This is a genomic window from Streptococcus sp. SPS1 (genome assembly GCF_030439915.1).
Taxonomy (GTDB): Bacteria; Bacillota; Bacilli; order Lactobacillales; family Streptococcaceae; genus Streptococcus.
Genome location: NZ_JAQFJG010000012.1, coordinates 1 through 56,162, shown reverse-complemented (window position 1 = coordinate 56,162; position 56,162 = coordinate 1). Strand labels below are relative to the sequence as shown.

Sequence of the window (56,162 nt, the reverse complement as noted above, 5' to 3'; positions counted from 1 at the left end):
TTTATGTTTTGTCATAGTAGACCTCATTTCTAACTCAAACGTCTCACACTTAATTCCACCATAAAAATCCGTTTTAGACTAATTTCCACTTTGATTAGGCAAGTGGAAATTACTTTGAGAAGTTACGTGAATAAATATTGCGTGCATGGTGAAAAATTAAGATTGACATTTTGTATACAAAGATATATAATTTATACGTAGTTTTGTTTTTGAAATTAGATATATGTTAGTATCATTATTGTACTTTAAGGACGGTTGATTTTGGAGAAAATATATAGAAGAAGCCTAGTTGCGTTTATTTATAATTTAATAATAATGATTTTTGGAGCGCTTGTTGCATTTTTAATTTCCGGAGTAATTGGAGGATATAAAGTTGCAATTATTATATCTTCTATCATCATTATTTTGGTTGTAATAAGTATATTTAGGCAATTGAGAACTAAAATAATTATAAATGGAAATAGTTTATCGATAAACGATGGGAAAAAGGAATTTAACTATAATCTAAATGAAGTTCATATTTCTTCAGAACAAAGAAACAATGACTCGTTTTTCTTATATCTTTATACAGAAGATGGTAATAAGGAAATGTTTGATTTATCTTTGCTAGGAAAAAGAAAATATAATGAACTTATTGAAGATTTAGGAGTGGTTGGAGTAAAAAGCAAAACAATTAAATTAAATGATGTTAATAAAAATAATTAAAAAGGAGAATGAAAATGGAGAAATATTTAGAAGCATTTTTTTCAATGGGAGTATATGCCTATGTTGTGATTGCAATTTTTATATTAGCGGCTGTTTTTTCGTTTGTGTCAATTAAAATGAACAAAAAAGCCTTGACTAAATGGTTAGCTGTACATCCTAATGCGGTGAAAATTGAGCTTTCTTCGGGAAATAATGTAATCACTCAAAAACAATTATATGCTAGAGTGATCAGTGGTGAAGCTGCTATTTTTAGTGAAAAAGCAAAATATATAGTTTGTGCAGATCCAGGAGATATTGTTTTAGAAGTAACTTACACATATACTAGACCTGGAGTGTTACATAAAAACGTTACTACAACATGGGGACCTGCAAAAGTGGAGCTTAATGTTGAAAGAGGAAAAGACTATTTACTAAGTTTTGATAAGAACGAAGAGCAATTTAAGTTATCTAGTAAATAATTATTTGATTGACTTGAGTTGAAGGAATAGCTATCGTTCAAAAATTTTGTATTAAAGATAGTTATCATTTAATATTGGTTGTTCGACAAATCCTGTTGGTGAGAAATCACCGACAGGATTTTTTACATGCAAAAAAGAGAAATCCAGGTTATGAGTAAGTGTTGTTCGACAAATTCTGTTGGTGAATCTAATTTTATTTGAAAATGCAAAGAAATATCTCAAAGAACATTTAGGCGAGAGCAAGACCCTAAATATATCCAAATGGAAGGCAGAAATTGGCACTTTGAGGAAAGAAAAAGATAGTCTATATTCTCAAATCAAAGATATACGAAAAGAAGTGGAACAGGCTGAAAGTGTCAGAAGCTGTATAGATAAATTACTGCAAGAAAAAAGGGAACTAACACAGGTGAAGAAGCATGAGTTAGGGCTGTAAAACTTAATAAAAATATGATACAATATTCTAGATATTAAGTGAAACAAATTAGAATTTGACGCAGAGATTATTAACTATAAAAATAAGAAAGGTGATTGTCATGAAAGAACTGCAAAGTGAATTGTTTTCAAATTTAACAATCCCAGAAGATGAAGATTTTGGACTTTATGAAACTGTGCCAAAGGGCTTTGATAATGAAGTGTCTTTGTTTATTAGCAAAGACACAATCACGAATGATACTGCTCTGAAAAAAGCAGGGGAATTTTTTGACAAGGCTGTTTACTGGAATACATATTGCCGAAAACTTTTCATCGAAAATAGCGCAGACAGTGATGTAGAAGGATATTTTGAGTTTTTTGAAGAAGAAGTGCCAGAGGTATTTGAAGCATACAAGACGAAAACTCTTATTCTTGCAGACAAGGTAAATCTTTTGCAATTCGAAGGCATGGCAAGCCATGGCTTTGGAGATGAACAAACATTTGTGGTGGATTTTACATTAGGCTACGACCAGATATTATGTGTCGAGTTTCACTCTGATTTTGAATATAGCAACATTGCGTGGGAAAGCTAATGCGTATAAGATGAAGTTCAACAATTCCAGTTTGTCCAATTGAATAGAATAATTTTAGAAACAGTAAATCACAAAGGTTTGCTGTTTTTTCTTATTTATTTTCCCACAAACATTTTATACTAAAAAACTCTAAAATGTTATAATCTTCAATGTATTGCAATAATGTATAATGAGTAAATTAACTGTTATTGGGTAGTGGTTACTATAATATTTAAATACAGTTAAGAAAAAGCTAGTAGTAGTGTACCTATAATGAAGTAGAATAACAAAAAAGCATGCTATAACTATAACGAATGCATAATTTATAGTAAGAATACAATAGCAAATATCGCTTGACAATTAGTTATAATAGATATACGATTTAATCATGAGGTTAGTTCAGGAAACATAAGAGGCCTTCGGTATCTGAAACATTCTGTAGAAATGATGACGTATTTAATAACGATATAATAATTAAGAGAGCAAACAAAGTGAGAGTACCAACTTATATTAAAGAAGGAAATTACAATATAATAAATATAGATGATACATTTACAAGTATTAGTATTTGCAACAACTTAGAAAGTGGAGATACCAACGAACTGTATGAAATTTATTTTTATGGTTCACTTTTTGAAGAACATATGATTTGTGGTATGTATGATGAAAAAAATGAGATTAGCAATCCTTGCATGATAGTAGCAAAATATATACATACAGGAAAAGAAATTCTACTCTATGATGAAGCTAGATATGGATACAACCCTATGTTCTGTGATGAGATAAATTTAGAAGATATCAAAAAACGTCCACTTTCTAAATTAGAAATTCCAAACTCTAAAATTGAAATAGATTTTACCTATAGCATTGATTTTGATGAAGAGAAAGAAGATTTTGAATTTGATGAAGATGACTTCACAGAAACTATTAACGGAGAAAAAATTTCTTTTGAAGAAGTGAAGAGAAATGGATTTGATTATATAAAAATTACTGCTATAGACGAACTGGACACCAAAAGAGTTATCTGTGAGTTAGAACTTGCATAAGTTTATTAATTACGAGAGGTAAAATATGAAACCAACGAAAGAAGAATTCTGAAAATATAGAGGAGACAAATGAAATGGGTGAAACACAAAAGAAATTAACATACGCAAAGATTACGATAGAAAATATTAAAAGTTTAGATGAAAACTCTTATTTTGATATTGTTGATCCAATGTGGGAAGCAATTAGTATTTATGATGGATATGATGAGTATATTCAATCAGCGCAGACTTTCACTTTAGAGCAAAGATATTTATTAGCCATTACTTGGTATTTTGCAGAAGTAAGTAATGGAGGTCATTACCAGTTTTTATATAATCCTACAGGGATAGTTTGGGAAGACGCAATAAAAGGTTTCAAACATTTTGGAATGAACGAATATGCAGATAATTTTCAAAAAGTTGTAGACTATTGTGGTGGGACAATATCTTTTGGTAAAGAAGAAAGATACCATATGCTAGAAATATTGGAAGAAAAATACGGAGAGGAATTTTTTAAGATTTTAGATGAAGCAGATGATTTCGTTTATGATTATGAAGGTGAAGAAAACGAACTAAACTACATCAAATCTCACCCTGAAAAGTTTGTATTTGAAGGAGAATATGAGAGCTTTTACAATCGGCGTTAAAAAAGAAAAAAATATTCTAAAAAATTGAGAGAATGATGCTTGAGTGAAGAATCTTTAGCATGTGAAAAAGAGAAATCATTAGAGAAATGCTTAATAGAGGAAATAGACAAACGATATGGATGAAATATTTGAATGGTTAAAAGCATATTATCAGTATGTCTGGATAGCAGGTGGGTTACTATTTTTAATCGGTGCAATAAGAGATTGGAAATGGGTGTATCAAGCTATAGTCGGAGATAAGGCAAGGCACGCATTTATTTTTGAAGTGTGGGGTGAGAAAGGTTTATAGGAATATGTGGACTGTTACTTGTAATTTGTGGTGTTGTGTTTTTAATGTTAGATAAACGATAAAAAGTGGAGGTAACTTAAGATGAAATGGAATTCAGAAAATCGCGAAGAATTTTTTGCGTATATAGAAAAGCTTATAGATGAAGATAAATATACAGAATGTATCACAGCGTTGGAAAACATCCCTATGGAAGAACGGGATTACAAAGTATGGTATCAGCTTGCTCGTACCTATCAAAACTTCGCGATTGTCGGCAATGATGATAAAGGAACACCTAGTTTTATTGGCGATAAATTTTTATTAAAATCTATAGATATTTTGAATTCAGTTAGAGAAGAGGGGAAAGATAAGGCTGAATGGAATATGCGCATGGCATATGCCTATCAATATTTGACTCATGAGGAAGAAAAAGCGATTCCTTATGCCTTGCGTTGGGCGGAGTTAGATTCTGAGGAACAGAATGCGTTGGAAGTAGTAAAAGAGTGTAAAGAAGAAATTGAAAAAAGAGAGTGCAGAGTCAATGTGGCTACGGAGAAAGTAATTGATCAAGAAACTGCCGAAATTGACGAAGACTGGTGTATCTATCTATGCAATGCATTTGCTTACGACTTGCCGGCTGTGGTTCGAACCAATTTAGCTCTTATAAATTTTGAGTTCGCTGCAAACTACCCTAAAAGACTAGAATTACAAATATTATATAAGAATGCTGATGACAACGGGTTTTACTCAAGAGAAGAAGAGGAATATTTATATGATATAGAAGACGCTGTAGTAGAGATTATTGAAAAACATGGAGATATTTTAGCAGGCGTTGTGGAATGTGATGAGCGGTCACATATTGTTGCTTATGCTAAGAATGAGTTGGGGTACTACGATGAAATTTCTGAGATGATGGCTGAAAAATTCCCTGATTATGCTTATACATTTGCAGCATTTGAAGATGAGGATTGGGACATGTATTTTGATGCACTGTATCCTGACAGATATGAATACCAAAGTATTATGAATAGGTGGCTCATTGAGGATATTAAAAGTAATGGTGATAGTATGGTGCCGAGAGTCCTCGAACATTGCCTGTGCTTTACAACAGAAGAAAATGGGGAAGCCTTTTTAACCAAAGTAATGGAAGACGGTTTTACAAAACTTTCATCAGAAAATCTGAGCAACAATGAAGCTATAGATAAGAAGCATCCATATGAACTTGTCATTGGCAGGGAAGATGCTTTTGAAAATATCGATGAAACTGTCTGGTATCTTATGGATCTAGCAGAAGAATTTGACGGAGAATATGATGGCTGGGCATGCCATATTGTGAAGTAGCGTGAAATAGCACTTTAAAGAGAAGAAGCGAGATGAAAACGTTCTTAAAAATATAGATTTCAAAAGGCTCTTTGTTAAATAAGGTTGATGAAACAATTTTAACAGAAAATAATGATATTTTTTGTCTCATTTTATTTTACAACTCAGGCGTAAATGATTCAGTGTAAAAAACAATTAAAAGTACCCAATTATTGTAATATGATGGCAGTGATATTTTATGTTTTAAAAGGAGAAAAATATGAGTTTTTATAAAAAAGTTATTAACGGATTATTTAATAGTTCAAAGGAAAAAAATGAAGAGTATTCTAAGATTAAAGAAGCTCCTCTTGCTTATTGGGAAGAATTTTCACATATGTTAGCTTTAGTACCTAATAATTACTCACTTACAGAAGATATTTTTGAAAATATTAAAGCTATAGATGGTATTAAAATTAAAGAAAAAAGTCTTCCAAGTGAAGATTATCCTGGAAAGATTGTTCTATCATATAAAGGAACTGATTTTGACGTAAGATTCTATCTTGGAGATTTTTATGCAGAAGAAAGGTATCAATGGGAATTACAATATTTTAAAGAAGAAGACAAAGAACATATTTTAAATTCAAAGAATGCCTTAATTGTTTATATGAAATTTGAAGGAGATGCTAAAATATGTTACCATTTACAGCTTAAGCTTGTATATGCTATGGTTCCTGAAATGGTTGCTCTTTGTGATGAAAGTGCTGAAAGAATGTTAAATAAAAAATGGGTTGAATTAGCAGCAAAATCAAATGTACTTCCTTCTCCATCAAGCATATATACTGTTCAAGCTGTTTGCGATGAGAATGAAGTTTGGTTACATACTCATGGATTATGTAGATGTAATCTTCACGAAATAGAGATTTTGGATTCAAATAAGAAAGATTATGAATCACATTATAGCTTACTTTCTAATTACGCTTCTATAATGATAGATGGAAATTATTCTAATGAAGATGAAGAAGAGATACATTTAGGAATGTTTTATGATGGAGAGCCAATAGTTGCTACATCTAAAAAATGGATTGATGCTTTGAAATATTATCCAAATGTTAATATTGGAGGGATTGAAGACAGAAAAAAATCGCATAATTCTAAAACAAATATAATTTTCCTATATGAAAGTGAAGAAGACTATAATAATAACATTGTAAGTTTACCTTCAAAATTTACAGAAAAGTTTGATAATAACCCATTAATGTTCTTAAGTACTGAAGAAACTGCTAGAATGAGTGATTTAGCTAGAGAAAGATTTTCTTATGTTGAAAGAATGCTTAAGAAAAAACAAGAAGGTAATGAAGATATTACTATTATTATTAAATTAGGACTTGAAACAATAGATGAAGAAGGTAATTTGGATAGTACAAATCTTGAACATATTTGGTTTGAAGCTATTTCTATGGAAGGAGATAGTTTCAAGGCAGTATTGACTCAAGAACCATATCATATTCCAGATTTACATGAAGGTGATGAGGGGACATATTCTATAAATTATGTAAGTGATTGGATGATTTATACTGAAAAGGATGTAATAACACCAGAGACTGTATATTTGTTAGATTTATAAGGAAATAAAATAGAGCGTATGATAAAAAGTCTGTAAATTCAAATCAAGCCTTCTATGGTAAAATGGCTCTTTGTTAAATAAGGTTGATGAAATAATGTTAGTGAAGGAATTAAGCAGCGTCAGGTTGCTTAATTCCTTTTTAGGGCTCTTTGTTAAATAAGATTGATGAAACAATCTTAACAGAAAATAACGATGTTATGTTGTCTCACTTTATTTTACAACTTAGGTAAGTATAAATAATCGCCTAAGTTGTTAGCAATCGCCTAAAAACATGGTATAATTAGGAGAAAAGAACAGGAGGTAGGCGAATGAGATTTTTTAGTTATGAAAATCTAGCAAGTAGTAAGTGGGATAGTGAAATTATAAATCTTCTTTCACAAATTCATGAGCACAAAGGAAAACAAGAAGTTTTTTTGACACGTAAACCTGCTGTTTTAGATAAATTAGTAAAAATTGCTAAAATTAAAAGTGTAGAGGATTCTAATAAATAGAGGGAATTGTTAGTACAGCAGTCAGAATAAAAGAGTTAATGAATCAAAAACAACTCCTAGAAATAGGGATGAAGAAGAAATTCTTGGATATAGAGATGTATTAAATACTATTCATGAAAGTTATGAATATATTCCAATCAACAGTAACTATATTTTGCAACTTCATAGAGAACTATTTAAGTATAGTGAAAAAGGAATTGGTGGTCGATATAAAAATACGCAGAATTCTATTGTGGAAAAAGATAAAGAGGGTAATGCTGTCGAAAGGTTTAAACCATTATCCCCATATGAAACACCAGGCGCAATTGAGCAAATTTGTAATGAATTGAATATAGCTTTTGACAAAAAAGATGTGGATTCGTTGCTTTTAATTCCAATTTTTATTCATGATTTTCTTTGTATTCATCCTTTCAATGATGGGAATGGAAGGATGAGTCGTTTATTAACAACTCTTTTGCTATACAGAAAAGGATATGTAATTGGGAAATATATCAGTTTAGAAAGTAGAATAGAAAAAAATAAAGACAGTTATTATATAGCTTTAGAAAAAAGTGGGATAGGTTGGCATGAAAACAAAGAAGATCCTGTGCCATTTATAAAATATATTCTCAGAACGATATTAGCTGCTTATATTGATTTTGAAGAAAGGGTTGATTATGTAGACGAAAAAGTGCCTACAATTGAACTTGTTAGAAATGCAATTGATAGGAAATTAGGTAAATTTACTAAAAGCGATATGATGGAATTAGTTCCAAGTGTAGGAAAGGCTACAATCGAAAATATGCTTAAGCAATTGACTGAGGAAGCGTATATTGAAAGACATGGTAAAGGAAGAGCGACCTTTTATGTAAAAAAAGTAGCTAAATAACTAGATATTAAGGTGAAATTAGGAGAAACAGTATGAAGTTTATACACGATAGAAGTAGCAACATCCTTTTCAGCCTTCATGATAGCAGGGTGAAAGAAATCAAATATCACAACGAAACTTTGACGTTAAAAGTTAATAAAATATATGAATTTGTGGAAGGTGAAGAAAGATCATACCCTGGTGAAATATGTTTTGAGAAATGTGATATCGACCTGTGCGATGTATTGATATTTAACAAAACCTTGGGTGAAGGACATTTCAATGGAAAGTCTATTGGTTTACAACAATTTATAGATGAATATACAGACTCAGAATTTGAAATCATTATTGAAGGCTATTATGGCAACACAACCACATATACAGGATGGCTTCGGGAAGATGGGAAACGACCAGTGTCGGCAATTATGTATGTTTGGAATAGCGGAGATATGGTGTATAAGGTAAAAAAATAAACGATTTAAAACAATAATTTTATAAAGGAGAAAAGATCATGAACAAATTTGAGAAGAGAAAATTGTTACAAGAATATCAAGTCAAACAAATGGAAGAATTTGAAGAGAACTTACCGATGGAGAAGAAATTATTTTATGAATTATTTGATTATCTAAATGATAAATCAGAAACGGTAGAGTGTAATTACGATTTTTCTTTAACAAATGAGTTTTTGAAAGATAAAAATGTGGATATTGAAAAGGTTATAGAATTTTTGCGAGAAAATGGTGCTGGTTGCGATTGTGAAGTGATTTTTAATGTTGAGGAAAAGTTTGAAGAATAAAATGTTTGTATTAGAAACAGACTGGTAAATTTGAAGGTGTAAGGAAAAATAGTCATAGATGAAACTAATACATAATATTTTATGTGAAAAACTAAATCCGAGAAGTGGAGTTATCAAAATAAGTAGTTCTAATGATGAAGATAGAATTTATTTCCATATAAGTTGGGAGGGAGATTTCCATTTTATAGTTACTGGTTGGGGGCATTACGGGTGGTATTATGTACAAAGAGATAAACAACGTATATCGCCATCTTATGTTTATCAAAGAATAGATGATAGAGCGTTATCTGTTATGCAACACATTATAGACGAAATTGAAATTGGGAAATATAACAACAAAAAAACTGAAAAAGAAAAAATTAAACAGGTTCTTGAAGAAAGAAATCTAACCTCTTTTATGAACAATACAAAATGGAAAGAACTGATAGATTCCATCATGGAGAACATGAGAGACATCTCGATACAATATAAGACGTTTTTTGATGAAGAAGAGCCTAGCATGTATTGGACGATTGATGCTGATGAACATTTTTTTCATATGAATATGAGAATTGTTGAATGGTTTAAAATTAGAAGTAAATTTGAGAAAGTTCTTGGTCAAGGACGTTTAATTGAGCCAAAGATATGTGTTACTGATAAAAAAATAGAAATAGAGTGTACGCTTAATAAATTTAGTATTCCTTATGAATATGATGATATTGAAAAATGTTTTATTATTTTTGGGTACAGATAATGAAAATTGAAAATTAGAAGTTAAAGGGGTAATTGTTCCATTAAATAGAATAGTTTGTTGTGATACTCCTCTTTATATTAAAATATCCGACTATAAATATGAGGTGCGGTTAGGCTATGAATTAGTTTTTAAATATGATTTTTTTGTGTAGCTTTTGGGAAGAATGTGTTGTTATCACTGATAAGTTTTAGCAGCAAGGATGATAAAAATATTCGTATATCACAAATGAAAAAGGCTTGGCCAACGCCTAACCGAAGCGATAAAACAGAAGAGGAAATGTGGAAGTCTTATCAAAAAATTGCAAACAGACAAACTTTTGAGAAACTATGCAATATGGAAGAGATTGCAAATGAATCTGATATAGTAAATAAAAAATCGGAAAATAGTTACCGCCTTATCGATCTGTACAAAATGATTGGATACGGAGTTACAGGGTTTTATCCTGCCTTGGAAGAAAATAAAGATGAGCTGGAGAGAAAAATCGAAGAATACATTATGTGCTTAAGAACAAATCCCAGTTTGTTGGATTAGTACTAAATATAAATTTTTAATTTTTAATAAGGAGGTATGCGCCTCCTTTTTGTTGTATAATGGAGTGAGGTGATTAGATGATTTTAAAAATTTATAGTGGGGAATATAGTTTACAATGGGATGGAATATACTACTTAGCACTAATTGATTATCCAAATATTCAAGAGTGGGAATTAGAAAAAATTGCTAAATTTATAGCTTACGAAAAACTTCATAAACGTCAAACAAGTATTGAGTGTGCTGATTCTTGTTTAAAAAAAGAAATTTTAGATTACATCTGTCAGCATCCCTTTCTGCCACCATTTACCCCTACAGATAAAAGAGTAGCCTCGACTTATGATCTACATAAGAGGTTAGTGACTTCAGACTACTGTAGTCATACTACGACTATAGATGCAGCGATTTCTATCTTTAAAACAGGTCAGCTCTTATCTGCTGTGAAAGCCTTTGGGCGAGATGCTGAGGAGTTGGTTTTGGATAGTCGAAATGCTGCATCTGATCCGATAGATTATTTTGACTATGTCATGTTAGGGTGGTCAAATACAAGTTCTGGTTATCGATTGGCGATGGAGCGTTTATTAGGTCGAGCTCCTTCAGAGAAAGAATTACAAGACAAGTTTATTCCTGGAGTAAGTTTTCATTTTATCTATACAGATTTGATTAAAGTTCCTGGTTATATTTTTGATGGTTACCATGCTGTAAAAATTAAGGACATGCTTAATTTATTAAGTGAGTTGTATATTTGCATTATTCCAACTCATAATAAGAGCCAATTTGAAAATATTATTCCAACCAAAATACAAGATAGGGTGTATTATCTTGACTATGCTGGAGAAGACTTAGAAGAGTGGACTAAGAAAGTCTATCAAGTTGTTTTAAAACAATCAGATAAAGGATAGTTGAGGAAAAACGATGAAAGTAATTGATCAAGCTCTACTAGAAAAAGTTATTATTGAACGTTCTCGTACCAGTCATAAAGGGGACTACGGTCGTCTGCTGTTGCTGGGTGGAACTTATCCTTATGGTGGTGCCATTATCATGGCTACTTTAGCAGCTGTAAAAAGCGGTGCAGGATTGGTGACCGTTGGAACGGACAGGGAAAATATTCCAGCTCTGCACAGCCATTTACCTGAGGCTATGGCCTTTGCTCTTCAAGATCAGCAATTGTTAAAAGAGCAGTTGGATAAGGCAGAAGTTGTCTTGCTGGGCCCTGGTTTACGAGACGATACTTTTGGAGAAAATCTAGTAAAACAAGTCTTTGTTAATTTAAGACAGAATCAGATTTTGATTGTAGATGGTGGTGCCCTGACCATTCTTGCTAGAACAAGTTTGTCATTTCCATCTAACCAGCTTATCCTAACTCCCCACCAAAAAGAGTGGGAAAAGCTGTCTGGTATTGCTATTGAAAAGCAAAAGGAAGCTGCAACGGCTAGTGTCCTAACTTCCTTCCCTCAAGGAACAATTTTGGTAGAGAAAGGTCCAGCTACTCGTATTTGGCAAGTTGGCCAGTCTGATTATTACCAGTTACAGGTTGGTGGTCCCTATCAGGCGACTGGGGGAATGGGAGATACTCTGGCTGGGATGATTGCAGGATTTGCAGGCCAGTTTAAACAAGCCAGTCTCTACGAGAGTGTGGCAGTAGCGACCCATCTTCATTCAGCCATAGCCCAAGAACTATCTCAAGAACAGTATGTGGTCTTGCCGACGGGAATTAGTAATTGTCTTCCTAAAGTAATGAAAATTATTTGTCAACAAGAGAGGGTAAGCAAAGATAAACTTGTTTAAAATAGATAGATAAACCTACTTCCTTCTCTTAATTTATGATTCTTGAAATGCGCCTGCTTTAATGCTAAACTAGACGTATCAAAGTTAAGGTCTTATTTTTGGAACTGGAAAGAGATGAACAAATCAAATACATAAAAGATAAACTCATTTTTATTCGTTTGGTAAAAAGAAAATGCATATTTTTAAAGAAAGATTGATGAAAAATGTAAATTTGATCTTTTCACTTGAATAAAAAGCGGTTTCATAGTAAAATAAGAACTGAGAATGATGGAGGTAAATCGGTGGAAAATCTGAAGAAAATGGCAGGTATCAAGGCTGCTGAGTTCGTGAGCGATGGAATGGTCGTTGGACTTGGAACAGGCTCGACTGCCTATTATTTTGTCGAAGAAATCGGTCGTCGTATCAAGGAAGAAGGATTGCAGATTACAGCTGTAACAACTTCTAGTGTGACTAGTAAACAGGCTGAAGGTCTTAACATCCCGCTCAAGTCTATTGACCAAGTAGACTTGGTTGATGTGACGGTTGACGGGGCGGATGAAGTGGATAGCCAGTTTAACGGAATCAAAGGCGGTGGTGGTGCCCTTCTGATGGAGAAGGTTGTAGCAACGCCCTCAAAAGAATATATTTGGGTGGTGGATGAAAGCAAGCTGGTAGACAAACTAGGTGCTTTTAAATTGCCAGTAGAAGTGGTTCAGTATGGTGCAGAGCAGGTCTTTCGTCGTTTTGAACGAGCTGGCTACAAACCAAGTTTCCGTGAAAAAGATGGCCAACGTTTTGTGACCGATATGCAGAACTTTATCATTGACCTTGCCTTGGATGTCATTGAAGATCCAATTGCTTTCGGACAAGAATTGGACCATGTCGTTGGTGTCGTAGAGCACGGCTTATTCAACCAAATGGTGGATAAGGTAATCGTTGCTGGACAAGATGGCGTTCAGATTTTAACCTCAAGAAAAGAAAAATAGAAGGGGGCATAAGATGTCTAAATTTAATCGTATTCACTTGGTAGTACTGGATTCTGTAGGAATCGGAGCTGCACCAGATGCCAATAACTTTGTCAATGCAGGGGTTCCAGATGGTGCCTCTGACACACTGGGACACATTTCAAAAACAGTTGGTTTGAATGTCCCAAACATGGCTAAAATAGGTCTTGGAAATATTCCTCGTGAAACACCTCTTAAGACTGTACCGGCGGAAAGCAATCCAACAGGATATGCAACAAAATTGGAAGAAGTGTCCCTTGGTAAGGACACCATGACTGGACACTGGGAAATCATGGGACTCAATATTACTGAGCCTTTCGATACTTTCTGGAACGGATTCCCAGAAGAAATCTTGACAAAAATCGAAGATTTCTCAGGACGCAAGGTCATTCGTGAAGCTAACAAACCTTACTCAGGAACAGCCGTTATCGATGATTTTGGACCACGTCAGATGGAAACTGGAGAGTTGATTATCTATACTTCAGCTGACCCAGTCTTGCAAATTGCTGCCCACGAAGACATCATTCCTTTGGACGAATTGTATCGTATCTGTGAATACGCTCGTTCAATTACCCTTGAGCGCCCTGCCCTTCTTGGTCGCATCATTGCCCGTCCATATGTTGGTGAGCCAGGTAACTTCACTCGTACAGCCAACCGTCGTGACTTAGCCGTTTCTCCATTTGCACCGACTGTTTTGGATAAATTGAATGAAGCTGGTATCGATACTTATGCTGTGGGTAAAATCAATGATATCTTTAACGGTGTTGGTATCAACCATGATATGGGTCACAATAAGTCAAATAGCCACGGAATTGACACACTGTTGAAGACTATGGGCCTTGCTGAGTTTGAAAAAGGATTTTCATTCACAAACTTGGTTGACTTTGATGCCCTTTATGGCCACCGTCGTAATGCTCACGGCTACCGTGATTGTTTGCATGAGTTTGATGAACGCTTATCTGAAATTATCGCAGCTATGAGAGAGAACGACCTTCTCTTGATTACTGCGGACCATGGAAATGACCCAACTTATGCAGGAACAGACCACACTCGTGAATATATTCCACTTTTGGCCTATAGCCCTGCCTTTAAAGGCAATGGTGTCATTCCAGTAGGACATTTTGCAGATATTTCAGCGACTGTTGCCGATAACTTTGGTGTGGAAACTGCTATGATTGGGGAAAGTTTCTTAGATAAATTGGTATAAGATGACACGCTATGCTTTGTTGGTGAGAGGCATCAATGTTGGTGGCAAGAATAAGGTTGTCATGGCGGAGCTTTGTCAAGAATTGACAGACTTGGAACTGGAAAAGGTTGAAAGCTACATCAACAGTGGCAACATTTTCTTTACTTCGACAGAACCAAAAGCTCGATTGGTTGAAAAATTAGAGACTTTTTTTGGGACTCGTTATCCATTTATTCAGAGCTTTTCTTTACTGAGTCAAGAAGACTATGAAGCAGAAGTGGAAAATCTCCCAGCTTGGTGGAAGGAAGACTTGACACGAAAAGATGTCCTCTTTTACACTGAGGGCTTGAATGTGGACCAGGTCATTGAGTCAATTGAAAGCTTAGAGCTGAAAGATGAGGTGCTTCATTTTGGAAAACTTGGTATTTTCTGGGGGAAATTCTCTGAAGAAACCTACTCTAAAACTGCCTATCATAAGTACTTGCTCAAGATGCCTTTCTATCGCCACATTACCATTCGCAATGCAAAAACCTTTGACAAAATCGGTCAAATGCTAAAAACTAATAAAGGAGACACACAATGACATTTTTAGATAAAATCAATGAAACAGCTGCCTTCCTGAAAGACAAGGGAATTCAAGCACCTGAGTTCGGTCTAATCCTTGGGTCAGGTCTTGGAGAATTGGCAGAAGAAATCGAAAATCCAGTTGTAGTAGACTATGCTGAGATTCCAAACTGGGGCCGTTCAACCGTAGTTGGTCACGCTGGGAAATTGGTATATGGTGAACTGGCAGGTCGCAGGGTCTTGGCTCTTCAAGGGCGTTTCCATTTCTACGAAGGAAATCCTCTGGAGGTCGTGACTTTCCCAGTACGTGTCATGAAAGTTCTTGGATGTGAAGGTGTTATTGTAACCAATGCTGCTGGTGGTATTGGATATGGGCCTGGTACCTTGATGGCTATCTCAGACCATATCAACATGACGGGGCAAAACCCATTGATGGGTGAAAACTTGGATGACTTTGGTCCACGTTTCCCTGATATGTCTAAGGCCTACACACCAGAATACCGTGCTACTGCCCATGAAGTGGCTAAAAAACTGGGTATCAAGCTTGATGAAGGTGTCTATATCGGTGTAACTGGTCCGACTTATGAAACACCAGCAGAAATTCGTGCCTATAAGATACTTGGAGCAGATGCAGTCGGTATGTCTACGGTTCCTGAAGTTATCGTTGCAGCCCACTCAGGCTTGAAAGTTCTTGGTATTTCATGTATCACTAACCATGCTGCAGGATTCCAAGAAGAACTCAACCACGAAGAAGTTGTAGAAGTGACTGAACGTGTTAAAGGTGATTTCAAAGGCTTGCTTAAAGGGATTCTTGCTGAATTGTAAGAAAAAAGATTTAAAAGGGGGAATACCTCTACCTTTTCATGATTGACTGCCTATCAGGGTCAAAGAAGAAATATAAGTATACTATGAGGTTCTTCCTGCTCTTATAATTGAAAGAAGCGGAAGAATAGATATGTTTGCGTCTGATAGTTAGCATTGTGAAAGACAAGATTCTAGGATACTAGCATTAGCTTCCTAGCCAAGCAGACTAGTATGATAAGAAGAGATAAGAATGAATTTATACTCAATGAAATTCAAAGAGCAAACTAGGAAGTTAGCCGCAGGTTGCTCAAAACACAGTTTTGAGGTTGTAGATAAGACTGACGAAGTCAGTGACCATATCTACGGTAAGGCGACGCTGACGTGGTTTGAAGAGATTTTCGAAGAGTATTACTTTCTGAATTTCTCAGTCTTATCATATATAGCACAATGAGATTTTGCTTGAGTCTGCTTACAAATAAACGAAAAGAAAGATAAGAAATAATGAAAATTGGTCAACGAATTATGCGCTTTGGCATAAAAAAATTAAGTATCGGAGTTGTATCTGTTGCAGTCGGCTTCGCATTTCTAGCTCCAGCTGGAATTTCAGCCAATGAAGTAAAACAAGATGTAACATCTGAAGTGGCAACAAGAGTGCTAGATTCTAAGGAGGAATTGAGAGAGCCGGAAAATGTTGCTCCAAAAGTAGAAACTCCTCTTAAAGAGGAGCCAAGACTAGCTCCTCAAACGCTTCCGGAAGCAAGTGAAGTTCTTGAAAACAAAAGGGAAGAGTCAAAAGTGGAGATAACAGAGCCAGTTCAAGACTCACCTATTCTTGCTCCTGTAGAAGAAACTAAAGAAGAAGTTGTGACAGAAAAACCAACAAATACTCGTTCTTTAACAGCAGAAGATTTGGTGAAGATTTCCAAAGGGGAATTGCATTTAGAAAATGATTTGATCGATGAATCTCTCTATGGTGAAAAAGTTCTTGATTTGGAAGGGGATGATGACCAAGATGGCATCAAAAACAAAGATGAACTTTATGTTTACAACAAAGATGGTAAGGATTATCTAGGATATAACAGTCATCCCTTACTAGCAGACAGTGATGGGGATGGTTTGGCAGATGGAGAAGATGACAATAAGAAAGAATGGTATGTCACAGACCGTGATTCTCTTCTCTTTATGGAGCTAGCCTATCGAGACGATGATTATATTGAGAAAATTTTAGATCATAAGAATCCTTTCCCTAGTCTCTATCTTGACCGTCAAGAATACAAACTCATGCACAATGAATTGGCTCCTTTCTGGAAAATGAAAAAAGCTTACCATACAGATAGTGGCTTGGATGCTTTCTTATTTGAGACCAAGAGCGACCTTCCTTATCTCAAAGATGGAACGGTGCACATGTTGGCTATTCGTGGAACGCGAGTTAATGACGCCAAGGACTTAAGTGCAGATTTGGTTTTATTAGGTGGAAATAAACCAGCTCAAGCGGATGATATCCGCAAGGTTGTTGGGGAATTAGCCAAGGATACAAGTATTACCAAGTTGTATATGACAGGTCATTCTCTTGGAGGCTACCTAGCTCAGATTGCAGCGGTGGAAGCTTACCAAAAATATCCTGATTTTTATAACCATGTATTGCGGAAAGTGACGACTTTCAGTGCTCCTAAAGTGATTACTTCCAGAACTGTTTGGAATGCTAAGAATGGTTTCTGGGATGTTGGTTTGGAAAGCCGTAAATTAGCTGTTAGCGGAAAAATTAAGCATTATGTGGTTGATAATGATAATGTTGTGACTCCATTGATTCATAATGATCGTGATATTGTTACATTTACAGGTAATTCACGATTTAAACACCGTTCTCGTGGCTATTTTGAAAGTCGAATGAATGATATTCCTAACTTTAATATTGGTAAACGAGCTACCTTGGATAAACATGGTTATCGTGATCCAAAATTGGATAAAGTGCGCTTCTTTAAGAAACAGGCTCTGCCTCAATCTGCTAGTCAACCAAGTGCTGAACCAATGGAAAATATTGCCTTAGGGAAACAGGTTACTCAAAGTTCGACAGCTTTCGGAGGAGATGCTAGAAGAGCTGTGGATGGCAAAGTCGATGGTAACTATGGTCACAATTCTGTCACTCATACAAACTTCCAATCCAAGCCTTGGTGGCAAGTAGATTTGGCTAAAGAAGAAACCATTCGCCAAATCAATATTTACAACCGCACAGACACTGCCCAGGATAGATTGGCAAACTTTGATGTCATTCTTTTAGACAGTTTTGGTAAAGAAATTGAGAGAAAACGTATAACATCTCTTAAAGATGTGTCAGCACAAATTGCGATTAACCATAAAAAAGCGCGCTATGTTCGGATTGAACTAGAAGGCTATAATGCTCTCAGTCTTGCAGAAGTCCAAGTATATCGTGCTGAGAATATCGCTTGGAAAAAACAGGTTAAGAAAAGTTCCACTGTTTTTGAGGGAGCTACAAGTTTTGCCTTGGATGGCAATACCAATAGCAGTTATAGCCAACACTCGAACACATATACTAAGTCTGAAAACCAACCTTGGTGGGAAGTTGATTTAGGGCGTACGGAGCAGGTAGGGCTTGTTCGCCTTCATAACCGTGGGGATGGAGAACTTTCTAAACGTTTGTCAGACTTTGATGTAATTTTATATGATGAAAAAGGGAAAGAAGTTGCTAGACAGTATGTTTCTAAACTTGACGGAACGAGCTTGGATGTTCAATTAAATGGGAAATTGGGACGCCGTGTTCGTGTGCAACTACGTAAGAACAATCAAGCCCTCAGTCTTGCAGAAGTAGAAGTTTTCCGCTTTATAGCTACGAATGGTGAGACGGCGACACAAGTTTCTAAGCCAGTTCAACCAATCAGTCAGACTCCTGCCAAAGACAAAACATTGACAATTCAACATAGTGGAGCTTACATTGCCCGCTACTCTATAACTTGGGAAGAAGTTACAGTAGATAAAGATGGAAACCAAGTTGTTCGTAGTCGTTCTTGGGAAGGAAACGGTCGCAACCAGACTGCAGGTTTTGTCCTCAACCTCCCAATCAAAGAAAATATGAGGAATCTGCGAATTAAGATTGAGAAAAAGACAGGTCTACTATGGAATAGATGGCAAACAATCTATGAAAACAGACCAATTTTAGCTCAACCCCACCGTAAAATTACCCATTGGGGAACGACATTAAATTCTAAGATTTCTGATGACGATGTCTTGTAAAAAATCCTACTATTTAATAATGAGATGATTTAGTTTATAAGAGAAGTACTACCTGAGCTTGAATAGAACTCAGGTAGCTCTCTGTGAAAGAACAAAATTAATACTCAATGAAAATCAAAGAGCAAACTAGGAAACTAGCCGTAGGCTGCTCAAAGCACTGCTTTGAGGTTGTAGATATAACTGACGAAGTCAGTAACATATATACGGCAAGGCGACGTTGACGTGGTTTGAAGAAATTTTCGAAGAGTATAAACAGAAAGGTAGAGCGCGTGTTCTAATTTGAACACGAGCGGAAAACTTTTCTAAAAACTCAGAAGAGAAGGGGAGTTCGGGTTTGAATTGAATCCGGTCTAATCTTCTCAATATCATCAAAATTAAGAAAGAAAGGAATTGACCCCACCCTAAAAGCAGTGGGAAAAAGATAGTTGGTCTAGCGAGCATCGCTCACTGCATCCAACTCCTATTTTCCCTTTGCTTTCTGACGGGTTTGGTATCTTTCTGATTATAAATTTTAGAATAAAGAAAGGATGGGTTAACTGTATTCATTGAACTGAATACGGGCGGAGAACTGTGTAAAAAAGATAAACTGTCTAGCATCTGCGATGCGTCGTCAGTTTCCTATTTTTACTTTGTTCTCTGTCGCTATCCTAAATATACAATAAAGAAAGGTAGAGCGTGTGTTCTGATTTGAACACGAGCGGAAAACTTGGAAAATAGATAATCTGACTGAGAAATCAGGATTTCTCGTCAGATTCCTAATTTTCAGTCGTTTTCTTGTCGCTCTTTGTATCATAAATTATGTCTATCCATATTGCTGCTCAGCAGGGTGAAATTGCTGATAAAATTCTTCTTCCTGGGGATCCTCTTCGTGCTAAGTTTATTGCGGAGAATTTCCTTGAAGATGCTGTTTGTTTTAACGAAGTGCGTAACATGTTTGGTTATACTGGTACTTACAAGGGTCACCGTGTATCTGTTATGGGAACTGGGATGGGAATGCCATCCATTTCGATTTATGCGCGTGAGTTGATTGTTGACTACGGTGTGAAAAAATTGATCCGTGTGGGAACTGCGGGTTCTTTGAATGAAGATGTTCACGTTCGTGAATTGGTTTTGGCGCAGGCAGCTGCAACCAACTCAAACATTGTCCGTAATGACTGGCCACAGTATGATTTTCCACAAATCGCTAGCTTTGACTTGCTAGATAAGGCTTATCATATCGCAAAAGAACTTGGCATGACAACCCACGTTGGGAACGTTTTATCATCTGATGTCTTTTACTCAAATTACTTTGAAAAGAACATCGAGCTTGGTAAATGGGGGGTCAAGGCTGTGGAAATGGAAGCAGCGGCACTCTACTATCTAGCAGCCCAACATCATGTTGATACGCTTGCTATCATGACTATTTCTGATAGTTTGGTCAATCCAGACGAAGACACAACTGCAGAAGAACGACAAAATACCTTCACCGATATGATGAAGGTTGGATTAGAAACCTTGATTGCAGAATAATTATAGCCAAAAAAGGAAGCCCTTCTTTATGAATTGGAGGACTTCCTTTTCTTATCCAGAAATTGGTCTATCTCTTTTTGTGATCTGAGGATGACCACTTTATCTGGATAGTTTTTTTGAATCCACTTGTAGCGTTCCTTAGAGGATTTGCTCCGTCCATCCCAGAGAATCCATCTGATAAACTCCCAATTAAATTGTTCTTGACAACCAGCTGCCATACTTTCTCTGACCTTGCCTTGGTATTTGAGGTACCGTTTAAAGGCTCGAAAGAGACAGGTTAATGGCGAAAAATTGAGAAAGATGATTTGGTCAGCTTCCTGCATTCTTTCCTCGTAATAGCACCAAGAATAATTACCATCGATGACCCAGGCTTCATGCTTGGTGAGAAATTTTTTCATCTCATCAAACATCCATTCACGGTCACTGTCTTGCCAACCAGGTTGAAATTGGAGTGTGTCCATGTGAAGTTTTGGGATGGAGTAGTAGTGAGACAACTTTTCAGCTAGCGTTGACTTACCTGCACCAGAATATCCGATAATTGCGATTTTCATTTTCTACCTTTTCCTATTTGGAGACAAAAAAACAGCCTCTATGGACTGTTTCTTATTTAGCAAGTTTAGCTGAAAGACGAGCTTTATCGCGGCTTGCTTTGTTTTTGTGAATCAAACCTTTAGTTTCTGCTTTATCGATAGCTGAGCTAGCAGCACGGAAAAGTTCTTCAGATGGGTTTGCTTCGAAAGCTTTGATAGCAGTACGCATAGCTGATTTTTGAGCTGAGTTCTTTTCGTTTTGTTTAACGTTCAATTCAGCGCGTTTGATAGCTGATTTAATGTTTGCCAATGTTCTTACCTCCATATTTACTAACTATACCATTATATCTGAAAACTTACGTTTTGACAAGGGAAAATTACTTTTTTAAGTAAATTTCATCGATTTCATGGTTCTTGCTTTTATGAAGAATCACTTCCGCACGATTTCTGGTTGGTTCAATATAATTTTGTAGATTTGTGAGATTGATACTGGTCCAGACCTGATGGGCAAAGGATTCCACTTCCCCAATCGACATTTGAGTAAAACGATAATAGTAGCTATCAGGGTCGTTTTGGGCTAGGCTCAGCATCTTCAAGAAACGGTCCAGATACCAACTCTCAATATCATCCACTGCAGCATCAACATAGATGGAAAAGTCAAAGAAGTCAGTGATATAGAGACGCTCGTTTTGTGGATTTTGAAAGACATTGATTCCCTCAACAATGACAAAATCAGCAGCTTTGACGCTTTGCTTTTCCTCAGGGATGATGTCGTAGACTTCATGAGAGTAGACAGGAATATCCACATCTTGTCCGTTTTTGATGCGGTCCAAGAAGTTGAGAAGAGCCTCCATATCATAGCTTTCAGGAAATCCTTTACGATTTAAAATCCCCTGCTCAATCAAGGTTTGATTGGGATAGAGAAAACCATCAGTTGTAACCAACTCAACACTAGCATCAGTTACAGTTCTAGAAAGCAGGGTTTGCAATAGACGACTGGTTGTGGATTTTCCAACGGCAACACTCCCAGAAACCCCAATAATAAAAGGTTGAGATTTACTTTCACGTTGGAGGAAAATTCCTTTGGAAAAGGCTAAATCTTCCTTAGTTCGCTTGTAAATCTGAATCAGATGAGCCAAGGGGAGATAGATATCTGTAACATCCTGTAAACTAATCTGGTCATTAAAACTCTTGATGGATTCTAATTCCTCTTCTGTCAAAGGAGGTGTTGTTTTTCGATGTAAAGATTGCCAAGTCTGGCGGCTGATTTTTTCAAAATGTAAAAATTCGTTGGTCATTTGTTTTCCCCTAGATATTTTGTTTATCATACCATACCATAAAAAGCTAAAAAAATAAAGCGGTTTCTTGAATTCAGTCAGTCAATAGTATATAATATAAGTAGATAGAGGATGAACAATTTATTGATGAAGTAGGAGCTGCTTTCTACTGACTTATCAGCTATAAAGGGGGCTTTGGGGTTTATAACTTATAGGAGGTGTACTATGAAAATCTTGAAACGTTACTTATTGGAACTCTGTTTTATTTTAAGTTTTTCCTTACCTTTTATAAAAGGAGCCAATGCAGATAATGGTAGACGCTTTGTGGAAATCTATTACGGTTTTACTTTTTTGATGGAACATGCCATTGTAACAGCTGTCTTTATCTGTTCGCTCTTGATTGCTTTCTTCCTAAAAAAACGGTGGACGAAATGGCTTGCTGCTGGTAGTTATTGCTTTTTAGTCCTATGGATTGCGACAGAGGGTTATTTCTTCCGCATGTCACTAGAAGATTTGATACGACTTTGGACAAGTTTGGAAATCCTGACACAAACGTATCAGTTGGGCTTTTATCTAAACATCTTATTGGGAATCCTGTTGATGATTAAGCATTTGAAGGTTAAGTAATAGTAATAAAAATGCGCTTGATTATAGACAATAAATTTGTTGTTTTATCATGGCAATGATAGCTGTAGTCCTAGATGAAATACTATTTGCTTATAAGTGTTGAAAGAGATTGAAGGGGAGCTATTGTAAAGCAACTTCCTTCAATCTTTTTGTCTCATTCTGGATATGTAAACGATTTACAATTTAAGTCAAATTATGGTAAAATAGTTTCATGAGTAAAATGTATTATGCAGAGAATCCTGACGCTGCTCACGACATTCATGAGTTGAGAGTGGACTTGTTGGGAGAAAAAATGACCTTTCTGACGGATGCAGGTGTTTTTAGCAAGAAGATGGTTGACTTCGGAAGTCAACTCTTGCTCAAGTGTCTTGAGGTCAACCAAGGAGAGACAGTCCTAGATGTCGGCTGTGGTTATGGTCCATTAGGTTTGTCCTTAGTCAAGGCTTACGGCGTTCAGGCGACCATGGTCGATATCAATAATCGTGCCTTGGATTTGGCTAAGAGAAATGCTGAAAAAAATAATGTAAAAGCGACGATTTTCCAGTCCAACATCTATGAACAAGTTGAAGGTACATTTGACCATGTTATTTCAAATCCTCCTATCCGTGCAGGCAAGCAAGTGGTTCACGAAATCATCGAGAAAAGTAAAGATTTCTTGGAAACTGGTGGAGATTTAACAATCGTCATCCAGAAAAAGCAAGGGGCTCCAAGTGCCAAGTCTAAGATGGAAGACGTGTTTGGCAATTGTGAAATCCTTAAAAAAGACAAGGGATACTATATCCTTAGAAGTGTGAAAGAATGAGAGCAGTTGATTTAATCCAAAAAAAACGAGGCGGGCAAGAATTGACTTCGAGTGAAATTGAATGGCTGGTAGAAGGCTATGTGTCAGGAACTGTCCCTGATTATCAGATGTCTGCCTTTGCTATGGCTGTTTATTTTAAAGGAATGACGACTCGTGAAATTTCTGATTTGACCATGAATATGGTTAAGACTGGGCAAGAGTTTGACTTGTCTGCCATTGATGGTGTGAAAGTTGACAAGCATTCTACTGGTGGTGTCGGCGATAAGGTAACCTTGATTTTAGCTCCTCTTGTTGCTAGCTTCGGTGTGCCTGTAGCAAAAATGAGTGGTCGTGGTCTCGGCCATACTGGTGGAACAATTGATAAATTGGAGTCCATTAAGGGCTATCAAGTCGAGCGCAGTCAAGAAGATTTCATTCGTCAGGTTCAGGATATTGGAGTATCTGTCATTGGGCAATCAGACCAGCTGGTCAAAGCGGATAAGCTTCTCTACGCCCTCCGTGATGTGACCGCAACTGTTGACACGATTCCTTTGATTGCGAGTTCGGTGATGAGCAAGAAAATTGCGGCAGGGGCGGATGCTATTTTGCTAGACGTGACTGTAGGTGAGGGTGCCTTCATGAAAACGGTTGATGAGGCGCGTGAATTGGCTCAAACCATGGTGGAACTTGGTAAGGCGGTTGGTCGGAAGACGGTAGCAGTGATTACGGATATGAGTCAGCCCTTGGGACGAGCGATTGGAAATCGCCTTGAAATCCTTGAAGCACTGGAGATTTTACAAGGTCAAGGCCGTCAGGATATTACCCACTTCATCTGTGAATTGGCTCAAATTATGCTTGGCCTGGCAAATGTAAACAAGACAGTTGAAGAAGTTCGCCAACATCTTGAAAATGGTCAAGCGCTAGCTAAGTTTGAGGAAATGGTCCAAGCCCAAGGTGGAGACTTGGAAGACCTCTATCGTCCTGTCAATGTTGCCCATGTGGTGGAAATCCCTGCTCAGGAAACGGGTATTATCTCAGCTCTTCCAGCAATGGAATTTGGGCTTTATGCCATGAGACTGGGAGCTGGTCGTGCAGTCAAATCTGATGCCTTGGACTATGAAACAGGAATTGTTTTTGAAAAGAAAATTGGAGATTCCGTTCAAAAGGGAGAAATTGTTGCAAAAGTATACACAAATGGAAAAATTTCTCCTCAGCTAGTTACAGATTTTCAAAAATATGTTAAAATAAATGATAGGGTGCAAAGTTTACGAGAAATTATAGAAATTATCTCATAAACCGCAGGAGAATCCGAATATGAAATTAAATAAATATATCGATCATACGCTTTTAAAACAAGATGCAACAGAAAATCAAATTGATTGTTTGTTGTCTGAGGCTAGGGAGTATGATTTTGCCAGTGTTTGCGTTAATCCGACCTGGGTTGAACATGCCAAAAAAGGGCTTGAAGGCACAGATGTCAAGGTCTGCACAGTAGTAGGTTTCCCTTTGGGGGCAACAACTTCAACTGTGAAAGCTTTTGAGACAAAAGAAGCTATCCAAAATGGTGCAGATGAGATTGATATGGTGATCAATGTTGGGGCTCTCAAATCAGGTAATTTAGCCTTGGTTGAATCGGACATCCGTGCTGTTGTAGAAGCAAGTGGTGACAAGTTAGTGAAAGTCATTATTGAAGCTTGCCTTCTGACAGATCAAGAAAAAGTTGTGGCTTGTCAATTAGCCCAAAAAGCAGGAGCTGATTTTGTTAAAACATCTACTGGCTTTTCAACTGGTGGCGCTACGATAGCAGATGTTCAATTGATGCGTGAAACAGTTGGGCCTGATATGGGTGTCAAGGCTGCTGGTGGAGCTCGTTCTTATGCAGATGCTCTTGCATTTGTGGAAGCAGGGGCGACCCGTATCGGAACGTCAGCTGGGGTAGCCATTTTAAAAGGAGAATTGGCTGATGGCGACTACTGAGTTGATTGAACTGGCAATTGAAACCAGCAAACATGCCTACGTCCCCTATTCTCACTTTCCTATCGGAGCAGTTTTAGTGGCAAAAGACGGAAGTGTTTACACGGGAGTGAATATCGAAAATGCTAGCTATCCTTTGACCAACTGTGGAGAACGTACAGCGATTTTTAAAGCAGTTTCTGAAGGGCAAAGAGAATTTTCAGAGCTGATTGTTTATGGTCAAACTGAAAAACCGATTTCACCATGTGGTGCTTGTCGCCAAGTAATGGTCGAATTTTTTGAACAAGATCTAAAAGTGACCTTAGTCGCAAAAGATAAATCGACGGTCGAGATGACGGTCGGGGAATTACTTCCATATTCTTTTACAGACTTAAATTAGTCTGAGTCGCTCTCTGAGTGGCACGGTCCTTGTGGCCAACCAATCCATACTTGCAACATCGTTGCACATCTTATTTAGGAGGTTCAGTAATGAACAAGAAACAATGGCTAGGTCTTGGCCTAGTAGCAGTGGCAGCAGTTGGACTTGCTGCATGTGGTAACCGCTCTTCTCGTAAGGCAGATTCATCTTCTGATGTGAAGACAAAAGCAGCAATCGTCACTGATACTGGTGGTGTTGATGACAAATCATTCAACCAATCAGCTTGGGAAGGTTTGCAGGCTTGGGGTAAAGAACACAATCTTTCAAAAGATAACGGTTTCACTTACTTCCAATCAACAAGTGAAGCTGACTACGCTAACAACTTGCAACAAGCGGCTGGAAGTTACAACCTAATCTTCGGTGTTGGTTTTGCCCTTCACAATGCAGTTAAAGATGCAGCAGCAGAGCACACTGATTTGAACTATGTCTTGATTGATGATGTGATTAAAGATCAAAAGAATGTTGCGAGCGTAACTTTCGCTGATAATGAGTCAGGTTACCTTGCAGGTGTAGCTGCAGCAAAAACAACTAAGACAAAACAAGTTGGTTTTGTAGGTGGGCAGGAGTCAGAAGTTATCTCTCGTTTTGAAGCAGGATTCAAGGCTGGTGTTGCGTCAGTAGACCCATCTATCAAAGTCCAAGTTGACTACGCTGGTTCATTTGGTGATGCTGCGAAAGGTAAAACAATTGCAGCCGCACAATACGCAGCCGGTGCAGATATTGTTTACCAAGTAGCTGGTGGTACAGGTGCTGGTGTCTTTGCAGAAGCAAAATCACTCAACGAAAGCCGTCCTGAAAATGAAAAAGTTTGGGTTATCGGTGTTGACCGTGACCAAGAAGCAGAAGGTAAATACACTTCTAAAGATGGTAAAGAATCAAACTTTGTTCTTGCATCTACTTTGAAACAAGTTGGTACAACTGTAAAAGATATTTCTAACAAGGCAGAAAAAGGTGAATTCCCTGGCGGTCAAGTGATCGTTTACTCATTGAAAGATAAAGGGGTTGACTTGGTAACAACTAACCTTTCTGAAGAAGGTAAAAAAGCCGTTGAAGATGCTAAAGCTAAAATCCTTGATGGAAGTGTAAAAGTTCCTGCAAAATAATGGATGGAAGTTATTTCTTAGGAAGCGGCCATCGGCCGCTTTTTAAGAGTTGAGGCAAAGTCATTTTGTCTCAGTAAAGCTTGCTACTAGATAAACTAGCAAGTTTTATTGAAATAAAATAAGACTCTGAAAGGAAGAGCACATGGCACACGAAAATGTCATTGAGATGCGTGATATTACCAAGGTGTTTGGTGAATTTGTTGCCAACGACAAAATCAACCTGCACCTACGAAAAGGTGAAATTCATGCACTTTTAGGAGAAAATGGGGCTGGTAAGTCCACGCTAATGAACATGTTAGCAGGACTTCTTGAACCAACCAGTGGTGAAATTGCGGTCAACGGTCAAGTTGTTAACCTCGACTCACCATCTAAAGCAGCTAGCTTGGGAATTGGAATGGTTCACCAGCACTTTATGTTGGTAGAAGCCTTCACAGTGGCTGAAAACATTATTTTAGGAAGTGAATTGACTAAAAATGGTGTGCTAGATATCGCTGGAGCTAGCAAAGAAATCAAGGCTCTTTCTGAACGTTATGGCTTAGCTGTGGACCCTTCTGCCAAGGTGGCAGACATCTCAGTTGGAGCCCAACAACGTGTAGAAATTTTAAAAACTCTTTATCGGGGAGCTGATATTCTTATTTTTGACGAACCAACGGCTGTTTTGACTCCATCAGAAATTGAGGAGTTGATGGCTATTATGAAAAATCTTGTCAAAGAAGGAAAATCAATTATCTTGATTACCCACAAGTTGGACGAAATTCGTGCAGTTTCTGACCGCGTTACAGTTATCCGTCGTGGGAAATCAATTGAAACCGTCAAAATTGCAGGGGCTACTAATGCTGATTTGGCAGAAATGATGGTGGGACGTTCAGTTTCCTTTAAGACAGAGAAGCAGGCCTCTCAACCAAAAGAAGTGGTCTTGTCAATCAAAGATTTGGTGGTCAATGAAAACCGTGGTGTTCCAGCTGTGAAAAATCTGTCCTTGGATGTTCGAGCGGGAGAGATTGTTGGGATTGCGGGGATTGATGGAAATGGTCAGTCTGAACTCATTCAAGCCATCACAGGTCTTCGTAAGGTTGAATCTGGTAGCATTGAGCTAAAAGGAGATTCAATTGTAGGATTGCACCCACGTCAGATTACAGAGTTGAGCGTTGGGCACGTTCCAGAAGACCGTCACCGTGATGGTTTGATTTTGGAAATGATGATTTCTGAAAATATTGCCCTTCAAACCTACTATAAAGAACCACATAGTAAAAATGGAATTTTGAACTATTCAAATATTACTTCTTATGCTAAAAAGCTAATGGAAGAGTTTGATGTTCGTGCTGCCAGTGAATTTGTTCCTGCAGCTGCACTCTCAGGAGGAAATCAACAAAAAGCAATTATTGCTCGTGAAATTGATCGAGATCCTGATCTCCTTATCGTCAGCCAGCCAACTCGTGGGTTGGATGTCGGTGCCATTGAATATATCCACAAACGCTTGATTGAAGAGCGTGATAATGGGAAGGCTGTCCTTGTTGTCAGCTTTGAATTGGATGAGATTTTAAACGTCTCAGACCGTATTGCCGTTATCCACGATGGTAAGATTCAAGGTATTGTATCACCAGAAACAACCAATAAACAAGAACTTGGTGTCTTGATGGCTGGTGGAAACTTGGGAAAGGAGAAGAGTGATGTCTAAAAAATTACAACAAATTTCGGTTCCCTTGATTTCTGTCTTCCTAGGAATTTTACTCGGAGCCATTGTCATGTGGATCTTTGGTTATGATGCTATTTGGGGCTATGAAGAATTGTTCTATACAGCCTTTGGTAGCCTGCGTGGGATTGGAGAAATCTTCCGTGCTATGGGGCCTTTGGTCTTGATTGGTCTTGGTTTTGCTGTTGCCAGTCGTGCTGGTTTCTTTAACGTCGGACTTCCTGGTCAGGCTTTGGCTGGTTGGATTCTTAGTGGTTGGTTTGCCCTGTCGCATCCAGATATGCCCCGTCCCTTGATGATTCTGGCAACTATTGTGATTGCCTTGATTGCAGGAGGGATTGTCGGTGCGATTCCAGGTATTCTTAGAGCCTATCTAGGGACGTCAGAGGTTATCGTAACCATCATGATGAACTACATTGTCTTGTATGTAGGGAATGCCTTTATCCATGCCTTTCCTAAAGACTTCATGCAAAGTACAGATTCGACGATTCGTGTTGGGGCTAATGCAACCTATCAGACCCCTTGGTTGGCTGAGTTGACTGGTAACTCACGGATGAATATCGGTATTTTCTTTGCCATCATTGCCGTTGCAGTTATTTGGTTCATGCTCAAGAAAACAACCCTTGGTTTTGAAATTCGTGCGGTTGGTCTTAATCCACATGCTTCAGAATATGCTGGTATTTCTGCCAAACGAACGATTATCCTATCAATGATTATATCAGGTGCCTTGGCTGGTCTTGGTGGAGCTGTTGAAGGACTTGGAACCTTCCAGAACGTCTATGTTCAAGGGGCGTCATTAGCTGTCGGATTTAACGGGATGGCAGTTAGTCTGCTTGCAGCCAACTCACCAATTGGTATTCTCTTTGCAGCCTTCCTATTTGGTGTTCTCCAAGTTGGAGCCCCTGGTATGAATGCGGCGCAGGTACCGTCTGAGCTTGTCAGCATTGTAACAGCGTCTATTATCTTCTTTGTCAGTGTTCATTACCTTATCGAACGCTTTGTCAAACCGAAAAAACAAGTTAAAGGAGGTAAGTAAAGATGTCTATTACAACCTTGCTCACCCTCTTGGTGTCTTCTATGCTGATTTACTCAGCACCCCTCATCTTTACAAGTATTGGTGGTGTTTTCTCTGAACGAGGTGGTGTCGTAAACGTCGGCCTTGAAGGAATTATGGTTATGGGTGCCTTTTCTGGAGTTGTCTTTAACCTTGAATTTGCAGAACAATTTGGAGCAGCAACTCCATGGCTATCCTTGCTTGTAGCAGGATTGGTAGGGGGACTTTTCTCCATCATCCACGCAGCAGCAACGGTTCATTTCCGTGCAGACCATGTTGTCAGCGGTACTGTCTTGAACTTGATGGCGCCAGCCTTGGCTGTTTTCTTGGTGAAAGTACTTTATAACAAAGGACAAACCGACAACCTAAGTCAGACTTTTGGACGCTTTGATTTCCCAGTCTTGGCAAATATCCCAGTTATCGGTGATATTTTCTTCAAGTCAACTAGTCTACTTGGTTATCTGGCCATTGCCTTCTCATTCCTTGCTTGGTTTATCCTCTTCAAGACTCGATTTGGTCTTCGTCTCCGCTCTGTCGGTGAACACCCTCAAGCAGCGGACACTTTGGGAATCAATGTCTACAAGATGAGATATTTAGGGGTTATCATTTCAGGTTTCCTAGGTGGAATTGGCGGAGCGATTTATGCTCAATCGATTTCGGTTAACTTCTCAGTGACAACTATTGTTGGACCTGGATTTATCGCCCTTGCTGCGATGATTTTTGGAAAATGGAATCCAATCGGAGCCATGCTTTCTAGTCTTTTCTTTGGACTTTCACAAAGTTTGGCTGTTATCGGATCTCAATTGCCATTCCTACAAGGAGTTCCTGCGGTTTATCTTCAAATCGCACCTTATGTTTTGACAATTCTTGTCTTGGCAGCCTTCTTTGGAAAAGCAGTTGCACCAAAAGCAGATGGTATTAACTATATCAAATCAAAATAAGCATATAAAAAAACGTCAGTTCTGTTTTGAACTGGCGTTTTATTTTTTAGGATGTTGATGAGTTAAGTTCAATCCCCAAGGGACCAAATTTTCAGTTTTATTTTTGATGCGAGCGATATTGTCCTTATGACGAATGATAATCAAACTAGCGAGTGCTAGGATAATAGCGATGAAGAGAGGGTCATAGTTGCTCAGGATAAAACCAACAAGTGGAAAGAGTAGAACCCCGATGACGGCTGCGATAGATGATGTGATACTAGACAGTGAAATCATACTGCCTAGATAGAGGGTTCCAAAGAAAACAACCGCAAGGTAGAGACAGAAGATAGGCGCAAATCCAAAAATCACACCTGCACTGGTTGCGACAGCCTTGCCACCCTTAAATCCTGCAAAGATAGGGAAGGTATGGCCGATAACAGCCAAAAGTCCAAAGATAAGAGGCGAAACACCTTGCAGATGAAACATAATCGGAAGCAGTGTTGCTAGGGTTCCTTTGAAAAAGTCAATCACAAAGGTCGCCATACCTGCTTTCTTGCCTAAAATGCGGAAAGTATTGGTTGTTCCAGTATTTCCAGAACCATGCTCGCGCAGATTGATTTGAAAGAATACTTGTCCAATCCAGAGACCAGACGGAATCGAACCCAGCAGATAGGCTAGGATTAATAAAACTATTGTAATCATACTCCTATTATATCATGAATTGGGAAAGAAAGGCAGAGAATCTCTTCTGAAATTGTCACATCGGAGAAAGAAAAATTTTGCAAAATCCTTGGAAAACCTGTAGAATAGTAAAGATGAACGAATAGGAGGTTCCTTGTGTCAAAAAAGGAAATCAATATTAACAATTATAATGATGATGCCATTCAGGTGCTAGAAGGGTTGGATGCGGTTCGAAAACGTCCAGGGATGTATATCGGATCGACCGATGGTGCTGGTCTCCACCACCTAGTCTGGGAAATCGTCGATAATGCTGTCGATGAGGCCTTGTCTGGATTTGGTGACCGTATTGATGTGACCATCAATAAAGATGGGAGTTTGACTGTACAAGACCATGGTCGTGGGATGCCGACAGGTATGCACGCTATGGGAATCCCAACAGTTGAGGTTATCTTTACCATCCTTCACGCTGGAGGAAAATTCGGTCAGGGTGGCTACAAGACATCTGGTGGTCTCCACGGGGTGGGTTCTTCCGTTGTTAACGCTCTTTCAAGTTGGCTGGAAGTTGAAATTACCCGTGATGGAACGGTTTATAAACAACGTTTTGAAAATGGTGGGAAACCTGTTACGACTTTGAAGAAAATCGGTACAGCACCCAAGTCTAAAACAGGTACCAAGGTTACGTTCATGCCTGATGCGACTATCTTTTCTACGACAGACTTCAAATACAATACCATTTCAGAACGCCTCAATGAATCAGCCTTTCTTTTGAAAAATGTGACCTTGTCTTTGACAGATAAGCGAACAGATGAAGCAATCGAATTCCATTATGAGAATGGGGTACAAGACTTTGTTTCTTATCTCAACGAAGACAAGGAGACCTTAACGCCAGTTCTTTACTTTGAAGGGGAAGATAATGGTTTCCAAGTGGAAGTAGCTCTTCAGTATAATGACGGATTTTCAGATAATATTTTGTCCTTTGTCAATAACGTTCGTACCAAGGACGGCGGAACGCATGAGACAGGACTCAAGTCTGCTATCACTAAGGTCATGAATGACTATGCGCGTAAGACGGGGCTTCTCAAGGAAAAAGATAAAAACCTTGAAGGTTCAGACTATCGTGAGGGACTAGCGGCCGTTCTTTCTATCTTGGTTCCTGAAGAACACCTCCAGTTTGAAGGACAGACCAAGGACAAACTAGGAAGTCCACTAGCTCGCCCAGTTGTGGATGGCATTGTGGCGGATAAGTTGACCTTCTTCCTTATGGAAAATGGGGAATTGGCTTCTAATCTCATCCGCAAGGCTATCAAGGCGCGTGATGCTCGTGAAGCGGCACGTAAGGCGCGTGATGAGAGCCGAAATGGTAAGAAAAATAAAAAAGACAAGGGCTTGCTGTCTGGGAAATTGACCCCAGCCCAGTCTAAAAATCCAGCTAAGAATGAACTCTATCTGGTCGAAGGTGATTCTGCCGGTGGTTCGGCTAAACAAGGTCGTGACCGTAAGTTCCAGGCAATCTTGCCTCTTCGTGGTAAGGTTATCAATACAGCTAAAGCCAAGATGGCGGATATTCTCAAAAATGAAGAAATCAACACTATGATTTATACTATAGGTGCGGGTGTTGGAGCAGACTTCTCTATTGAAGATTCCAACTATGACAAGATCATTATCATGACCGATGCGGACACCGATGGTGCCCATATCCAGACCTTGCTCTTGACATTTTTCTACCGTTACATGCGTCCTCTAGTCGAGGCAGGTCATGTCTATATCGCCCTTCCGCCTCTTTACAAGATGTCAAAAGGAAAAGGCAAGAAAGAAGAAGTGGCCTATGCTTGGACGGACGGAGAGCTAGAAGAACTCCGCAAGCAGTTCGGTAAAGGTGCTACCCTCCAACGCTACAAAGGTCTTGGTGAGATGAATGCGGACCAGCTCTGGGAAACAACCATGAATCCTGAAACCCGTACCCTCATCCGTGTCACGATCGAAGACCTAGCACGCGCAGAACGCCGCGTCAATGTCCTCATGGGAGATAAGGTCGAACCACGCCGTAAGTGGATTGAGGATAATGTCAAGTTTACGCTTGAGGAAGCAACAGTTTTTTAAGTTAGTTTAAAGAGGAAATAAGAGTGAGAGTTATTGAATTATTTGCAGGTGCAGGTGGTTTGGCACTTGGAATAGAAAAAGCTGGATTCGAAGCCATTGGTTTGATTGAGTTTGATAAAGCAGCAGCGGAAACATTGAAGCACAACAGACCTAGTTGGAATGTCATTTATGATGATATTGCAAATATTTCATCTCTTGATTTGGAGGAATATTTTAATATAAAAAAAGGAGAACTAGAACTGTTGAGCGGAGGCGCTCCCTGTCAAGCTTTTTCTTATGCTGGGAAACGTTTAGGTTTAGAGGATGCTCGAGGTACATTATTCTACCACTATGCGATATTTCTAAATAAACTTCAACCGAAAATGTTTGTTTTTGAAAATGTACGTGGCCTAGTTTCTCATGATCATGGAAAAACATTTCGAACTATTATGGATATTTTTTCTGATGAAGGTTACACGGTTAAATGGAAGGTTTTAAATGCTTGGGATTATGGAGTGGCTCAGAAACGTGAACGTATGATTATGGTTGGGGTTAGAAATGACTTAGCTGATATTATTTCGTTTGATTATCCAGAACCACATGAATATAAGCCAGTATTGAGAGATATATTATTAGATAGTCCGCCTAGTGTTGGTGCACAATATTCTGATTACAAGAGAAAAATTTTTGAATTAGTTCCCCCAGGTGGCTATTGGCGTGATATTCCAGAAGATATTGCAAAAGAGTATATGAAGTCAACTTGGAATATGACTGGGGGCAGGACAGGTATTTTGAGAAGAATGAGTTTAGATGAACCATCTTTAACAGTTTTAACATCTCCTACCCAAAAACAAACAGAACGTTGCCATCCATTGGAGGCTCGTCCTTTTACAGTTCGTGAAAATGCTCGCATTCAAAGTTTTCCAGATGATTGGATATTCCAAGGGAGCATAGGAAATCAATATAAGCAAGTGGGAAATGCTGTTCCAGTTAACTTGGCTTATGAAGTGGGGATAAAGATAAAAGAAAGTTTGGAGCAACTATGACTTGGGATTTAGATTTTATCAGTGAAGAAGATTTTTTAAAACATGTTCAGGATACAATTTCGAAGTATGGTGAAAAATTGAAATCTTTTGATTTGAAACGATTTAATAAGAATATTGTAGATCCTGTAAAACTAATTTTTGATAAGTCGGTTTATCGTAGTTCTTGGGATGAAATTATTAGTAATGAAATTTTTCGCCAAAGAGATAAATCAAATAATAATGATATTGGCTATTTCCATCAAACTATTTTCAGATATATGAAGAATTGTCGTGTCCCAGATAATGGAAAAGAAGGTGGCTGGGATGTTATATATGAGAATCCAGAAGGAATTTCTTTACCTGATGGTTCGCGTGTAAGTAGAATTTATGTTGAAATGAAAAATAAGCACAATACGATGAATTCTGCATCATCAGGGAAGACTTTTATCAAGATGCAAAATCAGTTATTGAAGGATGACGATTGTGCCTGTTTCTTGGTCGAAGCGATTTCCAAGCAATCTCAAAATATTAAATGGGAACCTAAAGTTGATGGGGAAAAAGTTGGCCACAAATTTATTCGTAGAGTTAGCCTGGATCAATTTTATTTTATGGTAACGGGTGAAAAAGATGCCTTTTATAAGATGTGTATGAATTTACCATCAGTAGCTGAGAAGGCAGTAGAACAAATGGGAACAGAGATCGTGCCAAATGATACTGTTTTTGAAGAAATCATTATGAAAGCAGAAGGAAATATTGAAGATGATAGTGAATTGGCAGTTGCAAGAGTGATTTATCTTCTAGGATTTTCAACTTATTTAGGTTTTGATAGAACATGATTTCATAACAAAATGGCGTTAATAAGGGGAAATTATGGTATTGGAAAATAAACTAGGCATTACAAACTCAGCCCAGCTGGCAGATGCAGAAGAAAAACTGACAAAAAAACAAGCCGCCCTGCTTTTTCAGACAGGAGACTTGTTCAAGATGGAAGTTGGGACATTTTCAGGGCTGTCAGCGATTCACCACTATCTCTTTTCAGGTATCTATGATTTCGCTGGAAAGATCCGTGATGTTAATATTGCAAAGGATAATTTTCAATTTGCGCCTCGTATTTTTTTAGAGCAATCCTTGCAGTATATTGACAAACTTCCTCATGACAATTTTGATCAAGTAGTTGATAAGTATGCAGATATGAATATTGCCCATCCTTTTCGTGAGGGGAATGGACGCGCCATGCGGATTTGGTTAGATTGTATGCTTCGAGAGAAACTGGGCAAAGTGGTAGACTGGAATGCCATAGATAAGGATGAGTACCTCAATGCCATGAAGCGCAGCGCTGTATCAACAGGAGAACTCAAGTATTTACTTCTCAATAACTTGACGGATGACCTCAGTCAAACCAGTTTCTTTAAGGGAGTGGATGCTTCATACTACTACGAAGGATACAGTCTTTACCAGACAGGGGAATTATAGTATAAACACTATCCAGTAAGAAGAAGCAGACACCTAGTAATCTATAAAACGAGAAGGTACTGACATGAGAACAGAAATAGAAGTGCTCGATGTGATTTTACAGACTGCCAAAACTATACAAGTCGAGGCTGTCGCTATGTCTGGTTCACGGACAAACCCAAAGGCCCCAAAAGATGAATTTCAAGACTATGACGTGGTCTATGTCGTGGATGATTTAGATAATTTGACGAGTGACCTTTCTTGGTTTGAGCAGTTTGGCAAACGCCTGATTGAACAGCAGGTCCAGCTTGACCATCGTCGTCTTTATCTCATGCTCTTTGAGGATGGTAACCGCATTGATTTAACCCTCTGCCCTAAAGAGAATATCAAGGAGTGGGTGGATAGCGAAGCAGGATTCACTGTTTTGGAAGACCCAGAACATTTATTTGAACCCTATTCCCAAAAACTAGAGCGTTTCTGGATGAGTCCAGCTAGTGAGACAGATTTTAAAAATTCCTGTAATGAATTTTGGTGGGTGTCAGCCTACGTGGTTAAAGGAATTTGTCGTCATCAAGTCATCTATGCGACAGACCATCTCTATGGTATTTGTCAGAAAGAGTTGTTAAAAGTCTTAGCTTGGCAGGTAGCAAGTGATAAGGGAACAGTAGACGTCGGCAAGAATTATAAGTATCTTTTTAACTATTTATCTGCTGAGAAAGAGAAGGAGTTCTCAGATTTGCTTGATTTCTCCAGTTTAGACAAAATCACTCAGTCTTTGTTTTCCACGATGCAACTTTTCCACCAAGAAGCTCAATCTCTTGCTCAAAAGCTGGGCTTTGCCTACGATAAGGAAGTTGCGGAGAGGATGATTGAGTATGCTGAGGAGAGAGTGAAGAAGTTTGGGAATAACTAGAAAAATGAAAAAACGAGAGGAGAAGACTCATGATTGAAAAAGTGGAACGCCTCATTACAGAGATTAATCGTATTCATCGAGAATATTCTAAAGATTATTTTGAAACGGGTAAGGTGGAAAAAATCAATCTCAAGCATACCTTTTCAAAAGTTCCGACTAAAGCGATTTTGGCCTACCGTCTGAATTTACATGAGTCAATTAATGATTATCTGATGAAAGCGGATGTCCAAGATATTGCCTATGTTTATCGTGTTAAAACTTCTGAGTCTATTTTAGATAAAATTACACGTTTTTCCGAGCGTCAAGAGGGCTATCCTGTGAATTCCATTCTCAATGATATTTTTGGTGCTCGTATGATTTTAAGTTCCAAAGAGATAGCTCAAGTCATGGAGAAATTAGATGATTGGCAAGAGCTGTACGGACTAAAAAACTGGTATTTACGTGATAAAGATGACTATGTCGGTATTCATATCTATTTTAAAAATAAGAGTAATTTTTACTACCCATGGGAACTCCAACTTTGGGATAAGAAAGATGTAGATAGCAATATCGCCAGTCATATCAAGTATAAACGAGGATTTGTGGAGTAGACATTTCAAGTGGAAATGGCGATACAGGAATTGGATGAAATTCACTCACCCTATATTTTTCTTTTTCCATAATATTTACTCTCCATTCTTCGAAAGGAGTTGAACACGCCCTGAATGCTATGTGAAATTTCTTATTAACTGAAGCAACGCATTTTAAACACATTAAACTACAGAAAGGGTCGTTTGGTTATTTGTAGTAACTGAATACGGGACTAATTTTATTCGGAAAAAAGTCAAATCAAATCGTCTTGACTTCATCGAGCCCTACATCAATTTTCTATTTTTCTACAGACATTTTTGGCAAGCCAAATCGTCCCTTTATATATTAACTGAACACCTTTTCTGTAAAAAACTACTCTATATTCTTTGAAAGGAGTTGAACACGCCCTAAATGATGCGTGAAAAAGATAAATTCTCTGGTGAGCTTGCTTACTTCAAGAATTTTCTATTTTCACTTGATATTTTACGGGCTCTGTATCCTATATGAGTAACATTCAAAACATGTCCCTGGAGGACATCATGGGAGAGCGCTTTGGTCGTTACTCCAAGTACATCATTCAAGACCGGGCTTTGCCAGACATTCGTGATGGCTTGAAGCCGGTTCAGCGTCGCATTCTTTATTCTATGAATAAGGATGGCAATACCTTTGACAAGAGCTACCGTAAGTCGGCTAAGTCTGTCGGTAATATCATGGGGAATTTCCACCCACACGGTGACAGTTCTATCTATGATGCCATGGTTCGTATGTCACAGGACTGGAAAAATCGTGAGATTCTAGTTGAAATGCACGGTAATAACGGTTCTATGGATGGAGATCCGCCTGCAGCTATGCGTTATACCGAGGCGCGTTTGTCAGAGATTGCAGGCTACCTTCTTCAGGATATCGAGAAAAAGACAGTTCCTTTTGCTTGGAACTTTGACGATACCGAGAAAGAGCCGACAGTCTTGCCAGCAGCCTTTCCAAATCTCTTGGTAAATGGATCGACTGGTATTTCGGCTGGATACGCCACAGATATTCCTCCCCATAATTTAGCTGAGGTCATTGATGCGGCGGTTTACATGATTGACCACCCAACTGCAAAGGTTGATAAACTCATGGAATTCTTGCCGGGACCAGACTTCCCGACAGGAGCCATCATCCAAGGCCGTGATGAAATCAAGAAAGCTTATGAAACAGGAAAAGGGCGCGTGGTTGTTCGTTCCAAGACTGAGATTGAAAAGCTAAAAGGTGGTAAGGAACAAATCGTTATCACTGAGATTCCTTATGAAATCAACAAGGCTAATCTAGTCAAGAAAATCGATGATGTTCGTGTTAATAACAAGGTAGCTGGTATTGCTGAGGTTCGCGACGAGTCTGACCGTGATGGACTACGTATTGCTATTGAGCTCAAAAAAGACGCTAATACGGAGCTTGTTCTTAATTATCTTTTCAAATACACTGATCTGCAAATCAACTACAACTTTAACATGGTGGCGATTGACAATTTCACACCTCGTCAGGTCGGTATTGTCCCAATCTTGTCTAGCTACATCGCCCACCGTCGCGAAGTGATTTTGGCGCGTTCACGCTTTGACAAGGAAAAGGCTGAGAAACGTCTCCATATCGTCGAAGGTTTGATTCGCGTGATTTCGATTTTGGACGAAGTCATTGCTCTTATCCGTGCTTCTGAGAATAAGGCGGACGCCAAGGAAAACCTTAAGGTCAGCTATGATTTTACAGAAGAGCAGGCTGAGGCCATCGTTACCTTGCAACTTTACCGTTTGACCAATACAGACGTGGTTGTCTTGCAGGAGGAAGAAGCAGAACTTCGTGAAAAGATTGCCATGCTTGCAGCGATCATTGGTGACGAACGGACTATGTACAATCTCATGAAGAAAGAGCTTCGTGAGGTCAAGAAGAAATTTGCGACTTCTCGTTTGAGTAGCTTAGAAGATACTGCGAAAGCAATCGAGATTGATACAGCTAGTCTGATTGCTGAGGAAGATACATATGTCAGCGTGACCAAGGCAGGTTACATCAAGCGTACCAGTCCACGTTCCTTTGCGGCTTCCACTCTGGAAGAAATTGGCAAACGTGATGATGACCGTCTGATCTTTGTACAAGCTGTCAAGACAACCCAGCACCTCTTGATGTTCACAAGTCTTGGAAATGTCATCTACAGACCAATCCATGAATTAGCAGATATTCGCTGGAAGGATATCGGAGAGCATCTGAGCCAAACCATTACCAACTTTGAAACTAACGAAGAAATCCTTTATGTGGAAGTGGTGGATCAGTTTGACGATGCGACAACCTACTTTGCTGCAACTCGTCTTGGTCAAATCAAACGCGTAGAACGAAAAGAATTCACTCCGTGGCGGACCTATAAATCTAAGTCTGTTAAGTATGCTAAACTCAAAGACGAGACAGACCAGATTGTAGCAGTAGCTCCAATCAAACTAGATGATGTTCTCTTGATTAGTCAAAACGGTTATGCCCTGCGTTTCAATATTGAAGAGGTTCCGGTTGTCGGTGCCAAGGCAGCAGGTGTCAAGGCTATGAATCTGAAAGAAGATGATGTCCTCCAATCTGCCTTTATCTGTAATACCTCTTCCTTCTATCTCTTGACACAACGTGGAAGTTTGAAACGTGTTTCTATTGAGGAAATTCCAGCAACCAGCCGTGCTAAAAGAGGACTACAAGTCTTGCGTGAGTTGAAAAACAAACCGCACCGTGTCTTCTTAGCAGGAGCAGTCGCAGAACAAGGCTTCATTGGTGATCTCTTCAGTACAGAAGTGGAAGAGAACGACCAAACTCTGCTTGTTCAATCCAACAAAGGAACAATCTATGAAAGCCGATTGCAAGACTTGAACCTGTCAGAACGAACTAGCAACGGAAGCTTCATTTCTGACACGATTTCAGATGAAGAAGTTTTTGACGCTTATCTTAAAGAAGTATTTACTGAAGCTAAATAAGTGAAATGAGGAATCAGTTCTAAGAGCTGGTTCTTTTTATTGAAGAAATTTTCTGAAAATTACAAAATATACTTGCTATTTTAGAAAAATAGTGTAGAATATAAGAAATAGGTTTTTAGAATAAGGAGTGGAATATGACAGTAACGATTGATTGGGAAAACCTTGGTTTTTCCTATATGAAATTACCTTATCGCTATATTGCTCATTTTAAAAATGGACAATGGAATCAAGGAGAGCTTACAGAGGATGCAACTTTGCATATTTCAGAGTCTTCTCCAAGTCTTCACTATGGACAACAAGCATTTGAAGGTTTGAAAGCTTATCGTACTAAGGATGGCAGTGTTCAACTGTTTCGTCCTGATGAAAATGCTAAACGCTTGCAACGTACCTGTGACCGTCTCTTGATGCCACAAGTTCCAACAGAAATGTTTGTAGAAGCTTGTAAGGCGGTTGTTCGCGCAAATGAGGAATACGTACCACCATACGGAACAGGTGGAACCTTATATCTTCGCCCTCTTTTGATTGGTGTCGGAGATATTATTGGGGTAAAACCAGCAGAAGAGTACATTTTCACCATCTTTGCTATGCCAGTTGGAAATTACTTTAAGGGTGGTTTGGTCCCAACCAACTTCTTGATTCAGGATGAATACGACCGTGCAGCTCCAAATGGTACAGGTGCGGCAAAGGTTGGTGGAAACTATGCTGCCAGTCTCTTGCCAGGAAAATTGGCCAAGTCACGTCATTTCTCAGATGTTATCTATCTAGACCCATCAACTCATACAAAGATTGAAGAAGTCGGTTCAGCTAACTTCTTTGGAATTACAGCTGATAATGAATTTGTAACACCATTGAGCCCATCTATCTTGCCATCTATTACCAAGTATTCTTTGCTTTATTTGGCAGAACATCGCTTGGGCTTAACTCCTATTGAGGGGGATGTTCCAATTGATAATCTTGACCGTTTTGTAGAGGCAGGTGCTTGTGGTACAGCAGCGGTTATTTCTCCGATTGGCGGTATTCAACACGGCGATGATTTCCATGTGTTCTATAGTGAAACAGAAGTAGGACCTGTGACTCGTAAACTCTATGATGAACTGACAGGAATTCAGTTTGGTGATATTCCAGCGCCAGAAGGTTGGATTGTAAAAGTAGATTAAAAATATATTAAAGGAGATTTTTATGAAATCGAAAAAGTGGCTCTTAACAGCAGGAGTGGTCCTGAGCACAACAGCTCTTTTAGCAGCCTGTGGAAAAGCTGATAAAGAAGCAGATGCTCCGACAACATTTTCTTATGTCTATGCAGTGGATCCAGCATCCTTGGACTATAGCATAGCAACGCGTACATCCACAACAGATATTATCGGGAATGTCGTTGATGGTTTGATGGAAAATGATAAATATGGTAATGTTATTCCTTCTTTGGCTGAGGATTGGTCTGTCTCAAAAGATGGATTGACTTATACCTATAAACTTCGTAAAGGAGTGAAATGGTACACATCAGAAGGCGAAGAATACGCAGAAGTAACAGCCCATGACTTTGTGACAGGACTAAAACACGTTGCTGATGGCAAGTCAGACGGTGTCTCTCTCATCCAAAATTCAATCAAAGGCTTGGACGCCTATATGACTGGTGAAACCAATGATTTCTCTACAGTTGGTGTTAAGGCTTTGGATGACTATACAGTTGAGTATACATTGAATGCGCCAGAAAGTTTCTGGAATTCAAAAGTTACAACAGCGACGATGTTGCCTGTAAATGAAGAGTTTTTAAAGGCATCAGGAAAGAATTACGGAGAGGTTAGCCCAGCAGGTATTCTCTACAATGGTCCTTATTTCTTAAAAACATTGACTTCTAAATCGTTGATTGAATACGAGAAAAATCCAAATTACTGGGATAAAGAAAACGTTAAAATTGAGAAGATTAAATTGACTTACTACGATGGTTCTGATCAGGAATCGTTGATTCGTAGTTTCTCTTCAGGTGCCTATACGACAGCTCGTCTCTTCCCAAGTAGCTCAAACTTTGCTTCAACTTTGGAACAATACGGAGATAAGATCACTTATAGCCCACAGGACTCAAGTAGTTATTACTTTACTTTTAACGTAAATCGTCAGTCATATAATAAAACTGCGAAAACAAGCGAAGAGCAAAAGACTTCTACAAAAGAAGCTATGCTTAATAAGGACTTCCGTCAGGCTATCAACTTTGCCTTCAACCGCCATTCATATGCTGCCCAGCTAAATGGTGAAGATGGTGCGGACAAGATTATTCGTAACAGCCTTGTTCCTGACAACTTTGTACAAGCTGGTGGTAAGAACTTTGGTCAAATTGCTCAAGCAGAGTTGGTGAACTACGGTGACCAATGGAAGGGCGTTGAGCTAGTTGACGGTAAGGATTCTATCTACAACCCTGGTAAGGCTAAAGCAGCCTTTGAAAAAGCTAAGAAAGACTTGGAATCTAAAGGGGTCACTTTCCCAATTCACTTGGATGTCCCAGTTGAACAAACAGATACCATCGCCGTTCAACAAAGCAACTCTTTCAAACAGTCAATCGAATCAACTCTTGGTGCTGAAAATGTTGTGATCGACGTTCTTCAAATGACAGATAATGAAAAGGAAACAATCACTTCACAAGCGCGTGTTCCTTCTCAAAAAGACTATGATTTGAACAGTACAGGATGGGCTCCAAGCTATCAAGATCCAGCATCTTACTTGAATATTATGGATCCAAAATCTGGTTCTGCCATGAAACACCTTGGTATTACGAAAGGAAAAGATAAGGATGTTGTCGCTAAACTTGGTTTGGATCAATATAAGAAATTGTTAGAAGATGCTGTTTCTGAGACCACTGACTTAGAGAAGAGATATGAAAAATATGCCAAAGCTCAAGCTTGGTTGACAGATAGTTCATTATTGATGCCAACAGCCTCATCTGGTGGTTCTCCAGTTGTAAGTAACGTAGTACCATTCTCAAAACCATACTCACAAGTTGGTATTAAGGGGGATCCATATATCTTTAAAGGAATGAAATTGCAAAAAGATATTGTTACAACAAAAGAATATGACGAAGCTCTTAAAAAATGGCAAAAAGAAAAATTGGAATCCAATAGCAAATACCAAAAAGAACTAGAAAAGCATATTAAATAAAGCAGAGAACTCTATGTCAGACAAGCCTGATATAGAGTTTTTTCTTGCTAGTTTTAGGATTTTCTTGTAAAATAGAAAAAGTGAAGAGAGGTATGAAATGAGCAAGAAAGATAAAAAAATCGAAATTCAAGTAGCAGATGCTAAAGTTAGTGTAGGAAAAGACAGTTTTGAAGGTTATACATTGACTATCGGTAAAAAAGTTATCGGAGAAATTGCCGAATTAGACGGACAATTTGCCATCATAAAGAATGGGAATGTCGATAGTTTTTATAAAAAATTGGAAAAAGCTGTGGAAATTTTGATTGAAAATTATAATTTAGCAAAATAAGTCTTGTTTTTTTGAAATTTTCATGATATAATAGTCCATGTTGATTGTAGGAGAGATAGCGAAGAGGCTAAACGCGGCGGACTGTAAATCCGCTCCTTCGGGTTCGGGGGTTCGAATCCCTCTCTCTCCATTTCATCAATGGGGTATAGCCAAGCGGTAAGGCAAGGGACTTTGACTCCCTCATGCGTTGGTTCGAATCCAGCTACCCCAGTTCTTAGGTAATAATCAAGATAAAAAGCAAAATATCTTAGGGTATTTTATTTTTATAATTGAAAGACGTGAACGATATGAACATGTCCTTGCGGGTGCTTAGGAAAAAAATTATAAGTATGTCAAGTTTAAGAAAAACTTGATTGTTGGAGGATTTTTTAGATGAACGAATTTGAAGATTTGCTAAATAGCGTTAGCCAAGTTGAGACTGGTGATGTTGTTAGTGCTGAAGTATTGACAGTTGATGCGACTCAAGCTAACGTTGCAATCTCTGGAACTGGTGTTGAAGGTGTCTTGACTCTTCGCGAATTGACAAACGATCGCGATGCAGATATCAATGACTTTGTTAAAGTAGGAGAAGTATTGGATGTTCTTGTACTTCGTCAAGTAGTTGGTAAAGATACTGATACAGTTACATACCTTGTATCTAAAAAACGCCTTGAAGCTCGCAAAGCATGGGACAAACTTGTTGGTCGCGAAGAAGAAGTTGTTACTGTTAAAGGAACTCGTGCCGTTAAAGGTGGACTTTCAGTAGAATTTGAAGGTGTTCGTGGATTTATCCCAGCTTCAATGTTGGATACTCGTTTCGTACGTAACACTGAGCGTTTTGTAGGTCAAGAATTTGAGGCTAAAATCAAAGAAGTTGACGCTAAAGAAAATCGCTTCATCCTTTCACGTCGTGAAGTTGTTGAAGCAGCTACTGCAGCAGCTCGCGCCGAAGTGTTCGGTAAATTGGCTGTTGGTGATGTTGTAACTGGTAAAGTTGCTCGTATCACAAGCTTTGGTGCTTTCATTGACCTTGGTGGTGTTGACGGATTGGTTCACTTGACTGAATTGTCACACGAACGTAACGTTTCACCAAAATCAGTTGTAACTGTTGGTGAAGAAATTGAAGTGAAAATCCTTGATCTTAACGAAGAAGAAGGACGTGTATCACTTTCACTTAAAGCAACAACACCTGGACCATGGGATGGCGTTGAGCAAAAATTGGCTAAAGGTGATGTAGTAGAAGGAACAGTTAAACGTTTGACTGACTTCGGTGCATTTGTTGAAGTATTGCCAGGTATCGATGGACTTGTTCACGTATCACAAATTTCACACAAACGTATTGAAAATCCAAAAGAAGCTCTTAAAGTTGGTCAAGAAGTTAAAGTTAAAGTTCTTGAAGTTAACGCAGATGCAGAGCGCGTATCACTTTCTATCAAAGCTCTTGAAGAGCGTCCAGCTCAAGAAGAAGGACAAAAAGAAGAAAAACGTGCTGCTCGTCCACGTCGTCCAAAACGTCAAGAAAAACGTGATTTCGAACTTCCAGAAACACAAACAGGATTCTCAATGGCTGACTTGTTCGGTGATATCGAACTTTAATCAAATTGAAAATTCATAAAATCCTTTGTTTTCTAAACAAGGGATTTTTCTTTTGTCTGTAAGCCTTTTTTGATATAATAGTTCTATGTTAAAATCAGAAAAACAATCACGTTATCAAATGTTAAATGAGGAGCTCTCTTTTTTATTGGATGGTGAAACCAATGTTTTGGCTAATCTTTCCAACGCCAGCGCTCTTCTAAAATCACGCTTTCCTAATACCGTATTTGCAGGCTTTTATCTGTTCGATGGAAAGGAATTGGTTTTAGGTCCTTTCCAAGGAGGTGTTTCCTGCATCCGTATCTCACTAGGCAAGGGTGTTTGTGGTGAGGCAGCACACTTTCAGGAAACTGTTCTGGTTGGTGATGTAACGACTTATCCCAACTATATTTCTTGTGATAGTCGAGCTAAAAGTGAAATTGTTGTGCCAATGATGAAGAATGGTCAATTGCTAGGGGTTCTGGATCTGGATTCTTCAGAGATTGATGATTATGATGCTATGGATCGAGATTATTTGGAACAATTTGTTGCTATTTTGCTTGAAAAGACAGAATGGGACTTTACAATGTTTGGGGAGAAAGCCTAATGTATCAAGCACTTTATCGAAAATATAGAAGTCAAAATTTCTCCCAGTTGGTTGGTCAAGAAGTTGTGGCTAAGACCCTTAAACAAGCGGTGGAGCAAGAGAAAATAAGTCATGCTTATCTTTTTTCAGGTCCTCGTGGAACGGGAAAAACCAGTGTGGCTAAGATTTTTGCCAAGGCTATGAACTGTCCCAATCAAGTGGGTGGTGAACCTTGTAATAACTGCTATATTTGTCAGGCAGTGACAGATGGTAGTTTAGAAGATGTCATCGAAATGGATGCGGCCTCTAATAATGGGGTGGATGAAATCCGTGAAATTCGTGATAAATCTACCTATGCCCCTAGCCTTGCTCGTTATAAAGTTTATATCATAGATGAGGTTCACATGCTGTCTACAGGGGCTTTTAATGCCCTCCTAAAGACGCTGGAAGAGCCAACACAGAATGTAGTCTTTATTTTGGCCACTACTGAATTGCACAAGATTCCTGCGACTATTCTATCCCGTGTGCAACGTTTTGAGTTTAAATCAATTAAGACACAGGATATTAAGGAACATATCCACTATATCTTAGAAAAAGAAAATATCAGTTCTGAACCAGAGGCTGTGGAAATCATTGCCAGACGGGCGGAAGGTGGAATGCGGGACGCCTTGTCTATTTTGGATCAAGCCCTGAGTTTGACACAGGGAAATGAATTGACGACTGCCATCTCTGAAGAAATTACTGGCACCATTAGCCTATCAGCCTTGGATGATTATGTGGCTGCCTTGTCTCAACAGGATGTTACCAAGGCCTTGTCTTGCTTGAATCTTCTTTTTGACAATGGTAAGAGCATGACCCGTTTTGTGACCGACCTTTTGCACTATTTAAGAGACTTGTTAATTGTTCAAACAGGGGGAGAAAACACTCATCATAGTCCAGTCTTTGTAGAAAATTTGGCACTTCCTCAAGAAAATCTGTTTGAAATGATTCGCTTAGCGACAGTGAGTTTAGCAGATATTAAGTCTAGTTTGCAGCCCAAGATTTATGCTGAAATGATGACCATCCGTTTGGCGGAAATCAAGCCCGAACCAGCTCTTTCTAGTGCAGTTGAACATGAAATTTCTGCACTGAGACAGGAAGTGACACGTCTCAAACAAGAACTCGCTAATGTGGGAACTGTGCCCAAGCCAACAAGTCCAGCTCCTAGTCGCCCAGCGGCAGGCAAGACCGTCTATCGTGTCGATCGCAATAAAGTGCAATCTATCTTACAAGAGGCCGTTGAAAATCCTGATTTAGCACGTCAAAACCTGATTCGTTTGCAGAATGCCTGGGGAGAGGTGATTGAAAGTCTAGGAGGTCCTGATAAGGCTCTGCTAGTTGGATCTCAACCGGTTGCAGCCAATGAACACCATGCCATTCTTGCTTTTGAGTCTAACTTCAATGCTGGTCAAACCATGAAACGAGACAATCTCAACACCATGTTTGGAAATATCCTCAGTCAGGCAGCCGGTTTTTCACCTGAGATTTTAGCTATTTCCATGGAGGAATGGAAAGAAGTTCGCGCAGCCTTTTCAGCCAAAGCCAAATCTTCTCAAACTGAAAAAGAAGCAGAAGAAAGCCTGATTCCAGAAGGATTTGAATTTTTGGCTGATAAAGTGAAGGTAGAGGAAGACTAAAGAAAGATTTCATGATACAATAAGTTTATGAATAAACAACAATTTATTATTATGGCGCTGTTTACAGCTGCTGAGACCTATTTTTTCAATGAAGCCTGGATGACTGGTCGCTATATTATGGCAGCCTTTTGGGCCATTTTACTCTTTAGAAATTTTCGTGTCAGTTATGTGATGGGCAAAATCGTTGATGTCATTGATCAGCATTTTAATAGGAAAGACTAGCCCTCAGCTTCCAGACAAAATCAAAGCCTTTTAGGCTTTTTTTTGTTATACTATAAAAGTATATTTATAGACCTTTTACTCTATTTCTGGGGAAATCAGACGTTTTTCTAGTAAGTACTGTAAAAGTCTTGAAAAAGAAAGGAACTATCATGTCAGTATTAGAGATCAAAGATCTTCACGTTGAGATTGAAGGAAAAGAAATTTTAAAAGGGGTGAATCTGACCCTGAAAACAGGAGAAATTGCCGCTATCATGGGACCAAATGGTACTGGTAAATCGACTCTTTCTGCCGCTATCATGGGAAATCCAAACTATGAAGTTACCAAAGGTGAAGTCTTGTTTGACGGTGTAAATATCCTTGAATTGGAAGTAGACGAGCGTGCGCGTATGGGACTTTTCCTTGCTATGCAATACCCATCTGAAATCCCTGGAATTACCAACGCTGAATTTCTTCGTGCAGCAATGAATGCTGGTAAAGAAGATGATGAAAAGATTTCAGTTCGCGAGTTCATCACTAAGCTAGATGAAAAAATGGAATTGCTCAACATGAAAGAAGAAATGGCAGAGCGTTACCTCAACGAAGGTTTCTCTGGTGGTGAGAAAAAACGTAATGAAATTCTTCAACTTTTGATGTTGGAACCAACTTTCGCCCTTTTGGATGAGATTGACTCTGGTCTTGATATTGACGCTCTTAAAGTTGTTTCTAAAGGTGTGAATGCTATGCGTGGTGAAGGCTTTGGTGCTATGATTATCACTCACTACCAACGTCTTTTGAACTACATCACACCAGACGTGGTACACGTCATGATGGAAGGTCGTGTTGTCCTTTCAGGTGGTCCAGAATTGGCTGCGCGTTTGGAACGTGAAGGATACGCAAAACTAGCTGAAGAACTTGGCTACGACTACAAGGAAGAATTGTAATTCCCTCGTATCTTTTAGGAGAAGTAAATGACTAAAGAAACTATTAAACTTTTTTCAGAAATGCACGCTGAACCAAGCTGGTTGGCTGATCTCCGTCAAAAAGCTTTTGACAAGATTGAGACTTTGGAATTACCAGTTATTGAGCGTGTGAAATTTCACCGTTGGAATCTGGGTGATGGAACGATTACAGAAAGTGAGCCATCAGCAAATGTTCCAGATTTCACTGCACTAGATAACCACTTGAAGTTGGTGCAAGTAGGAACCCAAACTGTTTTTGAGCAAATTCCAGTTGAATTGGCTGAACAGGGTGTTATCTTTACAGACTTCCACTCAGCTTTAGAAGAAATTCCCGAGCTGATCGAAGAATTCTTCATGTCATCTGTTAAGTATGACGATGACAAGTTGGCGGCCTACCACACAGCTTACTTTAACAGTGGTGCTGTTCTCTACATTCCTGATAATGTTGAAATTAAAGAGCCAATAGAAGGTATTTTCTACCAAGATAGTGATAGTGATGTGCCGTTTAACAAGCATATTATGATTATTGCTGGTAAAAACTCTAAGATTAGCTATCTTGAACGCTTAGAGTCACGTGGTGAGGGTAGTGCCAAAGCAACTGCCAATATTACAGTAGAAGTCATTGCTCGTTCTGGAGCTCAAGTCAAGTTTGCAGCTATTGACCGTCTAGGTGAAAACGTCACTGCTTATATTAGCCGTCGTGGTAAATTAGGCAACGATGCAAGCATTGACTGGGCGATTGGTGTCATGAACGAAGGCAATGTCGTTGCTGACTTTGATAGTGACTTGATTGGTAACGGTAGCCATGCTGACCTTAAAGTTGTTGCTCTATCAAGTGGCCGTCAGGTACAAGGGATTGATACTCGAGTGACTAACTATGGTTGCAACTCAATCGGAAATATCCTCCAACATGGGGTTATTCTTGAAAAAGCAACCTTGACCTTCAATGGTATCGGCCATATCATCAAGGGTGCTAAGGGAGCAGATGCGCAACAAGAAAGTCGTGTTCTCATGCTTTCAGACCAGGCTCGTTCAGATGCTAACCCAATTCTTTTGATTGATGAAAATGACGTCACTGCAGGACACGCAGCCTCTATTGGTCAGGTGGATCCAGAAGATATGTACTACCTCATGAGTCGTGGCTTGGATAAGGTAACTGCAGAGCGTTTGGTTGTTCGTGGCTTCCTTGGATCCGTTATCGTTGAGATTCCAGTCAAGGAAGTTCGTGATGAAATGATTGCAACTATCGAAGAAAAATTGTCAAAACGCTAAGGGGAAGCCGATGTTAGATGTAGAAGCGATTCGCAAGGATTTTCCAATTTTAGACCAGATTGTTAATGATGAACCATTGGTTTATTTGGATAATGCTGCGACGACACAAAAACCACTAGCAGTTCTGGAGACGATTAACCGCTACTATGAGAACGACAATGCCAATGTTCATCGTGGCGTTCATACCTTGGCGGAGCGGGCGACTGCTTCCTATGAAGCTGCTCGTGAAACTATTCGTAAGTTTATCAATGCAGGGTCTATAAAGGAAGTTCTCTTTACTAGAGGAACGACAACCAGTCTGAACTGGGTAGCTCGCTTTGCAGAGGAAGTTCTGACTGAAGGAGATCAAGTTTTGATTTCTGTCATGGAACACCATTCCAACATCATTCCTTGGCAGGAAGCCTGCCGTAAGACTGGGGCAGAGCTTGTCTATGTCTATCTCAAGAATGGAGCTCTGGATATGGATGATTTGCGAGCTAAATTGACTGATAAAGTTAAGTTTGTCTCCCTAGCTCACGCCTCAAATGTTCTTGGTGTGGTCAATCCAATCAAAGAAATCACTCAATTGGCTCACCAAGTGGGAGCCGTCATGGTGGTGGATGGAGCTCAATCTACGCCTCATATGAAGATTGATGTCCAGGACTTGGATGTGGACTTCTTTGCCTTTTCGGGTCACAAGATGGCTGGTCCGACTGGTATCGGTGTCCTTTACGGCAAAGAGAAGTATCTGGAACAAATGTCACCAGTAGAATTTGGCGGCGAGATGATTGATTTCGTCTATGAACAATCTGCTAGTTGGAAAGAATTGCCTTGGAAATTTGAGGCTGGAACGCCAAATATGGCAGGTGCTATTGGACTTGCAGCAGCAGTGGATTATCTGGAAAAGATTGGTATGGATGCCATTGAAGCTCATGAGCAGGAATTGATTTCATACGTCTATCCAAAACTGCAGGCGATTGAGGGATTGACCATTTATGGTTCGCAGAACTTGGCTCAACGTTCAGGTGTCATTGCCTTTAACCTAGGGGATCTTCATCCCCATGACCTAGCTACAGCACTTGATTATGAAGGAGTAGCAGTTCGAGCCGGTCACCACTGTGCGCAACCCTTGCTTCAGTATTTGGAAGTTCCAGCAACAGCTCGTGCAAGTTTTTATATCTACAATACCAAGGCAGATTGCGACAAATTAGTCGATGCCTTACAAAAGACAAAGGAGTTTTTCAATGGCACTTTCTAAACTAGATAGCCTTTATATGGCAGTGGTAGCGGACCATTCGAAAAATCCACATCATCAAGGGAAGTTGGATGATGCTGAACAAATCAGTCTCAACAATCCAACCTGTGGGGATGTCATCAACCTCTCTGTCAAGTTTGATGCAGCGGATCGTTTGGAAGATATCGCTTTTCTAAATTCAGGTTGTACCATCTCGACTGCCTCTGCTAGTATGATGACAGATGCCGTTTTAGGAAAAACCAAGCAAGAAGTCTTAGAACTTGCGACTATTTTTTCTGAAATGGTTCAAGGGCAAAAAGATGAACGCCAAGACCAACTAGGTGATGCAGCCTTCTTATCAGGTGTTGCAAAATTTCCACAACGGATTAAGTGTGCAACTCTGGCTTGGAACGCCCTTAAGAAAACAATTGAGAATCAAGAAAAAAAGTAAGACAAGTTTCTTTTGTCTTATGAACTATTAGAAATGAAGAATGAAAGAAAGGATATTATGGCTGAAGAAAGAGTAGAACCAAAACCAATTGACCTTGGTGAATATAAATTTGGTTTCCATGATGATGTAGAGCCTGTCCTATCGACAGGAAAAGGATTGAATGAAGATGTCATTCGTGAACTATCAGCTGCCAAGGGAGAACCTGAGTGGATGTTAGAGTTCCGTTTGAAGTCTTATGAAACCTTCAAAAAAATGCCTATGCAAACTTGGGGAGCAGACTTGTCAGAGATTGATTTTGATGACTTGATCTACTACCAAAAACCATCTGATAAACCAGCTCGTTCATGGGATGAGGTTCCTGAAAAAATTAAAGAAACCTTTGAGCGTATCGGGATTCCTGAAGCTGAGCGTGCCTATCTAGCCGGTGCCTCTGCCCAGTACGAGTCAGAAGTAGTTTACCACAACATGAAGGAAGAATTTGAGAAGTTAGGTATCATCTTTACAGATACGGATTCTGCCCTCAAGGAATACCCAGACTTGTTTAAACAATACTTCGCTAAGTTGGTACCGCCGACAGATAACAAGTTGGCAGCCCTCAACTCAGCAGTATGGTCAGGTGGAACCTTTATCTACGTGCCAAAAGGTGTCAAGGTAGATATTCCGCTTCAAACTTACTTCCGTATCAACAACGAAAATACTGGTCAGTTTGAACGTACCTTGATTATCGTTGATGAGGGAGCAAGTGTTCACTATGTAGAAGGATGTACAGCGCCAACTTATTCAAGCAACAGTTTGCATGCTGCCATCGTAGAAATTTTTGCCTTGGACGGAGCTTATATGCGTTATACGACTATCCAAAACTGGTCTGATAACGTCTATAACTTGGTAACGAAACGTGCTAAAGCTCAAAAGGATGCCACTGTTGAGTGGATTGATGGAAACTTGGGTGCCAAAACAACCATGAAATACCCATCTGTTTACCTAGATGGAGAAGGGGCGCGTGGTACTATGCTTTCGATCGCCTTTGCTAATGCTGGGCAACACCAAGATACGGGTGCCAAGATGATTCACAACGCACCACATACTAGCTCATCTATCGTGTCTAAATCCATCGCTAAAGGCGGAGGAAAGGTTGACTACCGTGGACAGGTAACCTTTAACAAAAACTCTAAGAAATCTGTTTCTCACATTGAGTGTGATACTATTATCATGGATGACTTATCAGCATCAGATACCATTCCATTTAATGAAATCCACAACTCTCAAGTAGCTTTGGAACACGAAGCAAAGGTTTCTAAGATTTCAGAGGAACAACTCTATTACCTCATGAGCCGTGGCTTGTCAGAATCTGAGGCAACTGAGATGATTGTTATGGGATTTGTAGAACCTTTTACAAAAGAACTTCCAATGGAATATGCAGTTGAACTTAACCGTTTGATTAGCTATGAGATGGAAGGATCAGTTGGGTAAAATTTGATTTTAGATTTATCCAAAATCAAGGACTTTGAAGATGAACTTGTAATAAAAAAATCGCGGTTTAAATCGCGATTTTTTTATAATTTCTCGTTAACAAAGCGGACAAACTGATTCCACCAAACTTTTAAGAAGAAGGCTTTTTCAATTTTCTTTTCTGCAACCATTTCGAAACTAGGGCGCTCTGTGGTGATGTAACCTTGACCAATCAAGTCCTTGTCTTCATAAGTCAAATGGCCAACCACTGTTCCAGCTTCAAGTGGTGCTGGGATTGCTTTGGAATCAGGTGTGAATTGAACAGATTGGGAAGATTGATTCCCAACACGTTCAATTAGATAGATATCCTCTGGAGCCACTGCAGTGACCGTATCTTCTTTTCCATCTTGTACAGGTGCTTTGCTATCTTGATAGGCATCGCCTTGCTGAACGATTTTGCGAAGTGTAAATGTAGAAGAAATATAATCCATTAGGGAAGATGTAGCTGTAAATCGAGCGTAAGGATTATTGTCTTGATGATCTGCATTTAAAACAACTGTGATAACCCTCATCCCTTTTTCCACAGTAGTACCAACAAAAGACTCTCCAGCCTTATCTGTTGTTCCTGTTTTCAGTCCATCAAAACCACCGCGATAAGCAGGCATACCTTCTAACATGTAGTTGGTAGAAGTGATTGTCATCCCATCAAAAGTAGAAGAAGGTTTTTTGGTGATTTCCAAAACTTGTGGATACTTTTTGATGAGATTGCGGGCAACGATGGCAACATCATAAGCACTGAGCTTATTTTCATCATCTTTATTAGACCCTGGGTAAATGTTATCCCCTAGAGTCTCATTGTTAAGACCAGTTGTATTGACAACCGTGGCATCATTAATTCCCCATTCCAGGAGTTTGGCACGCATCATATCGACGAAGTCTTTCTCTGAGCCAGCAATTTTCTCAGCTAGGGCAATAGCGGCGCTGTTGGCACTAGATACTAGAGTTGCTTCAAGTAACTCTTCGACAGTATAATTACGGGCCTCCATAGGAACATTACTGGCTTCAGAATTTGTCGTCAATTGATAAGGATAATCAGAAATATCTACAGGAGTGGAGAGGGTAATACTTCCGTTTTCCAAAGCTTCATAGACCAGGTAAACGGTAAGTAGTTTCGTTATAGAAGCAATTTCGACAGGTTGAGTTGCATCTTTCTCATAGAGAATTTTACCAGTATTTGCCTCAACAGCAATGGCATGTTTTGCAGCAATATTAAAATCTTGAGCAGCAACAGTAGAAGCACCTCCTAAAAGGGAGACAGTTAATAAAGTTAAAAATATTTTTTTCATAGTAGTCTTATTCTATCATAAAGAAAAAAAATATTCTTGCTTTAATAATTCATCCGTTAAGTTTTTTGAAAATATGGTAAAATAGAGTGAGGGAGGTAACTCATGTTTCGTAGAAATAAATTATTTTTTTGGACCACAGAAATTTTACTCTTAACAATCATCTTTTACCTATGGAGACAGATGGGGTCTTTGATTAACCCTTTTGTTAGCGTGCTTAATACAATTATGATTCCATTTTTATTAGGGGGCTTTCTTTATTATTTGACAAACCCTATTGTTACTTTCTTAAATAAAGTCTGTAAACTCAATCGTTTACTTGGTATTTTAATTACCTTGTGTGCTTTGGTCTGGGGAATGGTCATAGGTGTTGTCTATCTCTTACCTATTTTGATTAATCAGTTATCTAGTTTGATTATATCTAGTCAAACTATTTATAGTCGAGTACAAGACTTAATCATAGACTTATCTAATTACCCTGCGCTCCAGAATTTGGATGTAGAAGCTACAATTCAGCAACTGAACTTATCCTATGTTGATATTCTTCAAAATATCCTAAATAGCGTATCAAATAGTGTGGGGAGCGTCTTGTCAGCTCTTATCAGTACTGTTTTGATTTTGATTATGACTCCAGTTTTTTTGGTTTATTTCTTATTAGATGGACATAAATTCTTGCCCATGCTTGAAAGAACGATTCTAAAGAGGGATCGCTTGCATATTGCAGGCTTATTAAAGAATTTGAATGCGACGATTGCTCGCTATATTAGTGGAGTTTCGATTGACGCAATCATTATAGGTTGTTTGGCTTATATTGGCTATAGTATTATTGGTTTAAAATATGCTTTAGTTTTTGCTATTTTTTCTGGTGTAGCCAATTTAATTCCTTATGTGGGGCCAAGTATTGGTTTGATTCCTATGATCATCGCAAATATATTCACTGATCCCCATAGAATGCTGATCTCAGTGATTTATATGCTTGTTGTTCAGCAGGTAGATGGCAATATCTTATATCCTCGAATTGTAGGAAGTGTTATGAAGGTTCATCCAATCACGATTTTGGTTTTACTTTTGTTGTCAAGCAATATCTATGGTGTAGTTGGAATGATTGTCGCAGTGCCAACCTATTCTATCTTGAAAGAAATTTCTAAGTTCTTATCCCGTTTGTATGAAAATCATAAAACAATGAAAGAACGAGAAAGAGAATTAGCTAAGTAAAAGTCAGGAGAACCCGGATTTTTCTTTTTCTTTAGGGAAGTTATAGGAGTAGAAGTGCCGTTTAGATCAGCAGATTAAGAATAATGGTAAATTCCCAAACTAACTTCCACCGCTAATCCAAGTGGAAGTTAGTCTGATAAAAATCGTAAAAACCAGTGGAAATCCGTGTCAGGGTAAGTTCCGCTGGTTTTAATCATGCTTGATTTCATCGC

The 56,162-nt window shown here is 38.7% G+C and carries 55 protein-coding genes, 2 tRNA genes and 2 pseudogenes; 54 read left to right on the top strand and 5 right to left on the bottom strand.

Going from position 1 to position 56,162, the window contains the following annotated elements; all coding sequences use genetic code 11:
- Positions 1 to 261: 261 nt before the first annotated feature.
- The 23 genes and pseudogenes from PCY12_RS08665 (at position 262) to deoD (ending at position 20,487) form a co-directional block, all read left to right on the top strand.
- The gene (locus PCY12_RS08665; RefSeq protein ID WP_301352514.1) at positions 262 to 705 is read left to right on the top strand and encodes a hypothetical protein; all 444 of its coding nucleotides are present in this window, start codon (positions 262 to 264) and stop codon (positions 703 to 705) included.
- A 14-nt stretch (positions 706 to 719) separates the two neighbouring features.
- Positions 720 to 1,163 carry a hypothetical protein gene (locus PCY12_RS08660; RefSeq protein ID WP_167747479.1) on the top strand — a complete coding sequence of 148 codons (444 nt, stop codon included), beginning with the start codon at positions 720 to 722 and terminating at the stop codon, positions 1,161 to 1,163.
- Positions 1,164 to 1,350: 187 nt separating this feature from the next.
- Positions 1,351 to 1,596 (top strand): annotated as a pseudogene (locus tag PCY12_RS08655) (conjugal transfer protein TraA); the annotation flags it as partial.
- Between the two features lie 100 nt (positions 1,597 to 1,696).
- The gene (locus PCY12_RS08650) at positions 1,697 to 2,167 is read left to right on the top strand and encodes a hypothetical protein (protein WP_301352512.1); all 471 of its coding nucleotides are present in this window, start codon (positions 1,697 to 1,699) and stop codon (positions 2,165 to 2,167) included.
- A gap of 470 nt (positions 2,168 to 2,637) precedes the next feature.
- The gene (locus tag PCY12_RS08645; RefSeq protein WP_301352510.1) at positions 2,638 to 3,192 is read left to right on the top strand and encodes a hypothetical protein; all 555 of its coding nucleotides are present in this window, start codon (positions 2,638 to 2,640) and stop codon (positions 3,190 to 3,192) included.
- Positions 3,193 to 3,266: 74 nt separating this feature from the next.
- A complete protein-coding gene (locus tag PCY12_RS08640) occupies positions 3,267 to 3,818 on the top strand; it encodes a DMP19 family protein (protein WP_301352508.1) in 552 nt (183 codons plus the stop codon).
- Positions 3,819 to 3,933: 115 nt separating this feature from the next.
- Positions 3,934 to 4,107 carry an Imm17 family immunity protein gene (locus tag PCY12_RS08635; protein WP_301352507.1) on the top strand — a complete coding sequence of 58 codons (174 nt, stop codon included), beginning with the start codon at positions 3,934 to 3,936 and terminating at the stop codon, positions 4,105 to 4,107.
- A gap of 81 nt (positions 4,108 to 4,188) precedes the next feature.
- On the top strand, positions 4,189 to 5,427 hold the full coding sequence (locus tag PCY12_RS08630; RefSeq protein WP_301352506.1) for a DUF695 domain-containing protein: 1,239 nt from the start codon (positions 4,189 to 4,191) through the stop codon (positions 5,425 to 5,427).
- 238 nt (positions 5,428 to 5,665) lie between these two features.
- Positions 5,666 to 7,009: a DUF4026 domain-containing protein gene (locus tag PCY12_RS08625; protein WP_301352504.1), complete on the top strand. Its 1,344-nt coding sequence runs from the start codon at positions 5,666 to 5,668 to the stop codon at positions 7,007 to 7,009.
- A 308-nt stretch (positions 7,010 to 7,317) separates the two neighbouring features.
- Positions 7,318 to 8,368, top strand: a pseudogene (locus PCY12_RS08620) (Fic family protein).
- A gap of 32 nt (positions 8,369 to 8,400) precedes the next feature.
- Positions 8,401 to 8,820 carry a hypothetical protein gene (locus PCY12_RS08615; RefSeq protein ID WP_301352503.1) on the top strand — a complete coding sequence of 140 codons (420 nt, stop codon included), beginning with the start codon at positions 8,401 to 8,403 and terminating at the stop codon, positions 8,818 to 8,820.
- 38 nt (positions 8,821 to 8,858) lie between these two features.
- Entirely contained in the window at positions 8,859 to 9,143 is a 285-nt protein-coding gene (locus PCY12_RS08610) for a DUF2695 domain-containing protein (RefSeq protein ID WP_301352501.1), read from the top strand.
- A gap of 58 nt (positions 9,144 to 9,201) precedes the next feature.
- Positions 9,202 to 9,876 (top strand): DUF6678 family protein, encoded by a 675-nt coding sequence (locus tag PCY12_RS08605; RefSeq protein WP_301352500.1) that lies wholly within the window; start codon positions 9,202 to 9,204, stop codon positions 9,874 to 9,876.
- 168 nt (positions 9,877 to 10,044) lie between these two features.
- Positions 10,045 to 10,407: a hypothetical protein gene (locus PCY12_RS08600; RefSeq protein ID WP_301352499.1), complete on the top strand. Its 363-nt coding sequence runs from the start codon at positions 10,045 to 10,047 to the stop codon at positions 10,405 to 10,407.
- 77 nt (positions 10,408 to 10,484) lie between these two features.
- Complete coding sequence (locus PCY12_RS08595; RefSeq protein WP_301352498.1) at positions 10,485 to 11,306, top strand: phosphate ABC transporter ATPase; 822 nt, start codon at positions 10,485 to 10,487, stop codon at positions 11,304 to 11,306.
- A gap of 13 nt (positions 11,307 to 11,319) precedes the next feature.
- Positions 11,320 to 12,192 carry an NAD(P)H-hydrate dehydratase gene (locus tag PCY12_RS08590; protein WP_301352496.1) on the top strand — a complete coding sequence of 291 codons (873 nt, stop codon included), beginning with the start codon at positions 11,320 to 11,322 and terminating at the stop codon, positions 12,190 to 12,192.
- Positions 12,193 to 12,473: 281 nt separating this feature from the next.
- Complete coding sequence (rpiA, locus tag PCY12_RS08585) at positions 12,474 to 13,157, top strand: ribose-5-phosphate isomerase RpiA (RefSeq protein ID WP_112443519.1); 684 nt, start codon at positions 12,474 to 12,476, stop codon at positions 13,155 to 13,157.
- Between the two features lie 13 nt (positions 13,158 to 13,170).
- Positions 13,171 to 14,382, top strand: a complete 1,212-nt coding sequence (locus tag PCY12_RS08580; protein ID WP_301352494.1) for a phosphopentomutase — start codon at positions 13,171 to 13,173, stop codon at positions 14,380 to 14,382.
- 1 nt (position 14,383) lies between these two features.
- Positions 14,384 to 14,944 carry a DUF1697 domain-containing protein gene (locus PCY12_RS08575; RefSeq protein ID WP_301352492.1) on the top strand — a complete coding sequence of 187 codons (561 nt, stop codon included), beginning with the start codon at positions 14,384 to 14,386 and terminating at the stop codon, positions 14,942 to 14,944.
- Positions 14,941 to 15,750: a purine-nucleoside phosphorylase gene (locus PCY12_RS08570; RefSeq protein WP_301352491.1), complete on the top strand. Its 810-nt coding sequence runs from the start codon at positions 14,941 to 14,943 to the stop codon at positions 15,748 to 15,750. The genes PCY12_RS08575 and PCY12_RS08570 overlap by 4 nt, the downstream gene beginning before the upstream one ends.
- A 229-nt stretch (positions 15,751 to 15,979) precedes the next feature.
- Positions 15,980 to 16,180 carry a hypothetical protein gene (locus PCY12_RS08565; RefSeq protein ID WP_301352490.1) on the top strand — a complete coding sequence of 67 codons (201 nt, stop codon included), beginning with the start codon at positions 15,980 to 15,982 and terminating at the stop codon, positions 16,178 to 16,180.
- Between the two features lie 50 nt (positions 16,181 to 16,230).
- Entirely contained in the window at positions 16,231 to 18,978 is a 2,748-nt protein-coding gene (locus PCY12_RS10355; RefSeq protein WP_367316727.1) for a thiol-activated cytolysin C-terminal domain-containing protein, read from the top strand.
- Between the two features lie 798 nt (positions 18,979 to 19,776).
- Positions 19,777 to 20,487 (top strand): purine-nucleoside phosphorylase, encoded by a 711-nt coding sequence (gene deoD, locus PCY12_RS08550; RefSeq protein ID WP_301352488.1) that lies wholly within the window; start codon positions 19,777 to 19,779, stop codon positions 20,485 to 20,487.
- Between the two features lie 26 nt (positions 20,488 to 20,513).
- On the opposite strand, the gene PCY12_RS08545 is transcribed toward deoD, so the two are convergent.
- The 3 genes from PCY12_RS08545 to coaA form a co-directional block, all read right to left on the bottom strand.
- Complete coding sequence (locus PCY12_RS08545; RefSeq protein WP_301352487.1) at positions 20,514 to 21,038, bottom strand: DNA topology modulation protein; 525 nt, start codon at positions 21,036 to 21,038, stop codon at positions 20,514 to 20,516.
- A 52-nt stretch (positions 21,039 to 21,090) separates the two neighbouring features.
- On the bottom strand, positions 21,091 to 21,327 hold the full coding sequence (gene rpsT / locus PCY12_RS08540) for a 30S ribosomal protein S20 (protein WP_001274000.1): 237 nt from the start codon (positions 21,325 to 21,327) through the stop codon (positions 21,091 to 21,093).
- Between the two features lie 67 nt (positions 21,328 to 21,394).
- On the bottom strand, positions 21,395 to 22,315 hold the full coding sequence (coaA, locus tag PCY12_RS08535) for a type I pantothenate kinase (RefSeq protein WP_301352485.1): 921 nt from the start codon (positions 22,313 to 22,315) through the stop codon (positions 21,395 to 21,397).
- Between the two features lie 204 nt (positions 22,316 to 22,519).
- On the opposite strand from coaA, the gene PCY12_RS08530 reads away from it, so the two are divergent.
- The 9 genes from PCY12_RS08530 to PCY12_RS08490 all read left to right on the top strand — a co-directional run bounded on the left by PCY12_RS08530 (position 22,520) and on the right by PCY12_RS08490 (position 30,885).
- On the top strand, positions 22,520 to 22,921 hold the full coding sequence (locus PCY12_RS08530) for a hypothetical protein (protein ID WP_301352483.1): 402 nt from the start codon (positions 22,520 to 22,522) through the stop codon (positions 22,919 to 22,921).
- Between the two features lie 211 nt (positions 22,922 to 23,132).
- Positions 23,133 to 23,723, top strand: a complete 591-nt coding sequence (locus tag PCY12_RS08525; protein ID WP_301352481.1) for a class I SAM-dependent methyltransferase — start codon at positions 23,133 to 23,135, stop codon at positions 23,721 to 23,723.
- The gene (locus PCY12_RS08520; protein ID WP_218764168.1) at positions 23,720 to 24,997 is read left to right on the top strand and encodes a pyrimidine-nucleoside phosphorylase; all 1,278 of its coding nucleotides are present in this window, start codon (positions 23,720 to 23,722) and stop codon (positions 24,995 to 24,997) included. Before PCY12_RS08525 ends, PCY12_RS08520 begins: the two co-directional genes overlap by 4 nt.
- 19 nt (positions 24,998 to 25,016) lie before the next feature.
- A complete protein-coding gene (deoC, locus tag PCY12_RS08515) occupies positions 25,017 to 25,679 on the top strand; it encodes a deoxyribose-phosphate aldolase (RefSeq protein WP_112443531.1) in 663 nt (220 codons plus the stop codon).
- The gene (locus tag PCY12_RS08510; protein WP_000246089.1) at positions 25,666 to 26,055 is read left to right on the top strand and encodes a cytidine deaminase; all 390 of its coding nucleotides are present in this window, start codon (positions 25,666 to 25,668) and stop codon (positions 26,053 to 26,055) included. The genes deoC and PCY12_RS08510 overlap by 14 nt, the downstream gene beginning before the upstream one ends.
- 89 nt (positions 26,056 to 26,144) lie before the next feature.
- A complete protein-coding gene (locus PCY12_RS08505; protein WP_049543026.1) occupies positions 26,145 to 27,197 on the top strand; it encodes a BMP family protein in 1,053 nt (350 codons plus the stop codon).
- Between the two features lie 142 nt (positions 27,198 to 27,339).
- Complete coding sequence (locus PCY12_RS08500) at positions 27,340 to 28,875, top strand: ABC transporter ATP-binding protein (protein WP_301352480.1); 1,536 nt, start codon at positions 27,340 to 27,342, stop codon at positions 28,873 to 28,875.
- Positions 28,868 to 29,926, top strand: a complete 1,059-nt coding sequence (locus PCY12_RS08495) for an ABC transporter permease (RefSeq protein ID WP_023942990.1) — start codon at positions 28,868 to 28,870, stop codon at positions 29,924 to 29,926. The genes PCY12_RS08500 and PCY12_RS08495 overlap by 8 nt, the downstream gene beginning before the upstream one ends.
- Before the next feature lie 2 nt (positions 29,927 to 29,928).
- Positions 29,929 to 30,885, top strand: coding sequence for an ABC transporter permease (locus PCY12_RS08490; protein WP_000029124.1), 957 nt, complete (start codon positions 29,929 to 29,931; stop codon positions 30,883 to 30,885).
- Between the two features lie 39 nt (positions 30,886 to 30,924).
- Here PCY12_RS08490 and plsY read toward each other — a convergent pair whose 3' ends face one another.
- Positions 30,925 to 31,566: a glycerol-3-phosphate 1-O-acyltransferase PlsY gene (gene plsY, locus PCY12_RS08485; RefSeq protein WP_301352478.1), complete on the bottom strand. Its 642-nt coding sequence runs from the start codon at positions 31,564 to 31,566 to the stop codon at positions 30,925 to 30,927.
- Positions 31,567 to 31,701: 135 nt separating this feature from the next.
- On the opposite strand from plsY, the gene parE reads away from it, so the two are divergent.
- From parE to sufB, 21 genes are all read left to right on the top strand, one after another.
- On the top strand, positions 31,702 to 33,645 hold the full coding sequence (gene parE / locus PCY12_RS08480) for a DNA topoisomerase IV subunit B (RefSeq protein ID WP_301352476.1): 1,944 nt from the start codon (positions 31,702 to 31,704) through the stop codon (positions 33,643 to 33,645).
- 23 nt (positions 33,646 to 33,668) lie between these two features.
- Positions 33,669 to 34,670, top strand: a complete 1,002-nt coding sequence (locus tag PCY12_RS08475) for a DNA cytosine methyltransferase (RefSeq protein ID WP_301352474.1) — start codon at positions 33,669 to 33,671, stop codon at positions 34,668 to 34,670.
- The gene (locus PCY12_RS08470) at positions 34,667 to 35,485 is read left to right on the top strand and encodes an Eco47II family restriction endonuclease (RefSeq protein ID WP_301352473.1); all 819 of its coding nucleotides are present in this window, start codon (positions 34,667 to 34,669) and stop codon (positions 35,483 to 35,485) included. The genes PCY12_RS08475 and PCY12_RS08470 overlap by 4 nt, the downstream gene beginning before the upstream one ends.
- Before the next feature lie 34 nt (positions 35,486 to 35,519).
- Complete coding sequence (gene fic / locus PCY12_RS08465) at positions 35,520 to 36,122, top strand: protein adenylyltransferase Fic (RefSeq protein ID WP_301352471.1); 603 nt, start codon at positions 35,520 to 35,522, stop codon at positions 36,120 to 36,122.
- A 64-nt stretch (positions 36,123 to 36,186) separates the two neighbouring features.
- Positions 36,187 to 37,014, top strand: a complete 828-nt coding sequence (locus tag PCY12_RS08460; protein ID WP_301352469.1) for an aminoglycoside 6-adenylyltransferase — start codon at positions 36,187 to 36,189, stop codon at positions 37,012 to 37,014.
- Positions 37,015 to 37,043: 29 nt separating this feature from the next.
- The gene (locus tag PCY12_RS08455; protein WP_301352467.1) at positions 37,044 to 37,604 is read left to right on the top strand and encodes a GTP pyrophosphokinase; all 561 of its coding nucleotides are present in this window, start codon (positions 37,044 to 37,046) and stop codon (positions 37,602 to 37,604) included.
- Positions 37,605 to 38,087: 483 nt separating this feature from the next.
- A complete protein-coding gene (gene parC, locus PCY12_RS08450; protein WP_301352465.1) occupies positions 38,088 to 40,559 on the top strand; it encodes a DNA topoisomerase IV subunit A in 2,472 nt (823 codons plus the stop codon).
- A gap of 134 nt (positions 40,560 to 40,693) precedes the next feature.
- Complete coding sequence (locus tag PCY12_RS08445; RefSeq protein ID WP_164225963.1) at positions 40,694 to 41,716, top strand: branched-chain amino acid aminotransferase; 1,023 nt, start codon at positions 40,694 to 40,696, stop codon at positions 41,714 to 41,716.
- Positions 41,717 to 41,738: 22 nt separating this feature from the next.
- Positions 41,739 to 43,706 carry a peptide ABC transporter substrate-binding protein gene (locus tag PCY12_RS08440; RefSeq protein WP_301352463.1) on the top strand — a complete coding sequence of 656 codons (1,968 nt, stop codon included), beginning with the start codon at positions 41,739 to 41,741 and terminating at the stop codon, positions 43,704 to 43,706.
- A gap of 97 nt (positions 43,707 to 43,803) precedes the next feature.
- Positions 43,804 to 44,034 (top strand): DUF2969 domain-containing protein, encoded by a 231-nt coding sequence (locus PCY12_RS08435; RefSeq protein WP_000037120.1) that lies wholly within the window; start codon positions 43,804 to 43,806, stop codon positions 44,032 to 44,034.
- Positions 44,035 to 44,083: 49 nt separating this feature from the next.
- A tRNA-Tyr gene (locus PCY12_RS08430) sits at positions 44,084 to 44,164 on the top strand.
- A gap of 9 nt (positions 44,165 to 44,173) precedes the next feature.
- Positions 44,174 to 44,245, top strand: a tRNA-Gln gene (locus PCY12_RS08425).
- 161 nt (positions 44,246 to 44,406) lie between these two features.
- The gene (rpsA, locus tag PCY12_RS08420) at positions 44,407 to 45,609 is read left to right on the top strand and encodes a 30S ribosomal protein S1 (protein ID WP_061439368.1); all 1,203 of its coding nucleotides are present in this window, start codon (positions 44,407 to 44,409) and stop codon (positions 45,607 to 45,609) included.
- A gap of 85 nt (positions 45,610 to 45,694) precedes the next feature.
- On the top strand, positions 45,695 to 46,192 hold the full coding sequence (locus tag PCY12_RS08415; RefSeq protein WP_301352461.1) for a GAF domain-containing protein: 498 nt from the start codon (positions 45,695 to 45,697) through the stop codon (positions 46,190 to 46,192).
- On the top strand, positions 46,192 to 47,847 hold the full coding sequence (gene dnaX / locus PCY12_RS08410; protein ID WP_301352459.1) for a DNA polymerase III subunit gamma/tau: 1,656 nt from the start codon (positions 46,192 to 46,194) through the stop codon (positions 47,845 to 47,847). Before PCY12_RS08415 ends, dnaX begins: the two co-directional genes overlap by 1 nt.
- A gap of 27 nt (positions 47,848 to 47,874) precedes the next feature.
- Complete coding sequence (locus tag PCY12_RS08405) at positions 47,875 to 48,069, top strand: DUF3272 domain-containing protein (protein WP_001041547.1); 195 nt, start codon at positions 47,875 to 47,877, stop codon at positions 48,067 to 48,069.
- A gap of 149 nt (positions 48,070 to 48,218) precedes the next feature.
- The gene (sufC, locus tag PCY12_RS08400) at positions 48,219 to 48,989 is read left to right on the top strand and encodes a Fe-S cluster assembly ATPase SufC (protein WP_000114489.1); all 771 of its coding nucleotides are present in this window, start codon (positions 48,219 to 48,221) and stop codon (positions 48,987 to 48,989) included.
- Between the two features lie 27 nt (positions 48,990 to 49,016).
- Positions 49,017 to 50,279: a Fe-S cluster assembly protein SufD gene (gene sufD / locus PCY12_RS08395; protein WP_301352457.1), complete on the top strand. Its 1,263-nt coding sequence runs from the start codon at positions 49,017 to 49,019 to the stop codon at positions 50,277 to 50,279.
- Between the two features lie 10 nt (positions 50,280 to 50,289).
- On the top strand, positions 50,290 to 51,516 hold the full coding sequence (locus tag PCY12_RS08390) for a cysteine desulfurase (RefSeq protein WP_301352455.1): 1,227 nt from the start codon (positions 50,290 to 50,292) through the stop codon (positions 51,514 to 51,516).
- Positions 51,503 to 51,943 carry a Fe-S cluster assembly sulfur transfer protein SufU gene (sufU, locus tag PCY12_RS08385; RefSeq protein ID WP_301352453.1) on the top strand — a complete coding sequence of 147 codons (441 nt, stop codon included), beginning with the start codon at positions 51,503 to 51,505 and terminating at the stop codon, positions 51,941 to 51,943. Before PCY12_RS08390 ends, sufU begins: the two co-directional genes overlap by 14 nt.
- 57 nt (positions 51,944 to 52,000) lie before the next feature.
- Complete coding sequence (gene sufB, locus PCY12_RS08380; RefSeq protein WP_000797051.1) at positions 52,001 to 53,413, top strand: Fe-S cluster assembly protein SufB; 1,413 nt, start codon at positions 52,001 to 52,003, stop codon at positions 53,411 to 53,413.
- Positions 53,414 to 53,496: 83 nt separating this feature from the next.
- On the opposite strand, the gene pbp3 is transcribed toward sufB, so the two are convergent.
- A complete protein-coding gene (gene pbp3 / locus PCY12_RS08375) occupies positions 53,497 to 54,738 on the bottom strand; it encodes a D-alanyl-D-alanine carboxypeptidase PBP3 (RefSeq protein ID WP_301352451.1) in 1,242 nt (413 codons plus the stop codon).
- A 102-nt stretch (positions 54,739 to 54,840) separates the two neighbouring features.
- Here pbp3 and cozE point away from each other — a divergent pair, with 102 nt between their 5' ends.
- Entirely contained in the window at positions 54,841 to 55,950 is a 1,110-nt protein-coding gene (gene cozE, locus PCY12_RS08370) for a cell elongation protein CozE (protein WP_061439387.1), read from the top strand.
- Positions 55,951 to 56,162: the final 212 nt, after the last annotated feature.

Excerpts from the sequence above, each read along its gene's own strand:
- PCY12_RS08660 (WP_167747479.1), top strand. The coding sequence starts at position 720 with ATGGAGAAATATTTAGAAGCATTTTTTTCAATGGGAGTATATGCCTAT.
- PCY12_RS08650 (WP_301352512.1), top strand. The coding sequence starts at position 1,697 with ATGAAAGAACTGCAAAGTGAATTGTTTTCAAATTTAACAATCCCAGAA.
- PCY12_RS08640 (WP_301352508.1), top strand. The coding sequence starts at position 3,267 with ATGGGTGAAACACAAAAGAAATTAACATACGCAAAGATTACGATAGAA.
- PCY12_RS08635 (WP_301352507.1), top strand. The coding sequence starts at position 3,934 with ATGGATGAAATATTTGAATGGTTAAAAGCATATTATCAGTATGTCTGG.
- PCY12_RS08630 (WP_301352506.1), top strand. The coding sequence starts at position 4,189 with ATGAAATGGAATTCAGAAAATCGCGAAGAATTTTTTGCGTATATAGAA.
- PCY12_RS08625 (WP_301352504.1), top strand. The coding sequence starts at position 5,666 with ATGAGTTTTTATAAAAAAGTTATTAACGGATTATTTAATAGTTCAAAG.
- PCY12_RS08615 (WP_301352503.1), top strand. The coding sequence starts at position 8,401 with ATGAAGTTTATACACGATAGAAGTAGCAACATCCTTTTCAGCCTTCAT.
- PCY12_RS08610 (WP_301352501.1), top strand. The coding sequence starts at position 8,859 with ATGAACAAATTTGAGAAGAGAAAATTGTTACAAGAATATCAAGTCAAA.
- PCY12_RS08605 (WP_301352500.1), top strand. The coding sequence starts at position 9,202 with ATGAAACTAATACATAATATTTTATGTGAAAAACTAAATCCGAGAAGT.
- PCY12_RS08595 (WP_301352498.1), top strand. The coding sequence starts at position 10,485 with ATGATTTTAAAAATTTATAGTGGGGAATATAGTTTACAATGGGATGGA.
- PCY12_RS08590 (WP_301352496.1), top strand. The coding sequence starts at position 11,320 with ATGAAAGTAATTGATCAAGCTCTACTAGAAAAAGTTATTATTGAACGT.
- PCY12_RS08580 (WP_301352494.1), top strand. The coding sequence starts at position 13,171 with ATGTCTAAATTTAATCGTATTCACTTGGTAGTACTGGATTCTGTAGGA.
- PCY12_RS08575 (WP_301352492.1), top strand. The coding sequence starts at position 14,384 with ATGACACGCTATGCTTTGTTGGTGAGAGGCATCAATGTTGGTGGCAAG.
- PCY12_RS08570 (WP_301352491.1), top strand. The coding sequence starts at position 14,941 with ATGACATTTTTAGATAAAATCAATGAAACAGCTGCCTTCCTGAAAGAC.
- PCY12_RS08565 (WP_301352490.1), top strand. The coding sequence starts at position 15,980 with ATGAATTTATACTCAATGAAATTCAAAGAGCAAACTAGGAAGTTAGCC.
- PCY12_RS10355 (WP_367316727.1), top strand. The coding sequence starts at position 16,231 with ATGAAAATTGGTCAACGAATTATGCGCTTTGGCATAAAAAAATTAAGT.
- deoD (WP_301352488.1), top strand. The coding sequence starts at position 19,777 with ATGTCTATCCATATTGCTGCTCAGCAGGGTGAAATTGCTGATAAAATT.
- PCY12_RS08545 (WP_301352487.1), bottom strand. The coding sequence starts at position 21,038 with ATGAAAATCGCAATTATCGGATATTCTGGTGCAGGTAAGTCAACGCTA.
- coaA (WP_301352485.1), bottom strand. The coding sequence starts at position 22,315 with ATGACCAACGAATTTTTACATTTTGAAAAAATCAGCCGCCAGACTTGG.
- PCY12_RS08530 (WP_301352483.1), top strand. The coding sequence starts at position 22,520 with ATGAAAATCTTGAAACGTTACTTATTGGAACTCTGTTTTATTTTAAGT.
- PCY12_RS08525 (WP_301352481.1), top strand. The coding sequence starts at position 23,133 with ATGAGTAAAATGTATTATGCAGAGAATCCTGACGCTGCTCACGACATT.
- PCY12_RS08520 (WP_218764168.1), top strand. The coding sequence starts at position 23,720 with ATGAGAGCAGTTGATTTAATCCAAAAAAAACGAGGCGGGCAAGAATTG.
- deoC (WP_112443531.1), top strand. The coding sequence starts at position 25,017 with ATGAAATTAAATAAATATATCGATCATACGCTTTTAAAACAAGATGCA.
- PCY12_RS08510 (WP_000246089.1), top strand. The coding sequence starts at position 25,666 with ATGGCGACTACTGAGTTGATTGAACTGGCAATTGAAACCAGCAAACAT.
- PCY12_RS08505 (WP_049543026.1), top strand. The coding sequence starts at position 26,145 with ATGAACAAGAAACAATGGCTAGGTCTTGGCCTAGTAGCAGTGGCAGCA.
- PCY12_RS08500 (WP_301352480.1), top strand. The coding sequence starts at position 27,340 with ATGGCACACGAAAATGTCATTGAGATGCGTGATATTACCAAGGTGTTT.
- PCY12_RS08495 (WP_023942990.1), top strand. The coding sequence starts at position 28,868 with ATGTCTAAAAAATTACAACAAATTTCGGTTCCCTTGATTTCTGTCTTC.
- PCY12_RS08490 (WP_000029124.1), top strand. The coding sequence starts at position 29,929 with ATGTCTATTACAACCTTGCTCACCCTCTTGGTGTCTTCTATGCTGATT.
- plsY (WP_301352478.1), bottom strand. The coding sequence starts at position 31,566 with ATGATTACAATAGTTTTATTAATCCTAGCCTATCTGCTGGGTTCGATT.
- PCY12_RS08470 (WP_301352473.1), top strand. The coding sequence starts at position 34,667 with ATGACTTGGGATTTAGATTTTATCAGTGAAGAAGATTTTTTAAAACAT.
- fic (WP_301352471.1), top strand. The coding sequence starts at position 35,520 with ATGGTATTGGAAAATAAACTAGGCATTACAAACTCAGCCCAGCTGGCA.
- PCY12_RS08460 (WP_301352469.1), top strand. The coding sequence starts at position 36,187 with ATGAGAACAGAAATAGAAGTGCTCGATGTGATTTTACAGACTGCCAAA.
- PCY12_RS08455 (WP_301352467.1), top strand. The coding sequence starts at position 37,044 with ATGATTGAAAAAGTGGAACGCCTCATTACAGAGATTAATCGTATTCAT.
- parC (WP_301352465.1), top strand. The coding sequence starts at position 38,088 with ATGAGTAACATTCAAAACATGTCCCTGGAGGACATCATGGGAGAGCGC.
- PCY12_RS08445 (WP_164225963.1), top strand. The coding sequence starts at position 40,694 with ATGACAGTAACGATTGATTGGGAAAACCTTGGTTTTTCCTATATGAAA.
- PCY12_RS08440 (WP_301352463.1), top strand. The coding sequence starts at position 41,739 with ATGAAATCGAAAAAGTGGCTCTTAACAGCAGGAGTGGTCCTGAGCACA.
- PCY12_RS08435 (WP_000037120.1), top strand. The coding sequence starts at position 43,804 with ATGAGCAAGAAAGATAAAAAAATCGAAATTCAAGTAGCAGATGCTAAA.
- rpsA (WP_061439368.1), top strand. The coding sequence starts at position 44,407 with ATGAACGAATTTGAAGATTTGCTAAATAGCGTTAGCCAAGTTGAGACT.
- PCY12_RS08415 (WP_301352461.1), top strand. The coding sequence starts at position 45,695 with ATGTTAAAATCAGAAAAACAATCACGTTATCAAATGTTAAATGAGGAG.
- dnaX (WP_301352459.1), top strand. The coding sequence starts at position 46,192 with ATGTATCAAGCACTTTATCGAAAATATAGAAGTCAAAATTTCTCCCAG.
- PCY12_RS08405 (WP_001041547.1), top strand. The coding sequence starts at position 47,875 with ATGAATAAACAACAATTTATTATTATGGCGCTGTTTACAGCTGCTGAG.
- sufC (WP_000114489.1), top strand. The coding sequence starts at position 48,219 with ATGTCAGTATTAGAGATCAAAGATCTTCACGTTGAGATTGAAGGAAAA.
- sufD (WP_301352457.1), top strand. The coding sequence starts at position 49,017 with ATGACTAAAGAAACTATTAAACTTTTTTCAGAAATGCACGCTGAACCA.
- PCY12_RS08390 (WP_301352455.1), top strand. The coding sequence starts at position 50,290 with ATGTTAGATGTAGAAGCGATTCGCAAGGATTTTCCAATTTTAGACCAG.
- sufU (WP_301352453.1), top strand. The coding sequence starts at position 51,503 with ATGGCACTTTCTAAACTAGATAGCCTTTATATGGCAGTGGTAGCGGAC.
- sufB (WP_000797051.1), top strand. The coding sequence starts at position 52,001 with ATGGCTGAAGAAAGAGTAGAACCAAAACCAATTGACCTTGGTGAATAT.
- pbp3 (WP_301352451.1), bottom strand. The coding sequence starts at position 54,738 with ATGAAAAAAATATTTTTAACTTTATTAACTGTCTCCCTTTTAGGAGGT.
- cozE (WP_061439387.1), top strand. The coding sequence starts at position 54,841 with ATGTTTCGTAGAAATAAATTATTTTTTTGGACCACAGAAATTTTACTC.